The sequence below is a fragment of the uncultured Lactobacillus sp. genome (assembly GCF_945290125.1).
Classification (GTDB): domain Bacteria; phylum Bacillota; class Bacilli; order Lactobacillales; family Lactobacillaceae; genus Lactobacillus; species Lactobacillus rizhaonensis.
The window spans coordinates 57,672-113,900 of record NZ_CALYQV010000001.1; the positions used below are offsets into that span (position 1 = coordinate 57,672).

General features: G+C 34.4%; 49 protein-coding genes, 1 other RNA gene and 1 pseudogene (1 of these 51 cut by a window edge). 12 read left to right on the top strand and 39 right to left on the bottom strand.

From position 1 onward, the window contains the following. Positions 1-1,266 carry the 3' portion of an NFACT RNA binding domain-containing protein gene (locus Q0K80_RS00270; protein WP_294601637.1) on the top strand. 423 nt of this gene lie to the left of the window's left edge, so only the last 1,266 of its 1,689 coding nucleotides appear in the window; its start codon lies off the left edge, out of view; it ends in the stop codon at positions 1,264-1,266. Between the two features lie 35 nt (positions 1,267-1,301). Here Q0K80_RS00270 and Q0K80_RS00275 read toward each other — a convergent pair whose 3' ends face one another. The 11 genes from Q0K80_RS00275 to Q0K80_RS00325 all read right to left on the bottom strand — a co-directional run bounded on the left by Q0K80_RS00275 (position 1,302) and on the right by Q0K80_RS00325 (position 13,063). Further along, positions 1,302-4,478 (bottom strand): carbamoyl phosphate synthase large subunit, encoded by a 3,177-nt coding sequence (locus Q0K80_RS00275; protein ID WP_294601639.1) that lies wholly within the window; start codon positions 4,476-4,478, stop codon positions 1,302-1,304. 2 nt (positions 4,479-4,480) lie between these two features. Continuing rightward, on the bottom strand, positions 4,481-5,536 hold the full coding sequence (locus tag Q0K80_RS00280) for a carbamoyl phosphate synthase small subunit (RefSeq protein WP_294601641.1): 1,056 nt from the start codon (positions 5,534-5,536) through the stop codon (positions 4,481-4,483). Further along, the gene (locus tag Q0K80_RS00285; protein ID WP_294601643.1) at positions 5,537-6,448 is read right to left on the bottom strand and encodes an RluA family pseudouridine synthase; all 912 of its coding nucleotides are present in this window, start codon (positions 6,446-6,448) and stop codon (positions 5,537-5,539) included. Then, positions 6,438-6,905: a signal peptidase II gene (lspA, locus tag Q0K80_RS00290; RefSeq protein ID WP_294601645.1), complete on the bottom strand. Its 468-nt coding sequence runs from the start codon at positions 6,903-6,905 to the stop codon at positions 6,438-6,440. Before lspA ends, Q0K80_RS00285 begins: the two co-directional genes overlap by 11 nt. 9 nt (positions 6,906-6,914) lie before the next feature. Beyond that, positions 6,915-8,591, bottom strand: coding sequence for a formate--tetrahydrofolate ligase (locus tag Q0K80_RS00295; RefSeq protein WP_294601647.1), 1,677 nt, complete (start codon positions 8,589-8,591; stop codon positions 6,915-6,917). A 224-nt stretch (positions 8,592-8,815) separates the two neighbouring features. Further along, a complete protein-coding gene (locus Q0K80_RS00300) occupies positions 8,816-9,148 on the bottom strand; it encodes an acyltransferase (RefSeq protein ID WP_294601649.1) in 333 nt (110 codons plus the stop codon). A gap of 11 nt (positions 9,149-9,159) precedes the next feature. After that, positions 9,160-10,389: a metallophosphoesterase gene (locus Q0K80_RS00305; RefSeq protein WP_294601651.1), complete on the bottom strand. Its 1,230-nt coding sequence runs from the start codon at positions 10,387-10,389 to the stop codon at positions 9,160-9,162. Next, on the bottom strand, positions 10,376-11,509 hold the full coding sequence (locus tag Q0K80_RS00310) for a class I SAM-dependent RNA methyltransferase (protein ID WP_294601653.1): 1,134 nt from the start codon (positions 11,507-11,509) through the stop codon (positions 10,376-10,378). The genes Q0K80_RS00305 and Q0K80_RS00310 overlap by 14 nt, the downstream gene beginning before the upstream one ends. Before the next feature lie 65 nt (positions 11,510-11,574). After that, an RNA gene (gene rnpB, locus Q0K80_RS00315) (RNase P RNA component class B) lies at positions 11,575-11,944 on the bottom strand. A gap of 26 nt (positions 11,945-11,970) precedes the next feature. Beyond that, positions 11,971-12,411, bottom strand: a complete 441-nt coding sequence (locus tag Q0K80_RS00320) for a DivIVA domain-containing protein (protein ID WP_294601655.1) — start codon at positions 12,409-12,411, stop codon at positions 11,971-11,973. Positions 12,412-12,496: 85 nt separating this feature from the next. Further along, positions 12,497-13,063 (bottom strand): DUF1273 domain-containing protein, encoded by a 567-nt coding sequence (locus Q0K80_RS00325; protein WP_294601657.1) that lies wholly within the window; start codon positions 13,061-13,063, stop codon positions 12,497-12,499. Positions 13,064-13,132: 69 nt separating this feature from the next. Here Q0K80_RS00325 and recU point away from each other — a divergent pair, with 69 nt between their 5' ends. Continuing rightward, complete coding sequence (recU, locus tag Q0K80_RS00330; RefSeq protein WP_294601659.1) at positions 13,133-13,771, top strand: Holliday junction resolvase RecU; 639 nt, start codon at positions 13,133-13,135, stop codon at positions 13,769-13,771. Further along, positions 13,761-16,127, top strand: a complete 2,367-nt coding sequence (locus Q0K80_RS00335) for a transglycosylase domain-containing protein (protein ID WP_294601661.1) — start codon at positions 13,761-13,763, stop codon at positions 16,125-16,127. The genes recU and Q0K80_RS00335 overlap by 11 nt, the downstream gene beginning before the upstream one ends. A gap of 39 nt (positions 16,128-16,166) precedes the next feature. Here Q0K80_RS00335 and Q0K80_RS00340 read toward each other — a convergent pair whose 3' ends face one another. From Q0K80_RS00340 to Q0K80_RS00375, 8 genes are all read right to left on the bottom strand, one after another. Then, positions 16,167-16,367: a DUF3923 family protein gene (locus Q0K80_RS00340; protein WP_294601663.1), complete on the bottom strand. Its 201-nt coding sequence runs from the start codon at positions 16,365-16,367 to the stop codon at positions 16,167-16,169. 64 nt (positions 16,368-16,431) lie between these two features. Then, a complete protein-coding gene (gene nth / locus Q0K80_RS00345) occupies positions 16,432-17,061 on the bottom strand; it encodes an endonuclease III (RefSeq protein ID WP_294601665.1) in 630 nt (209 codons plus the stop codon). Further along, on the bottom strand, positions 17,062-17,703 hold the full coding sequence (locus Q0K80_RS00350; protein WP_294601667.1) for a DnaD domain protein: 642 nt from the start codon (positions 17,701-17,703) through the stop codon (positions 17,062-17,064). A gap of 73 nt (positions 17,704-17,776) precedes the next feature. Continuing rightward, complete coding sequence (gene asnS, locus Q0K80_RS00355) at positions 17,777-19,075, bottom strand: asparagine--tRNA ligase (protein WP_294601669.1); 1,299 nt, start codon at positions 19,073-19,075, stop codon at positions 17,777-17,779. A 67-nt stretch (positions 19,076-19,142) separates the two neighbouring features. Beyond that, entirely contained in the window at positions 19,143-19,625 is a 483-nt protein-coding gene (locus tag Q0K80_RS00360) for a hypothetical protein (protein WP_294601671.1), read from the bottom strand. Beyond that, entirely contained in the window at positions 19,612-22,401 is a 2,790-nt protein-coding gene (locus Q0K80_RS00365; RefSeq protein ID WP_294601673.1) for a helicase C-terminal domain-containing protein, read from the bottom strand. The genes Q0K80_RS00360 and Q0K80_RS00365 overlap by 14 nt, the downstream gene beginning before the upstream one ends. 21 nt (positions 22,402-22,422) lie before the next feature. Further along, complete coding sequence (gene addA, locus Q0K80_RS00370) at positions 22,423-26,064, bottom strand: helicase-exonuclease AddAB subunit AddA (RefSeq protein WP_294601675.1); 3,642 nt, start codon at positions 26,062-26,064, stop codon at positions 22,423-22,425. A 1-nt stretch (position 26,065) separates the two neighbouring features. Beyond that, positions 26,066-29,539 carry a PD-(D/E)XK nuclease family protein gene (locus Q0K80_RS00375; RefSeq protein ID WP_294601677.1) on the bottom strand — a complete coding sequence of 1,158 codons (3,474 nt, stop codon included), beginning with the start codon at positions 29,537-29,539 and terminating at the stop codon, positions 26,066-26,068. Between the two features lie 75 nt (positions 29,540-29,614). Here Q0K80_RS00375 and mvk point away from each other — a divergent pair, with 75 nt between their 5' ends. From mvk to fni, 4 genes are read left to right on the top strand one after another with little or no spacing between them, the layout of a single operon-like run. Further along, positions 29,615-30,523 (top strand): mevalonate kinase, encoded by a 909-nt coding sequence (gene mvk, locus Q0K80_RS00380; RefSeq protein WP_294601680.1) that lies wholly within the window; start codon positions 29,615-29,617, stop codon positions 30,521-30,523. Positions 30,524-30,526: 3 nt separating this feature from the next. Further along, positions 30,527-31,486: a diphosphomevalonate decarboxylase gene (gene mvaD / locus Q0K80_RS00385; protein ID WP_294601682.1), complete on the top strand. Its 960-nt coding sequence runs from the start codon at positions 30,527-30,529 to the stop codon at positions 31,484-31,486. Between the two features lie 36 nt (positions 31,487-31,522). Then, on the top strand, positions 31,523-32,605 hold the full coding sequence (locus tag Q0K80_RS00390) for a phosphomevalonate kinase (RefSeq protein WP_294601684.1): 1,083 nt from the start codon (positions 31,523-31,525) through the stop codon (positions 32,603-32,605). Positions 32,606-32,614: 9 nt separating this feature from the next. Next, on the top strand, positions 32,615-33,631 hold the full coding sequence (fni, locus tag Q0K80_RS00395) for a type 2 isopentenyl-diphosphate Delta-isomerase (protein ID WP_294601686.1): 1,017 nt from the start codon (positions 32,615-32,617) through the stop codon (positions 33,629-33,631). A gap of 87 nt (positions 33,632-33,718) precedes the next feature. Here fni and Q0K80_RS00400 read toward each other — a convergent pair whose 3' ends face one another. Beyond that, complete coding sequence (locus Q0K80_RS00400) at positions 33,719-34,486, bottom strand: IclR family transcriptional regulator C-terminal domain-containing protein (protein WP_294601687.1); 768 nt, start codon at positions 34,484-34,486, stop codon at positions 33,719-33,721. A gap of 153 nt (positions 34,487-34,639) precedes the next feature. Here Q0K80_RS00400 and Q0K80_RS00405 point away from each other — a divergent pair, with 153 nt between their 5' ends. Then, on the top strand, positions 34,640-35,704 hold the full coding sequence (locus Q0K80_RS00405; RefSeq protein WP_294601689.1) for a PTS sugar transporter subunit IIC: 1,065 nt from the start codon (positions 34,640-34,642) through the stop codon (positions 35,702-35,704). Positions 35,705-35,714: 10 nt separating this feature from the next. Continuing rightward, positions 35,715-36,709, top strand: a pseudogene (locus Q0K80_RS00410) (D-2-hydroxyacid dehydrogenase). A 128-nt stretch (positions 36,710-36,837) separates the two neighbouring features. Here Q0K80_RS00410 and Q0K80_RS00415 read toward each other — a convergent pair. Genes Q0K80_RS00415 through Q0K80_RS00430 form a run of 4 tightly spaced genes read right to left on the bottom strand, consistent with a single transcriptional unit; the run spans position 36,838 to position 40,730 of the window. Then, complete coding sequence (locus Q0K80_RS00415; RefSeq protein WP_294601693.1) at positions 36,838-37,623, bottom strand: HAD family hydrolase; 786 nt, start codon at positions 37,621-37,623, stop codon at positions 36,838-36,840. A gap of 15 nt (positions 37,624-37,638) precedes the next feature. Continuing rightward, positions 37,639-39,024, bottom strand: coding sequence for an RsmF rRNA methyltransferase first C-terminal domain-containing protein (locus Q0K80_RS00420; protein ID WP_294601695.1), 1,386 nt, complete (start codon positions 39,022-39,024; stop codon positions 37,639-37,641). Then, positions 39,017-39,982, bottom strand: coding sequence for a hypothetical protein (locus Q0K80_RS00425; protein ID WP_294601697.1), 966 nt, complete (start codon positions 39,980-39,982; stop codon positions 39,017-39,019). The genes Q0K80_RS00420 and Q0K80_RS00425 overlap by 8 nt, the downstream gene beginning before the upstream one ends. Next, a complete protein-coding gene (locus Q0K80_RS00430) occupies positions 39,972-40,730 on the bottom strand; it encodes an SAM-dependent methyltransferase (protein ID WP_294601699.1) in 759 nt (252 codons plus the stop codon). Before Q0K80_RS00430 ends, Q0K80_RS00425 begins: the two co-directional genes overlap by 11 nt. Before the next feature lie 84 nt (positions 40,731-40,814). Here Q0K80_RS00430 and lepB point away from each other — a divergent pair, with 84 nt between their 5' ends. Continuing rightward, a complete protein-coding gene (gene lepB / locus Q0K80_RS00435; protein WP_294601701.1) occupies positions 40,815-41,393 on the top strand; it encodes a signal peptidase I in 579 nt (192 codons plus the stop codon). 62 nt (positions 41,394-41,455) lie between these two features. Beyond that, positions 41,456-41,647: an LBP_cg2779 family protein gene (locus Q0K80_RS00440; RefSeq protein ID WP_294601702.1), complete on the top strand. Its 192-nt coding sequence runs from the start codon at positions 41,456-41,458 to the stop codon at positions 41,645-41,647. Between the two features lie 303 nt (positions 41,648-41,950). Here the strand turns inward: Q0K80_RS00440 and Q0K80_RS00445 are convergent, their stop codons facing one another. From Q0K80_RS00445 to Q0K80_RS00515, 15 genes are all read right to left on the bottom strand, one after another. Then, entirely contained in the window at positions 41,951-42,790 is an 840-nt protein-coding gene (locus tag Q0K80_RS00445; RefSeq protein WP_294601703.1) for a hypothetical protein, read from the bottom strand. Continuing rightward, positions 42,790-43,497, bottom strand: a complete 708-nt coding sequence (locus Q0K80_RS00450) for an ATP-binding cassette domain-containing protein (protein ID WP_294601704.1) — start codon at positions 43,495-43,497, stop codon at positions 42,790-42,792. Before Q0K80_RS00450 ends, Q0K80_RS00445 begins: the two co-directional genes overlap by 1 nt. Further along, complete coding sequence (locus Q0K80_RS00455) at positions 43,497-43,862, bottom strand: GntR family transcriptional regulator (RefSeq protein WP_294601705.1); 366 nt, start codon at positions 43,860-43,862, stop codon at positions 43,497-43,499. The genes Q0K80_RS00450 and Q0K80_RS00455 overlap by 1 nt, the downstream gene beginning before the upstream one ends. A 141-nt stretch (positions 43,863-44,003) precedes the next feature. Next, entirely contained in the window at positions 44,004-44,843 is an 840-nt protein-coding gene (locus tag Q0K80_RS00460; RefSeq protein ID WP_294601706.1) for a hypothetical protein, read from the bottom strand. A gap of 76 nt (positions 44,844-44,919) precedes the next feature. Next, the gene (locus Q0K80_RS00465; RefSeq protein WP_294601707.1) at positions 44,920-45,747 is read right to left on the bottom strand and encodes a hypothetical protein; all 828 of its coding nucleotides are present in this window, start codon (positions 45,745-45,747) and stop codon (positions 44,920-44,922) included. A gap of 42 nt (positions 45,748-45,789) precedes the next feature. Beyond that, positions 45,790-46,599, bottom strand: a complete 810-nt coding sequence (locus Q0K80_RS00470; protein WP_294601708.1) for a hypothetical protein — start codon at positions 46,597-46,599, stop codon at positions 45,790-45,792. Then, positions 46,599-47,303, bottom strand: a complete 705-nt coding sequence (locus Q0K80_RS00475; protein ID WP_294601709.1) for an ATP-binding cassette domain-containing protein — start codon at positions 47,301-47,303, stop codon at positions 46,599-46,601. Before Q0K80_RS00475 ends, Q0K80_RS00470 begins: the two co-directional genes overlap by 1 nt. Positions 47,304-47,313: 10 nt before the next feature. Then, positions 47,314-47,667 carry a GntR family transcriptional regulator gene (locus tag Q0K80_RS00480; protein ID WP_294601710.1) on the bottom strand — a complete coding sequence of 118 codons (354 nt, stop codon included), beginning with the start codon at positions 47,665-47,667 and terminating at the stop codon, positions 47,314-47,316. Positions 47,668-47,743: 76 nt separating this feature from the next. After that, positions 47,744-48,508 (bottom strand): ABC transporter permease, encoded by a 765-nt coding sequence (locus Q0K80_RS00485; RefSeq protein WP_294601711.1) that lies wholly within the window; start codon positions 48,506-48,508, stop codon positions 47,744-47,746. Between the two features lie 18 nt (positions 48,509-48,526). Continuing rightward, positions 48,527-49,282, bottom strand: coding sequence for an ABC transporter permease (locus Q0K80_RS00490; protein WP_294601712.1), 756 nt, complete (start codon positions 49,280-49,282; stop codon positions 48,527-48,529). A gap of 5 nt (positions 49,283-49,287) precedes the next feature. Continuing rightward, on the bottom strand, positions 49,288-50,175 hold the full coding sequence (locus Q0K80_RS00495) for an ABC transporter ATP-binding protein (protein WP_294601713.1): 888 nt from the start codon (positions 50,173-50,175) through the stop codon (positions 49,288-49,290). Positions 50,176-50,507: 332 nt separating this feature from the next. Continuing rightward, positions 50,508-51,749 carry a peptidase T gene (gene pepT / locus Q0K80_RS00500; RefSeq protein ID WP_294601714.1) on the bottom strand — a complete coding sequence of 414 codons (1,242 nt, stop codon included), beginning with the start codon at positions 51,747-51,749 and terminating at the stop codon, positions 50,508-50,510. Between the two features lie 13 nt (positions 51,750-51,762). Continuing rightward, entirely contained in the window at positions 51,763-52,560 is a 798-nt protein-coding gene (locus Q0K80_RS00505; protein ID WP_294601715.1) for a Nif3-like dinuclear metal center hexameric protein, read from the bottom strand. Continuing rightward, the gene (locus tag Q0K80_RS00510; RefSeq protein WP_294601716.1) at positions 52,553-53,236 is read right to left on the bottom strand and encodes a class I SAM-dependent methyltransferase; all 684 of its coding nucleotides are present in this window, start codon (positions 53,234-53,236) and stop codon (positions 52,553-52,555) included. The genes Q0K80_RS00505 and Q0K80_RS00510 overlap by 8 nt, the downstream gene beginning before the upstream one ends. 71 nt (positions 53,237-53,307) lie before the next feature. Next, positions 53,308-54,891: an ABC transporter ATP-binding protein gene (locus Q0K80_RS00515; RefSeq protein WP_294601717.1), complete on the bottom strand. Its 1,584-nt coding sequence runs from the start codon at positions 54,889-54,891 to the stop codon at positions 53,308-53,310. A gap of 180 nt (positions 54,892-55,071) precedes the next feature. On the opposite strand from Q0K80_RS00515, the gene Q0K80_RS00520 reads away from it, so the two are divergent. Further along, entirely contained in the window at positions 55,072-55,512 is a 441-nt protein-coding gene (locus Q0K80_RS00520) for an 8-oxo-dGTP diphosphatase (protein ID WP_294601718.1), read from the top strand. Positions 55,513-56,229: the final 717 nt, after the last annotated feature.

A 56,229-nucleotide genomic window follows, 5' to 3' on the forward strand; every position in this document is an offset into this window, starting at 1 on the left:
CTGCTTAAGCGAATTAATCCAGATGAAAACAGGGTGAGACTGCTTTTGCCCAAAGCCAAATATGAATTACCACCTTTAATATCTGGAATAAACGGCTTTGAAGTAACAGAAAAAGAGTTTAAAGAAAAGGCTATAAATTCGGATCCAGTAGATTTTGCTAGTCAAATTAGTGGCCTGGATCGTGACGATCGCCAAGAGCTCATTGGTTATTTAGAAGATGATTTTTCTTATTCATCTTTTAAGACTTTTATGAGTCAATTTAATAAAAAAGGCGCTTTTATATTAAAAACGCCAAATAATAAACGTAAAATTTTTCCCTACCTGCCCTACCATCTTAACCTAACAAAAGAAAGTGCTGATCCCGATATCAATCATGCTTTGGATGAGTTTTATGAGTATCAGTCAAATCAAGATTGGGTACGACAAAAGTCAGCTCAAATTGAGCGGCTAATCAAAAATGAATACAAAAAATTAACCAAAAAAATTGTTAAGCTCAAAAAGCAGCTGGAACAGGCAGAAAATTCTGAAGGATACAGGATACAAGGAGAAATCCTTAACGCAAATTTATCCCAAGTTAAGCCAGGAATGGCAGAAGTTTCTTTGCCAAATTATTATGATAATAATCGTCCACTAAAAATTAAACTTGATGTTGCCCTCTCTCCGGCTCGTAATGCGCAGAAGTATTTCACTAAATATAAAAAACTACGTGATTCTATTAAACACGTTAAAGAGCAAATAGCTATTGCTCAGGATAATTTAGATTATTTTGATTCTGTTCAGACTGCAATTGATAATGCTGAACCGCAGGATATCGATCAAATTACTGAAGAGTTAATGAATCAGGGCTATTTAAAGAAACCCCAAAAACCAAAACGAAAAAAGAAAATTACCGAAAAGAATCTGAATAAATTTCGTATATCTTCGGGTAAAACCGTTTTAGTTGGAAAGAATAATTTACAAAACGACTGGTTAACTTTAAAAAAGGCTAATAAAACTGATATTTGGTTTCATGTTAAAAATATTCCAGGCTCACACGTGATTTTGCAATCATCTGAAGCAACAGATGAAGACATTTTAGAAACAGCTGAAATTGCTGCATATTTCTCCAAAGCTAAAAATTCTGCTCACGTACAAGTCGATTATGTTCAAGATAAACGTGTAAAAAAACCAAATGGAGCAAAACCAGGCTTTGTGATTTATACTGGTCAAAATTCAATTGAAGTGACCCCTGAAAAAACTAGGGTATTATCTAAGAGAATAAATTAAAAAAACGAGGATGAAGTAAAAATCATCCTCGTTTTTTAAATCGGCTGAGTAGTTAAAGATAAAGACTCTAAAACGCTTAAAATAAGTTCAGTAGTTTCGATGCTTGAGAAAACTGGTATGTTTTGATTCAGAGCTTCATCGCGTATCCTGGTTGCATCATCACTAGCGGAATCAGATAAATTAGTAATATTTATTACCATATCAATCTTATGTTGGCGAATCTTGTCTAATAAGCTGCAAGAGCCATGACTAATTTTTGACACTATTCCAGTTGTAATACCGGCTTCGGCCAATTCATTAGCCGTACCCTCGGTTGCAATTATTTTAAAGCCTAAACGGTAAAATCTCTGAGCCAATTCTGTTACTTTTTTCTTATCTTCGTCGCGCACAGATATAAAAATTATTCCATAACTTGGTATTTTTACGCCACTAGCTTCATACCCTTTGTATAAAGCTTTTGCCAGTTCGGTATCTCTACCCATGACAGAACCAGAAGACTTCATTTTTGAGTCGAACGTATTTTCGCTTTGATAATTAATATAAGAAAAGACCGGCATTTTAACAAATATAAAGCTATTTGAACGCCATAATCCACTTTTGTATCCTAATTCAGGCAAAGACTTTCCGATTAAAACTTCTGTCGCACATTTGGTAATATCCTTACCAAGAGCCTTGGAAAGAAAAGCGATATTATGGCCAGCATAAGGCTTAATTTGCAATAAATATACTTTCTTATCAACAATTAAGAAATGTAAGGTAAAAATACCACGCATATTTATACGTTTAACTAATGCAATAGCAAATTCAGTTAATAATTTCTTGGCCGTTTTAGATAAGTTTTGTGGTTTAAAAACAGCTATTGAATCTGACGCATGTGAACCTGTTTGTTCCAAGTGCTCAATAATACCTGGAAGAGTTACATTTTTACCATCTGAAATGGCAGTTATCTCATATTTATTTCCTTCAATAAAATGAGACAAGCTTACCTTAGAAAGCTGATTTTCTTCTAAATATTTTTTTAAGGCAGGTAAATCATAAACCACAGCCGACTTTTGCTTTACCCCTAAATTATTAAAGCCACCAATTAAAATTGGAAATCCGTGTTCTTTAATGAACTTTTGGGCTGCACTTTTATTAACAGTCGTTAGTAGTTTGTTTTGACTTAAATTTTTTACTGGTTTAGTTAATGCCTGCTCTATACGATCTTTAGGATTAACATCCTTGTTACCTAAAATATTCAGACCGTTTTCGATTAATTTCTTACATAGAGCATTCATCTCTTTGCCAGAAAATTGGATTAAAACATCTTTGATTTTTTCTTTCTTAGTAATTTGCAGAATACTTTCAACTGTAATTGGTTCAAAATAAACTTTATCTACTCTCTTGTAGCTGATAGCAACTGACTCATCATTATTTGAAAGTAAAATAATGTCATAATTATTATTATGTAAAGTATCAATTGCATGACTTAGCATATAGTCGAATTCACTTGTAACTGAAACTTGTGATGGCAGCATTCCGATTATTAAAACCTTTTTAGAGGTAGTCAAAGCTCGGCTTTCGTCTTGAACTCCAAACGAGCCATAATATGCTTTAACTAAGGGCTTAATGGTTCCCGCAGTGCCATCAATTTGCTGGTAGGCGGGGTTTAAATGTATTTTTGCAAGTCTTTTTTCAATTGCACCCACACTTATGTTAGATAAGTTAGCAATTAAAAGATTACGGAAGCCTCTCTTTTTAGCTTCAATTAGTAATTCATCTGATAAGTGTTCGTTTACTAATTTATAACCAATTTCCACTATATGATACAGCTTTTGGAAATATACCGGATGAATATGAACAATTTCTTGTAATTCCTGATAACTAAAGCCTTTTGCAATTGCAGCTAGTAGTTTAAGTAAATGTAACTCATCTGGTTGTTTTAGATCAGAAAGAATTTCTGATTTATCTTTAGCTTTTTCCGCTTGAAAAACGGTTAGTGACATTTTTATATTTACTGTTGAAGCCAGACCTTTTAAAAAAGCAGACTCAAAATTTGTACCTAAGCCAATAGCTTCTCCACTCGCCTGCATTCTGTTGTCTAATTTGTAATGATTACTACCAGATTGGGTTAATGACCAAAATGGCATCCGAATGGCTACTTTGTCCAAAGTTGGTTCGATTGCCGCATTAAGTCCTGATAACGGATCTTTAATTTCATCTAAACGATAACCAAGTGCAACCTTACAGACAATATAACCTAAACTATATAGTCCTACCCTTTTAGACCAAATAGCGCTACGCGTTAGTCTTGGCTTTATCGATAAAACTTTGACTGCAAAATTTGTACCTTTATGCTTGACGGCGAAATGTATATTTAAAATTCCTACTATTTGCAGACTAGCCGCTATTTTTTGGGCAATTGCTCGAATCCTCTGTACTTGGTCATTGTTAAGGGTCAGGGCGGGCATCACAGCCGCTGAATCACCGGCATTTATAGCTACAGACTCAATAGTATCTGCTAGATTAGTAAAAAGCGTATTTCCTGAGCTATCACGAATAATATTAGCAATTACTTCGTCCCAAGAAGATAAGTCTTCTGCTAAGTGATAATTACCAAACGAAAAATTTTCCAGTCGTTTTTCTTTTTGTAAGTACTCGTTCAGATCAGTAATATTATTAAAAATAATTTTTTGGTTAAGTGCTGAATCTTTTTGCTTAATAAGCATCACAGGAAAGTGAACGTGCTCTTCCAATTGCATTTGCAAGTTAATTGCATCGAAATCAGTTAGATTCCAATATTTGCTTGCCTCAATCAGGTTTTCTGTCAGAAAAGCGTTCATTTTTTGATGATTGTCCATTGCCAATGTGCGTTTATTCAAAGTTAACAAGCGCACTCCCATTTGTCGCAAAATACCATCTTGAACAAGTTCCCGAGTAACTTTTAAGCCAGTTGTAGAACCATAAGCAGATATAATGGCATCCGGTTCTTCCATTCGAATTATTCTTTTGAGAAATTCCAGGGTCATTGGTTCAAGATATACGGTTAAGCCAGGCTTTTTATCAGTAGAAATAGTTGCAGGGTTAGGATTGACTAAAACTACCTGAATATCCTCTTCAAAAAGTGCTTTAATAGCGTCTTCAACTAATAAATCAGTTTCAGATACCTTACCGACTAAAGTTGGTCCTGATCCGATGATTAATACTTTATCTAAATCATTATCTAAAGGCATATTTACACCATCATCTTTACAAAGTTATCAAAAATAGGAAGAGCATCAAGACTTCCTGGAGCTCCTTCAGCATTGAAAGCCGTACCAATTACCTTGTTAGTTTTATTACTATAACCGGCAAGTAATTCACTGTGAAGATCGTAAAATTCTCTTTCCATTTCGAATTGAACGCTATTTGGTAGAATCAGTTGATCAATATTCATAGCCACTTGCCAAATCTTGTTTGTGTTCTGATCAATAACAGGATAATTAATGCCACTATATGGTTGTGGTAAGTCGACAAGTTCGAAATTCAAAAAATCGCTTAATGTTAAAAAACCTAAGCCAATTCCCCAAATTGGAATTTGATCATAAAATGCTGAAAAAATTGGTTCAAGGTCCGGCATTAATTCATTGGGCTTGCCTGGTCCTCCTGAGATGATAATTCCTTGGGGCCGCAGATTTTCAATATCTGGCACAGCAACATTATATGGTAAAACAGTAGCATTAACCTTTCTCAAAGATAATTCTCTAAGCATGGAATGCTTTAAACCAAGATCAATTATAGCTACGGTTTTACCTACATTAGGTACCGCATATGCATTCTTAGTGGAAACAGCCGCTGATTTATTTTTGGGTAAAACCAAAGCTTTAATTTGGTCAAAAGCGTGTTCATCATTTGTGTCCATAATCGAAGCTTTGATTGTCTTCTCCTTATTCAAAAGATGAACTAATGCTCTGATATCGACATTAAAAATTGCTGGTATATTTTTTTCTTTTAAAAAAGAAGCTAAATCCTGGAAGTTGCCACTTTCGGAAATATTTTGCGCAACATCATTGGCAATTATTCCCTTTACCGTTGGATTAATACTCTCATAGTCAATTGCATTAATGCCATTGCCACCAATCATTGGTGCAGTAAACACCAGAATTTTGCCCGTATTGGTCGGATCAGTCAGTGCTTCTTGATAACCAAAATTACCCGTTTGAATGGCTAACTCACCAGTGGAAATTATTGAGGATCCTAATCCTTCTCCTGGAAATGATTGTCCATTTTCCAGAATCAAATATCGTTTCATTTAATCACTTTTTTCTCTCAATTCAGTCAGTCTTTGCAAAAAAATCCTTGGAGGTTGTACTTCAAATTCGAGCCATTTACCAGTAGTTGGCTGTCTGAATCCTAATACTTGAGCATGCAAAAATTGACCATTTTCCTTTAAGGTATGATGCGGTCCGTATAATGGGTCTCCTGCAACAGGATGCCCAATATAAGCAAGGTGTACCCTGATTTGATGAGTCCGACCCGTTTCAAGACGACATCTGAGTAAACTGTAATTTTGAAATTGTTCAAGAACAGTAAAATGTGTAATAGCTTCTTTGCCATTTGCTATTACAGCCATTTTTTTACGATTATAATGATCGCGTCCAATTGGAGCTTCTATTGTTCCTTGTTTTTCAGAAAAATTGCCGTGTACTATTGCTAAATATAGTCTTTTATTAGTTTTTGTGGCCAATTGTTTTTCCAAACTTTCACGTGCAAAAGCATTTTTGGCCACCATTAATAAGCCAGATGTATCCTTGTCAATGCGATGGACAATTCCTGGACGAAATCCTTCAGGACTTTTAGCCAGGTTTTTCGTATGAAATAATAATGCATTAACGAGCGTGTGATCTGGATGTCCAGCAGCTGGATGTACAACCATACCTTGAGGCTTGTTAACTACTATAACGTCTTGATCTTCATAAACAATGTCTAATGGAATGTCTTCCGGGATTAATGCCAATGGCTTTAATTTAGGTACAAAAACCGTAATTATGTCATTTTTTTGTACTTTATAGGACGACTTAACTATTTTTTTGTTAACCAAGATATTTTGATCCTGGAGCAATTCCTGAATCCGTGAACGTGATAAAGAAGGAATTGCGTTTGCAAGCACTTTGTCTATTCTGCCCTTTTCATTTTGGATAACAAACTGATATTTATTCGGCATCGTTTTTTTCGCTTTCGTCAAAAAAGAGCAGATAAATAAATACCAATATTATTCCTATTGTAATTGCAGAGTCAGCTATATTAAAAATATTGAAGTGAATAAAGTCAACTTGAATCATATCAATAACATACTTTAAGTGAATACGGTCAATTAAATTGCCAATAATTCCGCCTAAAACCAGTGCCACTCCAGAATCAAAAAGCTTACTATGAAAATTGTTTCGTAACAGGTAATATAAACAAATTACGATAGCAATAATACTAATCAGGTAAAAAAGTACCATTTGACCGGGCAAAATATTCCAAGCAGCTCCATCATTTTGGACATAAGTAAATGAAAAAACATGGGGTACAATCTGCTGAGTTTCTCCCAGCTTGTAATTACCTGCAATAAAAGATTTCAACCCTTGATCAAGAAGTACAATAAATAATGAAATAATTAAATATAAGAATTGCATCGATACTTTTTAAAATAAGCCACTAATTTTACCATTATTGTCGACGTCAATATCTAATGCAGCTGGATGTTTAGGTAATCCTGGCATATCTAAAACATGTCCGGTTGTGATAACAATAAACCCGGCTCCATTTTTCAAACTAGCGCCCTTTACGTGCAAAGTAAAATCAGTTGGTGCTCCTAATAGTTTTTGATTATCAGTAAATGAATACTGTGTCTTGGCAATAATGACTGGTAGCCTATCCTTCCCCATTTTCTCAAGTTCATGAATATCATTTTCAGCTTTTTCAGTATATTCGACTTTAGCTGCATGATAAATTTTTTGTGCTATTTTAGCAATTTTAGTTTTTACGTCATCATCTTTTTGATAAGTAGGTACTAGCTTGCCTTCACCTGAATTTGCTAAATCAAGGACAGCTTTAGCAGCTTCTATTCCGCCCTTTGAGCCCTGCTCATGATAGTCAACAACAACAGAATCAATTCCTTCTTCTTTAATCAATTGCTGTAAAAGTAAGAGTTCATTTTCACTGTCAGTTGCAAAATGATTAATTAAAACGATCACAGGAATGCCGTAGTTACGCATATTATTCATATGTCTCTTAAGATTTGCAAAACCGCTACGTAAAGCAGACAGATTTTCTTTACTTAAGTTTTCAGTGGTACCTTCTGCTTGATATTTTAAGGCACGTACAGTTGCCACGACCACGCTAGCATCAGGCTTTTTATCCAAATGTTCAGATACAAAGTCCATGAATTTTTGACCACCTAAGTCGCTGCCGAATCCTGCTTCAGTTAAAACATAATCACTTAAATGCAATGCTAAATTAGTTGCCATAACGGTATTGGCGCCATGGGCAATATTGGCAAAAGGTCCACCGTGTACAAGAGCTGGTGTATGTTCAATTGTTTGAACTAGATTTGGCTTTAAAGCATTTGAAAGCAAAGCTGCAATTGCACCCTCAAATCCCAAATCTTTAACGTAAATAGGCTTATCATCTTTAGTGTAGCCCACGAGCATTAAACCAATTCTCTTTTTTAAATCGTTAATGTCGGTAGCCAAACACAAAATTGCCATTAGTTCATTGGCAACCGTAATTGCAAAACTGGACTTGTGTTCAACCCCGTTGAATTTTGAACCTTGTCCTACAGTGATATTTCTTAAACTACGATCGTTTACGTCAATTCCCCGTTTCAATAGAATTCTGTCAGGATTTAGCCCAAGTTCATTTCCCTGATAAATGTAGTTGTCTACTAAGGCTGCCAAAGTGTCAATAGCAGCTGTCAAGGCATGCATATCTCCCGTAAAATGAAGATTAATGTCTTCCATTGGAATAACCTGAGCCTGACCTCCACCAGTAGCTCCGCCTTTTAAGCCAAAAACTGGGCCCATTGAAGGTTCGCGTAAAGCAATCATCGTTTTCTGGTGTAACTGATTGTTAATGGCATCTCCCAGACCAATAGTCATTGTTGATTTACCTTCTCCAGCTGGAGTAGGAGAAATTGAAGTAACCAAAATCAATTTACCAAGGTGTTTGTTCGCCAATGTCTTTTTGATTGCCTGCCAATTGATCTTGGCTTTATCATTGCCATATGGCTCAATATCTGAGCTGCTTAAACCAATTTTAGCAGCAATTTCGTTAATGGGTAATGCGTGTGCTTCTTGTGCAATTTGAATATCTGATTTCATTGCGCATGCCTCTTTCTGTATATAAAATTTAATAATAATTTTTCATCTTAAATAATATCCTTTTCATATTAGAATTTAGGTCCCACCTTTTATTTAATCAATTGTCATTATAACAAACATTAAGCAATTTTTATGCATAACCTGTTATAAATTATGAATAAAGCTAAATTTTCTTTTATAACTAAAAATTTAGACTTTGCCAAAATTATTCTATTTTGACTATTTTATTTTTCAAATCTTAACAAATAATAGTGACCAAATTCGTCCAATTTAATTTCATAAATTTTAAGAAAATGCCATTGCAGCAAAACTGTTGGCTCAGATGACATTTTGGTCTTAGGACGAAATGGGAGTTTTAATATGCTCGTATTCCAGTATGAATTAAAATAAGTATAGAGCAATAAAATAAGGAAAAATAAAGAACAAATAAGTGCTGGCCAATTAAAAGCTTTGGTGCTTTCATATAAAAATATCAGACTCAAGAAAAATACAATAAATATCCAGCAAAAATAAATTAATCCACTACGACCTAAAATAATAAAATGCTTTTTTTTCATAAAAATTCCTGTTAATACCAAATTTTTGCATTAAGGTTACTGTGATTAGAAGTATCGAACAAAGTTTTCATATAATCGCTAAATCGTGGCCTCTGACTAACTAAGATTTTAAATTCTTTAGAGGAGTACAAATTTTCTAGTTGCTTTTTTTCGATATGATTATGTCCCGTAAAATATTGATAATTCATTTCAATAAACAGACGGTTTACCTTTTCTAAAAATTTAGATTGTTCATCGTTTAAGTGATCTTTTTTATTTGAATTACCAGTTAAATTTCTTATTTGAATGTTCTTTAAGTAACTGTGAAAGTGAACCAGATTCGAATCTAGCCGTTCTTTTTTAGTTAAAAAAGGTTTCATATCAAATGTATGTCGCTGATATTCAATGTGATCCGTTCTTACTTTGACTATTCCATATCCTTGGTCGTATGAACAAAAACTTGAAGTAACAATTTCTGTAGTGGGTGTTTTTGCCTGTGGCTCGACGATATTTTGAGCATGAATGTGGCCGGAAAAAGCAATTTTAACCTTATAATCCTGGCATAAACGACATAATGTTTGAGCATTATTTAAAACAAAGCCGCGATTTACAGCTGGATTATGAACATAAAGATTATGGTGCATAAACAAAAGGGGTTTAAGGTGCTTCATCCTAGCACTTTCTAACTGCTTTTCTATCCAGACAATTTGTTCTTCGTTTATTTGCCCTTCAGTAGAGGGAGCACCACTAGCTTCATGTTCACTATAAATATTGGAATCAAGTAATAGTAATAGGTATTCTTTATTTAATTGTACGCTGTATGCCAATGAATTGGGATCAATACTTTGCGCACAATCATATGAACATTTAAAAATTTCTTGCCAATCAGTGGGACTAATTTGATGGGCATAAAGCTGATTTGGACCTTGAAAAGCCCTGGCCCAGCCATCATATATGTCATGGTTTCCGGGTAAAACCAATAATTTAGTTTCATTTAAATTACGAAAAATTTCTGCAAATTTTTGTGCCGAAATAAGCTCACCGTTAAAAGTAACATCCCCAGTAACAATGATAGCAGACGGCTTTTTTTTATTAGCCAAATCAGTAAAAGCCCTTAAAGCTATTTCTTGATAAACCAGGTCTTTACCTTGACTGGTATTTTGAATACGTTGAAAAGCTTGACCATCATCATGCAAGCTATCTGCAATTAAATGCGTATCTGTAATCACCCAAAATTTGGTATTTGCTTTATTTGTAATCATTTTTTATTGCCCAATATTGGTAGAAATCAACCCTTAAGTTGCCATTAAACAGTTTGCGCTTTTTGGTTGCTTTTTTACCAAAAAATTTTTCAAATGCTGGATCGCCAACCAAATAATACTGGCTAAATGTGTCATATTTTAAAAGTGACTCACCCATTTGCTTATAAATTATTTCAGCTGATTCCCGATCTTTCAGTCTTTTACCATATGGTGGATTAGCGATTATAACCCCATTTTCTAAGTCTGTGGCAAAATCCTTTACTGCAACTTGTTTAAAGTAAATATCCTGTAAAACACCAGCATTGTTGGCGTTTAATTTTGCAATTTCTAAAATGGATTGGTCGATATCACACGCCCATATTGGTTGGTCAAGTTGTTTAATTTCACTTTTAGCTTCTGCTACCAATTCATCATGAATAGAACTGTCAAACCAGTCAAAACCGTCAAAAGCAAATTGGCGCCAGATACCAGGGGCAATATTTTTCCCAATTAAAGCTGCTTCAATAGCTAAAGTACCTGAACCTGTCATAGGGTCAATCAAAGGATGGCTGCCGTCGTAAGGAGTTAGTTTTAATAATCCTGCAGCAAAATTTTCTTTCAGAGGTGCTCCACCGTGCTCAATACGATAGCCTCTTTTAAATAAACTGGCACCAGTAGTGTCTAGAGAAATTCGGGCAATGTCTTTATTGATGTGAATATCAAGAGGATATTCATTACCATTTTCTGGCAAAAAACCGCGACGATGGTACTGATCGGACATTTTGTTTACAATCGCCTTTTTTACAATTGATTGAATACCAGGTTCAGAATGCAACTTCGATCTGACTGACCTGCCTTTAACAGGAAACTTAGCGTCAACAGGTAATAGCTCTGCCCAATCAATATCATATACCTGATTAAAAAGGGTATCAAAATCAGTCGCCTTGAACTCTTTAAGTAAAATTTTAACGCGGTCTGCCGTTCTTAACCACAGATTGGTTTTGACAATGTCTTTTTGATCGCCTTCAAAGAATACCCTGCCATTCTCCGTGTGAGTTTGATATCCCATCGCTTGTAGTTCCTTTGCAACAACGCTTTCAAAGCCGACACCCATAGTTGTATATAACTGATATTTTCTCATCTTTTATTCTTTCCTTTAAAAAAAGCGTTGAGCCCTTTGAAAAGCTCAACGCTGCCAATGCAAATTTCTGTAAGCCACGTTCTGTTCGGGTATTTGTGGCATAAATACCTGTAGCAGCCATCTATCTTTGCTAAATTAGTAGCAATCCAATCTTTAGTTCATTTTCTTAGATTGAACGCCCCCACCAAGTTTGGGTTGCACGCTCGCAGGGTTTACCTCGTTCCACCAAAAGTGTTTCCACTTTTGCTTCGTCACTGTGGCACTTTTCAGAATATTCATGCATATCAGTAGAATGACTTAGCACTTTTTTCGCCGTAATTAAAATTCTTTAGCTTATTGGGCTAAATACGAACACTACAAGCATCTCAGCTCGTGCGTGCGTGGACTTTCCTCAGCCTGACCTATTTTCAGATCAAACCGCGACTGCTCAAAAATTGCACCATTAAGAATTATATCAAAGCTTAGTCTTTTTGTAACCCATAAACTCGTTGTTCAAGGTTATAAACTTTACGTTCAAGAGTCGAAATTCGTTGAATAATGGCCATATTGGTGGAATTTTCAGTTTGTGTATCTGATTTATTAATTGGATTGAAGCTTTGCGTTGAGCGCTCATGATTAGGGGTATACGTCTTTATACTTTCCGCACTTGTTACTGGAGTTATTCTCCTGGTTTTTTGAGACTTAAGAGCTTGCTCTTTATGATGGTCATCCATTAATTCACCCTGCAGCTTGCCAATTTGGCCGTATAGGTCTTCAATAATTTGCTCAAAAGTTTCATAATCTGCGATTACTTTATCTAAAAAAGCGTCAACTTCATCTGGGTCTAAACCTTTAACTTTTGTCCTAAATTGTTTTTTTAAAATATCCTGTGTGGATAGTTGAATATCATTTAAATCTGCCATGATAATATACAACTCCTTTTTCATCACTTTTATTCTAGCAAAAACTATTCATGCTTAAAACAAAAACGTTAATTTTAAAATAAAGTTATCCTTTAAAATTATCTTCTTGATTTTCTTGATACTCCTCAGCCTCATCTTGTAGATCATAAAAATCAATTAATTCAAGCGGATATTCTTTCGTTTCTTGGTATTTCTTGATTAAATTATAATCAAACTTGGGCTTACCAGGATTTTCAGGATCATAAAGCATTAAGGCCCTATCCGTATGTAGTAGCATAAAATTCTGGTAATTGCGCAGTTGAACTGGGTTTTGATACGGCTCTTTAGATGTAGAAGCAAAAAAGTCTACTTGACTTTTTAAGTTAAGATACTTTTCTTGATTGCTTTCATTCCATCTGCCAGCAAAGTCTTCATAGGGAACAATAATAGATGTTCTTAGGGGATATTTTTTCCGCAAGGAAACGGCCACTTCACTTGCCCATTGCTCTACTCCTAAATTTGCTCCAGTTATTACCCAATCTAGCTGGTCATTTTCCAGTAAATTTAGCATATACTTTTTTAAAACTAATTTTATGATTTTGATTTTGGGATCCTTATCACCGAATGTATTTAACTCGTAATTACGATACCCCGTTACCCATAGTCTTTGCATAATGAAACAAATGGCTCCTTGTTCAAAAACTTTTCCTTTATTGCTATAATGCTAGCAGGAGTGATATTTATGGTCAAATATCCAACCGGCAGTTTTGCCGCTTTTCGCAACTTAAGCTTAAATGATAAGCCCCAAGCTTCATACAAAAAAAGAAAACATAAAAATATTAATTTTTCTGATCGAGGCATGAACCTTGAACAGATGATTAACGAATCTAATAAATATTATCGTACTAAAGAAATAGCCGTGGTACATAAAAAGCCTACGCCTGTTCAAATTGTTAAGGTAGACTACCCTAAAAGATCACGTGCAGTAATAAAAGAAGCATACTTTCGCCAGGAATCGACCACAGATTATAATGGTGTATATAAAGGTTACTATCTGGATTTCGAAGCAAAAGAAACCAAAAACAAAACTAATTTTCCCTTAAAAAATTTTCACGAACATCAAATAGTTCACTTAGCAGAATGCTTGAAGCAAAAAGGAATATGCTTTACAATAATAGGATTTACAAGCTTAAACCGCTATTTCGTTACTCCAGCGAGCTCAATTATCAAAGCTTGGTGGACTAAAAACAAAAGTTCATTAACATTAAAAGAAGTCGAGGATTGGTCAATAGAGATTAAGAACGGTTTTCAACCAATACTCCCGTATTTGAAAGCTGTAGATTCTTTTATCTCGGATAGGAAAATACACGATGACAAATAAAAATTTCAACTCAAATAATGGACGTGAATCACGTAAAAACTACCGTCAAAGTTTACCTAAACCATTATGGCGCCGCTTACTTAAGTGGACGTTTTTGGTTATTTTTCTATTTCTGGTAGCTGGCGTTGGTCTATTTGCATTTTACGCTAAGGATGCTCCCAATATTAGTCGCGCTGACCTTGAAAGTGGCGGCTCTTCAGGATTATATAATACCAATGGTAAATTTGTAATGTCTTTAGGTACCGAAAAGCGACTATACGTTAAAGACAGTGAAGATTTGCAACTGTTAAAAGATTCTATCGTATCAGTTGAAGACAAGCGCTTTTACAAGGATAAATTGGGAATTGATCCGATCAGAATTGTAGGATCAATGTTAACTAATGCCAAAAGTAAAAGTATTTCTGCTGGCGGTTCTACCATCACCCAGCAATTAGTTAAGCTGACAAAATTTTCAACAGCTGCTTCCCAACGAACTTTACGCAGAAAGGCTCAAGAAGCCTGGCTAGCTATGAGAGTGCAGCGAGAATACAGTCATGATGAAATCTTGGAATTTTATATTAATAAAGTTTACATGAATTATGGCAATACTGGAATTGGCACTGCAGCTAACTTTTATTATGGTAAAAAAATTGGGGACTTAGACTTAGCTCAAACAGCGATGCTTGCAGGAATGCCTAATAGGCCTACTGTTTATAATCCTTATACCTACCCTCAATATGCAAAATACCGTCGTGATATTGTTTTAAAGGCGATGTTGAAGAATAAAAAAATTTCGCAAGAACAATATGATGAGGCAAGCAGGGAAAGCATTAAAAAGGGTTTAAAACCACATAATCAGCGTAAACAGTCAAACTTACGTAAAATTAATGATCCTTATGTTAAAGAAGCAATTGCCGAGGTTAGAGCCAAGGGCTTTGATCCTTTCCGTGATAATTTAAAAATTACGATTAATATGGATCAGAAAGCTCAAAAGAAACTATATCAACTGGCTAATAATGGTCAGGTTCCATTCACTAACGATAAAATGCAGATTGGTGCTTCCGTAGTTGATCCTAGCAATGGTCATGTGGTAGCTATATTGGGTGGCCGGCATCTACCTTCTTCAGTTCAGTTGGGCTTAGATCGGGCTGTGCAAACTACTCGTTCAACTGGATCTTCAATTAAGCCTGTTCTAGATTATGGCCCTGCCATTGAATACCTTAATTGGTCCACTGCTAAAATGTTAGATGATAGCAAATACGTCTATCCGGGAACAAATGTTCAATTATACGACTGGGACAATAAATATGACGGCATGATGACGATGAGGCATGCCTTAGAACAATCACGTAATGTTCCTGCAGTAAAAACGTTAAGAGAAGTCGGCATACCTCGTGCGAGAAAGTTTGCCGGCAAAATGGATATTGATATTCCAATGGATTCCGGCTTGTCCGTAGCTATCGGTACGAATGCTTCCAGTTTACAAATGGCCGGAGCCTTTAGTGCATTTGCAACGATGGGTATTTATCATAAACCGCAATTTGTTTCGAAAATTGAAACTCCTGATGGATTAACCAGAAATTATGATTCTGAGGGTATTCGTGTTATGAGTAAAGCCACAGCATACATAATTACAGATATGCTAAAAGGCGTTATAAAACGTGGCTCTGGCAGAAATGCCCAGATTAATGGTTTGTATCATGCCGGTAAAACCGGATCCGTTAAGTATTCAGAACAAGATTTAGCACGCTACCCAGGGTACGCAGCTACTCCAAAGGATTCCTGGTTTGTGGGTTATACACCTCGTTATGCATTAGGTATTTGGACCGGCTATGATAACCTGAAAGATGGGACTATTTCAGGTATCGGTCAGCAATCAGCGCAACTTTTTTATAAAAATATGATGACCTATTTGATGAGAAATAAAGAAAATGTTGACTGGCAAAAGCCCGATTCGGTGATTAGGGCTAGAATTGCTAAAAATTCGAATCCTCCAGAGGTTTCTTCTACTGGGGAGTGGCAACTGTTTGTTCGTGGACATTCTCCTGTTGGTATAGTTGATGATAGCAGCGACTATGATGAAGATGATGAAAAAACTATTACTAATAATTCATCTTCTACAAGCAATACTCAAGAAAGAAATTCACTTCATCACGAAAATGGTTCAACAACCCAAAATAATAAAAATGAAAAGAAAGATAAGGATTTAAAAGATAAGCCGCAAACAGGTAATACTGGTAAAGACAATTCATCTGATTCGAGTCAAAATAATGATGCAAATAATTCTATTTCTGAAAATAATTCGCACCATGAACAGAAGCCGAATAAGCTTGGGGGCGAAAGTAATAACTCGGGCAATGACGAGAATCATCATTAATTAAAAGAACCGCTGAAATTTTTTTCAGCGATTCTTTTATTATTTTTTCACAAATAAATAAACAATTAGTTCTATAAGACCAATAAAAGCAAAAAAGATTATTAAAATAGCTAAGGAAATAAGTTTGACATTCATTGTGTTAGCTGTACCAGTACCATCATAGGGACGCAGCCAGAGAAATAATGCCATACCCGCAAATAAAACAACGAAAATAATGTTAGTTATGCGCCACCTACTCATATTTTAAACCCCCTTTTGATTAATTTGTTAAGGAAATTATACTAAATTTTTTAGTTTTTAAATATTATTTTTCTTTTAAATAAGTATAGGGGTCGTTTTTGTCCCGTGCTGTCATTGAGTAGCGACCAAATAAAATCATAGCGTGATGTGTATGAATCCATTCACTTTTAGGTAGAATTTCCTCTAATCTCTTTTCTACTTCCAGTGGCTTAGCATCTTGCGGTACTATATGAAAGCGCTTAGAAATTCGTGACACATGAGTATCGACTGCTATCGCAGGTATGCCAAACCCTTCAGCTAAAACAACATTAGCCGTTTTCTCTCCGACTCCAGGTAAAGAAATCAGACTCTTTTTGTCATGAGGAATTTTACTATCATATTTTGAAACTAGAATTTCAGCAGTTGCTTTTAAGTGTTTAGCTTTAGAATGATAAAGTCCAATTTGAGAGATATGTTTTTCTATTTCCGGAATCGTTGCTGTTGCTAAGTTTTTCGGTTCAGGATAATCTTTCATAAATTTAGGCATTACTCGATTTACCATTTTATCAGTAGTTTGAGCACTCATTAAGACCGCGCATAATAAATGGAATTTATTATCCCATACCAATTCACTTTTTGCGTAAGGATACATTTTGTTGATACATTCTAAAACTTTTCTGGCTTCTTTAGCACTAAGAATTTTTTCTGCTTCCATTTAGCGATTCCTCCTCAAAAATTTTTGGACCTCACTCACAGTTTTTAAATTGTGTCTTTGCCAATTTAACAGAATGCGATCGACGTACTTTAAACTATATGCCTGAGATAAAACAGCTTCCCGCAAAGCCAACTTGATAATGGCAGGATCATAATGGTCAACGTTTAACCAAGCAGCAATTTCTTCTCGTTCGATTGGGCTTAAGTAGCGACCAAATTCAATTTCAAATTGGCGAACTAATTGATTCAAAGGACTGTTGTCAATAACAGATGATGAATTCTCGTTACCATTTTCTTTGAGGGCACTATCAGTTTTTGCTGTCAATAATTTATCCAGTTTGTCGTACAACTGGTTAAGGTTGTATTTATTTCCAATCATGCCCTTTCTATCAGTTACCTGGTCAATTACCAGAAAATTTTGTTCAATTAATTTTTGCAATAAAGATCCAATTTCTGCAACGGAAAAATTAGAGTTTGCAGCAATTTGTTCATTGGTGGGAAAAAAGTCTCCTTTTTGAGCAAACATTTCCAATTGCAAGATGACCATCATTTCAGCGTCATCAATTTTTAGTTGCGGATAATAAGCGATCAGACCATTTGATAACAGAGTTACTCCTAAAGCACGGTAATCATTATATTGCATGTTTTTTCTCCTCTAAAAAAGTTGAACTAAAGAATTTTTAGTTCAACTTTTAATTATCTTATTGATTTTAATATTAAGGCTCAAGTCTGTTAATCATTCTTGGGAACGGAATAGCTTCACGAACATGGTCTAAATTACAAATCCAAGCAATTACTCGTTCAAATCCCATGCCAAAGCCAGAATGAGGTACGCTACCATATTTACGTAAATCTAGGTACCAGCTATAATCATTTTCATTTAAGCCGGCTTCATGAATTTGTTTAAGTAATGTCTCGTAATCACTTTCACGTTCTGATCCGCCCATAATTTCACCATAACCTTCAGGTGCTAAAACATCAGCACATAAATATTCTTTAGGGTTATCAGGATTTTTCTTCATATAAAAAGGTTTAATAGATGTTGGGTAATTTACTATGAAGAACGGGCGATCAAATTTTTCAGAAATAAAGGCTTCATCAGGAGCGCCAAAATCATCTCCCCATTTAAAGTCGCGTCCATCATCCTGTAACATTTTTACTGCATCATCATAAGACAAACGAGTATAATCACCCTGAGAAGCAGGCTCAAGCTTCTTAGGATCCCTGCCTAAAATTTCCAGTTCATATTGGCAATTTTGTAAAACTTGTCCAGTGACATATGACAAGAACCGTTCTTGCAAAGCAAGAGATTCATCTTGATGCATCCAGGCCATTTCCGGCTCCATCATCCAGAACTCGGTTAAATGACGACGAGTTTTTGACTCCTCTGCTCTAAAAGTTGGGCCAAAGGTGAAAATCTTCCCGAATGCTTCAGCCCCTACTTCACCGTAAAGTTGACCAGATTGAGAAAGGTATGCATCGCCACCAAAATATTCAGTATGGAATAATTCTGTAGTTCCTTCAGGAGCAGAATGCATAAAGATTGGAGCATCAAATTTTATAAACCCTTCCTTTTCAAAGAAATCAACAGTTGCTTTGAAAATGACGTTTCTAATTCGCATGATCGCAAACGGGCGTTTGCTTCTTAACCATAAATACCTGTGATCAAGAAGAAATTCAATACCATGTTCTTTATTACCGATAGGATAGCCTTCATTGTTAGTAATAAGTTGCAAATCCGAAATTTGAATTTCATAACCAAAGTGAGAACGTTCGTCTTGATGAACAGTCCCCTTGATGTAGAAACTTGCCTCCTGATGCAGTGATTTTGCTGTCTCAAAAACTTCATCCGAAACGGCATTTTTACGAATAACCCCTTGGAAAAATGCTGTACCATCACGTAATTGTAAGAAAACTATCTTACCACTTGAACGTTTATCCGTTAGCCAAACGTGCATCTGCACTTCTTGGTCGACATGATTGCGACAATCTGCTATAGAAATTAATTCTGTCATAAACTTTTATTCCACTTTCCTTATCATAATCAAATTAATAATACCAAAGTTTGAGCAATTTAGCGACTTAACCTACTAATTTTCCATTTTTAAAATCAAAAAGTTGATAATGATATTCACCCGCAACATTTTTAGAGCTTACTTCCCAAACCGGCTTATTCTGATACCAGCCTAAATTTACTTCAGTAATTTTTTCAGATGGCCTTTTAACACTGTATTTGTTGCGGATAACTGCTTCATTAACACCCTTACTTGCTGGATATAAAAATGCTTTTTTAGATCCGGGTAAATAAATAAAATAATAGGTCTTATGATTCTTGGTCAAGCCTTTTAAAGAATAGCTGTTAATACCACGATTCAAATGATAGGTCTTTTCAGTATACCTGATTGGAGTCTTTTCAAGAGCAATTTTGTTAAGTTCGCGGGTTTCTGCTCTTTCGGGATTACCAGCTTTATAAAAAATTATAATAAAAGCAAAGTATAATAATACCAATATTAAGAATACCCATGCTAAAAATTTAAAAGTTTGTTTTGTATCATCTTGTATCATAGTTTTCTAACATTTCTTGTAAATCATTCAAAGATATTTTTTTGACTTTAACGGGAATGGCAGCCAGAAAAATAGAACCATAATCTTTAGACCAAATTCTGGAATCTAATATTAAAAATTGTCCTTTATCCTGCTCTCCACGTATTAACCTGCCCATTCCCTGCTTAAACCGAATAACCGCCCTTGGCATCGTATCAGAATGAAAAACGTCAATTCCTCTGTCAATGAGCTGTCTTTGGCGCAACTTAACTTTAGGTAAATCGGGGGCTTCAAATGGCAATTTTGTTGCTATTACCAAATCTACACCACATTCGTGAAAATCTATTCCTTCCCAAAAACTATCTGCACCAAGTATCAGAGCTTTTTTAGCAATGGCGAATCTTTTGATAATACGATTATTTGACCCGGAAACACCCTGAGCCAAAATTTCAAAATCCCGTAAGTTGGGCGAATTGATAATAGCACTAAAAGTTTTTTTAATTTGTTCTAAATTTGTCATTAGTATTAAAACATGATTTTTATTTGCCAAGTCATTTTCAATAATTTGCGTTAGCTTTTTTTCGTGGGCAGGATCATTAATATCTGGAAAATCAGTTACAGATAAAACCTCAAGATGTTTTGCTAATTTAAATGTGCTCGTCCCGATGTATTTTTGGGGTGCTAAATCGGTTAACCCTAAAAGTTTAATTATAAAATCAAAACCATTTTCACTGGTCATAGTTGCACTTACAAATGAAATGTGATCGAAGCGATCGTATATTTTGTGCAATTCTGGCGTTGCATCCAGCATTAACCAGCTTAAGTTGGCACTCAAAGGATCTTGAGGATTAGTTAAAGTAACAATAAATCCTTCTGATTCAACATAAGCTTTTTTACGAAGTAAATCAGATAACTGATAGCTTTTTGTAATAAAATCATCCAGCTGATCTATTTGACCTGAAGCTTCACTTAAAATAGCATCCCGATCAATATTTGAATTGTCAGTTTCATTGTACATCTTAAATAAAATTTGATTAGTTTTCTGCCTGATGTCTTCCAATTTCCGTTGCAGTTCAGTTAGTTTGACTAAAAACTGACTATTTTTGGAAAATAAATCCCTTCCTCTAAAGCTAAGTAGCAAATTACCATTAGCCAAAGTATTTTGGCTGACAGCCTTTTTCTTTTTGGAGCAAAGCAAACGTTGCAAATGATTAATGACCTTAATTAACTCAAGAATTGCTGGATCCAGCTTTTCCAATAAGAAATTGAATTGAACGTCGTTACCGTATTGATTAAATATACTGTCATCGGCATAATAAAGCAAATTACGCAGATGATTGAGAGCTCCCCATAATGATTCGAACTGAAACGAATCGTTTCTAGAACTGATAACATTGTCAACAAAGCGGTGAGCTTCGTCAATAACGAGATAAGGATTTTGTCCCCAAATAGTATCATTATAATGATTGGCTAAATAGGCATGATTTGTCACTAAAATGTCTGCCTGCTCTTGCCGCTGCCTAGCAAGGTTCCAAAAATCAACGTCCGCAAAAATGCTACCAACGCGTGCATCACCAGGATGGGCAATTTGAGTAAATAAAGGTGCACGATAGTTAGTGAGCTGCAGTTCGTCTAAATCGCCAGTCTTCGTTTCGGTTAACCAAACTAAAATACGCATCTGTAAAACTAAAGTCAACTTATTAGGAGTACCTTGATATAAACTCTGATAAAATCCATCTAGATCAAGGTAATGACTACTGGCTTTCACTTCTTCAGCCTTTAAGTCTAACTTGGTGACGTTCAATAATTGGGGTATTTCATGATTAATAATCTGTCTTTGCAAAACTTTTGTAGGAGTAGCGATTACTAATTTTCTGTTTGTATATAAATGATAGGAATAAGCAAATAAATAAGAAAAAGTCTTACCACTTCCATTAGGAGCCTCAACTAACAGCGTTCTTTGCTTTGAGGAACGCAAAAACTGTTCAATACGATTAATTAGGTCTACCTGCGGTTGCCGGTAATTAATTTTACTTTGGAACAGCTTCTTTTTTGTGCTGTCACTTTTTGGAAAAGTAGTTGACGACTGACTTTCAGTAATTGCTATTTTTTCCTGCTTACGCAGTATTATTTGTCGTACTTGCTGGTATTCAGGAGATAAAGGACGTTTCTCTTTGCGTGCATCATCAGCAATAGTCGTAAAAATCCAGGAAGTGTCGCGGATTAAACCGTGTGCCAAAGAACTTAAAGTATTCAGGGTAGCTTGAGGTAAACTTTCAAGCCGCTCAATAATTTTTATTAGTAAAACTGCAGTGCCATAGGCATCAGAGTCAGCTTTATGAGGGTTTAAATGTTTAATGTGCAATAATGCAGTTAAATCGCTCAGTTTATATGAAGGCTCTGTGGGAAAAGCAATTTTAGCCAGTTCCACGGTGTCAATTGCACGATTGATCAGAGGCTCATAACCATGTTGTACTAATTCATAATTTAAAAATGGCAAATCAAAATTGACGTTATGAGCAACAAAAACAGTATCTTTTAAAATTTTTACAATCTTTGGTGCATAAAAAGAAAAATCTTTTGCATGGGCCACATCCTTATTATGTAAATGAGTCAAGTTTTGGACCGCTATTGGAATTTCACGATGGGGATTAATCATAAACGAATATGTTTTGACAACTTTCATATTTTTAATAATGGCACAGCCAAACTGGATAATATGATTGTTATCTTCTCGCTGTGTTCCGGTAGTTTCCAAATCAACGACCGCAAAAACGGTCTGCTCAAATGATTTCATTCTGCATTACCCCTCCTTTCTTTACTTAACTTCAACAATTTGGCATGCATCTAATAAAATTAAATATTTGGCTTTAACTTTTTGGTCGGAAAAAGAATTTAAGGCCCTTTCATATAAACGCAATTGTCCTGCATACTTTTGTTTAATCTTATCTATGGCTAATTCTAAATGGCTGTGATCGATATGATCAGTTTTATAATCAAACAATATTATGCCATCTTTTTCACTAAAATAACCGTCTATTGTACCATGAATTAAAATTTTCGCATCAGGGTCACTGAAATTGCCAAATAAAACGTCAGCTGGCAACAGACTTGAAAATTCAATTTCGCGCTGCAAATTTGCAGGATTTTTCCAAAATTTCTGGGCAAAATCACTATGAACAAACCAATTTATTTGTTGCAAATTTAAACTAGCAACAATTTTGCTGTTGAGCTTATTTTGTTTTACTAATTGCTGCACTTCTTCTTCAACTTGGTCTGCTTTTCCTGAGCCATAATAATCATAGTATTGCAGAAGAAGGTGCATGGCAGTACCAATTTCTGCCCCGGTAAATTTTGTCTGATATAAAAAGTCAGGTTTAGTATCAATCGGTTGCAAATAACGGTTAGTAGAAGAAATCAAGTGGGCGTTTTCAAGTTCAGCATCAAGAGGATCATTAAAAGCTTTTTTAATTTCAGATACAGACTGATAAGCAGTTGTGTGACTTGCATCTTGAAAAGGATAACTGAAGTTGTATAACTTTTTGGCATATTCTGTTAACGCTGAAACATTATCTTTTCTCGCCTTTTCTTTGACTGCTTTCTCTTTTAAATTGATACTTTCATCCTGATATTGCAGATACAGCAGCTTTTGACTTGTTTCTGCAGCTAAATTAATATCTGCAATTTTTTGATTTAGAAGTTTATGCCAGTCAATTGTAGGACCAATGAAACTCATTGGATTAGTAGCATTAAGTTTATTGTTGAGAGTTATCTGACCATGTTGATTAACTTGATCTTGCCATTCTTTGATCATTTCTGGTAAATTTTTTAAATCTGCCACTAAAATTAGCTTTTGCTTTGCACGTGTCATTCCGACATATAGAATACGCGCTTCTTCTTCTAAAAGTTGTCTTTTTTTATTCACATTGTCAATTGCTTTGATTAGTGTATCAGCACGATACTGAGTTTCTTTGATTGTCAAACCTACTGAATTTGAATTGATAATGTAATTATTACTTAAATCCCGCATTTGAAAGCGGTGCTGCAAACCTAAATAGAACACAATGGGAAATTCTAGCCCTTTGGAACCGTGAACTGTCATTAAGCGCACTGAATTTCCTGCTTCTTTGGTTAACAGTGGTTGAGCAAGATCTTTTTGACTGCGCCGCATTCTTTCTATGAAATTAATAAATTGATATAATCCCTTAAAACCCGCACTTTCATACGAAGCAGCTCTTTCATACAAAGCTTCCAAATTGACTCTGCGTTGCTTGCCATTAGGCAGTGACGTCATAATTTCCAGTAGGCTAGTCCTTTCATAAATACTCCAAATTAATTCTGAGATTCTGTGCGTTGCAGCAAATTTGCGCAAATCTTCAAGCTGGTTCAAAAAGTCCTTCACTCTCTGACTGAGTTCATCGCCAACTGCCACATATGAAGTCAAAGCATTGTAAAAACTAGCTTTTGGGGTATGAATACGGATAAGACTCAGGTCAGGCTCTTTAAAATTAAATAGCGGTGATCTTAAGACGGCCACTAGAGGAATATCCTGGTCGGAGTTATCAATTATGCGCAAGTAATTCATAATGATAGTCAATTCCAGAGTTTGAAAGTAATTTTTAGCATCCGTAACCATGATTGGAATATTATTCTTTGCAAATTCCTGCATGATCTCAAGATTATTGCTCCGGCTTCTCGTTAAAATGACAATATCACTGTATTTGAAGGGTCTTAAATGATTATCATTAGTTGCAGACTTGTCGTAGACTAAGAAGTTTTCTTCTGTGAATTTTTTAATTCGGTTGATGACCATGGAAATTTCAGCTGAATCGATATCATCAGAAGCATCTTCCTGGGCAGTGTTTTTATCATTGTTTTTTTCATGAAAGAGAATTTCTGTTGCAGCTGGTAAGTTTTCGGGATAGTACTTTGCTCCGTAAACCAGCTGGCTCTCATCTTTATAGTCAATACCACCAAAGTCTGAAGTAAGAACATTTTTAAATACCTGATTGACGATTTCGATTACTGGCTTGGTAGAGCGGAAATTATCAGATAATAAAATTCGCTCTTCTTTTTGTTCATTTTCTTTAAGAGCTGCTTCTTGATATTTATGTAAAAACAAACTCGGTTCAGCCTGCCTAAAGCCATAAATTGACTGTTTAATGTCACCCACCATAAAGAGATTGTTTTGACCGTCTTTTTTAACCAGCTGTAAAATTTTCTCTTGCAGGGGATTGATATCCTGATACTCATCAACCAATATTTCACTAAATTTGTTTTGATAAAAGGACCTTGCCATCTGGGATGCGGAAGAATCCTGACTAAGAATTTGGTAAGCCAGTTGTTCCATATCACTGAAATCAAGAAGATTTTCTACTCTTTTTAACTGAGTAAAATGATCAATCAATGCCAGTTCAGCTTTTACAATCGCTGACATAATTTGATTACCCTTTTGCATTAGTACCAATTGTTCCTGCTCGTCCGTTGCGTAAAAAGAAGTAAAAGAGGTAAAAATTTGTTCTGCTGCTTCTTCTTTTACGCTATGACATTCATCATAAAAGGCAATGATATCTTCATCCCACTTTGCAGATTTACGCATACTTCCACGAAAAATGCAGTTACGTAGTTTTTCTCTTTGATCATCATAGTCGGCATCATTTTTGAGAGCAGCCAAATAATTGGCAAGACATTTTGCAAATAAGTCAAAACTTTCTCTGACTTTCTTTAACTGCTTAGTAGCCATATTAGTACTTTGACAAAGTTGTGCAATATTGTCAGCTAAATTCTGAAAGAGATCTAATAAATATGGTTTGATTGCCTTTTGCCATAATGAAGATTTAATCACTTCTGGTCCACATTGATATTTTTGAGGTAGTTCTTTGAACCAGTCACGATAATCAGGCTTAGTCATTGCATAATTATATAAATCCAGTAGTAAATTCTGTGGCGTCTGTGCATCCCTGTCACCTGCAAAATTATCATAAAAAGCAATGAAGTCAGCGTCTTTATTTTCTAAAAACTCACCTTCAATATCTTTTAATGCTCGCTCGCGCATTAGCTCAGCTTGAGAATCGTCAGTCAAAATACTGAAACTAGGATCAACCCCAATCACATAATAAAAACGATGTATTACATCCAGGCAAAAGGCATCAACCGTTGAAATGTTAGCTGAATCAACCAAGTTAAGCTGTTGGCGCAGGTATGATTTGGGGGAAGCCTTTTGCAACTGCGATAATAATTCTGTTTTAATTCTTTTTTTCATTTCGGAAGCAGCAGCTTTGGTAAAAGTCACTACTAGTAGCTTATCAACACTGGTTCCGGCAAGTATTTCATTTATTAAACGCTGCACCAATACCGTTGTTTTTCCACTTCCAGCAGAAGCCGATACCAAAATATCACGGCCATGATCATTAATTGCTTTTTGCTGAACCGGCGTAAACTGGTTATCTTCTAAGGCCATTTTATTCGTTCTCCTTTAGCCGTTTTTTGATTTTTTCCAGTAATTCTTTCTTTTTAATATTGCCGACTTGATGGTATTTATTTTCTTTCAACATGGCATCAAAAAAGAAAATGTCACGGTAATCAGAATAAGTTAAGGCATTTATACCATTACCATATTTATAGGGGTTTAATTTTATTTGCCCTGATAAAATTTGACTGGAGGCTTCTTTGATGAGTTCTTCGTCATACTTAAGCAGCAACTCAAGTTCATCATCCTTAAAAGAACTGCCACGAAAAGTTAGAGTACCATCTTTTTTAGAACTGACCCCGGTATAAAGAGAAGATGAATTGCCCGGTTGTTTTAAATCAGGCTCAGCTTCAAGCATTAATAATTGGTCGTTATTGATCAAACCGGTATATTTAAGCTTAACCTGACCTTCTAGGTTGGCTTTTTTGATCTGTAAGTCATTACTGTATAAATCTTTACCATTTAGTCTATCCGTTTGCCTTGTTACAGTTTGATAAAAAGCCCCTAAAAGTGAGAAAGGTGTCGACCCTGCAAAAAACTTTTTATTTTGCATTAAAACGTCCAAATAAGAAACCATTTGTAAAGAAATACCATGATAAAATAATCCTAAATTAAATTTCTTAGCGGAAGACTTATAGTCAATTACCTGGGCGATTAATTCATTCTGATCTGTAACCCGAGCTAAATCTACTCGGTCCATTTTACCCCTTAAGTTGACGTAATGTTTGCCGGAGAGACTAGGAATTTTGAAGTTAAGTCCCTTTACCAGCTCACCATTACCAAAACTAAGTTCTGAATATTTAGCACGTAATGGCGTTTTAGTGACTGCCTTGTGCCAGTTAGTAGAGACTTTAGTTGTGGTTTGGTCAAGACAGTTAAATAAAAATTCGTTAAAGGGATCATTCAAAAGCTGCTTATACCTGGCTTCACTCTGCATTTTAGTGCGCGCCACTTTGAGGAGCTGATTTAGTGTTTGACCATCAATTTCTTCTAAATCAAGAGAACGTTCATTTAATTCTTTAACTAACCTGTCAAAAGTTTCATGAAAGTAGTTTCCTGCCTGGATGATATCGAGTTCATTTTCAAATCTTTTATGAAGATGCAAGCCATAAGTTAGAAAATATTCATACGAATTTTCATAGAATGTTTCCAGCTGAGAAACCGAAGAATTAAGATTATTACCGTATAATTTTTGCGCCAAGTCAGGTCCAATGTTTTGGGGTTCATTAATAAATTGGCTTGCGGCGATAACTTTAGTGGTCTTTTGTGGTAATAGATCATGAGTTAGTTTTAATAACTCTTTTACGCCGATATTTTTTTCCGTCCGATTAAGGTAGCTTAAGTATCCTAAACTTGCTTGAGCATTAGTAATAAAAGACAATAGCTGACTTGTTTCTTCTGGAAGATTGTGCTGCGAAAATTCTACTGCACCAGCGTTCTTAAACCTTTCATAATAGATTGAAGGTTGAACGGTGTCCCCTTCATCAGAGGCTAAAGAATAAGTTAAATAAACTTTATCCTGCGCTAAAGCCAGACAGATACCGAATTGGTAATTTTGATCCCAATTGCTTAACTCTTGTCGGTCTTCAATATACGAATCTTCGCCGAAATCCTTTTTCAGTTCTGCTAGGTTTTCTGTACTTAAAAACCCGGGCGTATTTTGTATTTGCGGCAGCCCATTAACCGTTGCGCCCATAATAAAAACTTGCTTATAGCCACTAACTTGGACAATCCCCATTTCAGATAAATTGACTGCATCAAGTGTGGCCGGAATTTGCGAAAAGGTCGCTTCCTTAAAGCCATTGATCAGTACATCAAAAAAGCTCTTAAGGTCAAAACTGTCCGGGTTGATCAGTAAATAATCATGTAAGAGGTTAATCAACAAATCCCACACCTGCTCAGACTGACGAGCTTCTTGCAAGGCTCCGCTCTCTTGAGCATCAGCGCGCCACTTTTCTAAAACGTCACTAACACCGTTTTGAGTTAAAAAATCGAAAAAGGTCGTAACTGCTTTTTGGGTATCCGTCTCTTCTTTTAAATTTTTGAACAACTTGGTAATTTGTTTAACAAAAAAATCTTTTAGTTTATCTATTTTGTTAACTTCTTCTGGAATCTTGTCTAAATCAATTACCTCAGCAGCCATATAATCGGTAAAACTTCGGCGCCAAAGATTATGGTTAATACCGTGTGCCAGAACAAAATTTTCCAGCTGATCAACATCATATATGTAAGCTGATTCATCTTGATACCACTTAGGAATAATGAGTCTGGTTTTCATGATTGCCAGCATATTTTGCGCTTGGAATGGTCTATTCAGCAACTGCGCAACATTCTCAATCAAAACAACCAGAGGATGATATTTCATTTCCTGCTGCAAGTCATTAAAAAAGGGAATTTGATTCTGCCTTAAAATTGGAGTTAAATAGGTTTCGTATTCATGTAAATTGGGTGCCAGAACCAAAAAGTCCCGGTAACGATAATGCCTTAAAGCAACTTGTTGATAAATGGTATGTGCAACGTAATATGCTTCAGCGTACCTATTGTCAGCACGCACAAGCTGCATCTGATCCAATAGACCAATATCACTAACCGTTCCCGTCCAAAATTCATTGAGTAACTCTCTTTTAGTAGGTTTGGGACTAATAGTTGTCGTTGATATTTGATGAGGCAAATTACGGGTTTGAATGTACTGTAACAGTTTGTTGATGGTAGTTTGAATAACGTAATCGTAGTCTCCCGGCTCCGGTGTAGAATTAATTTCACCCTCTTTGGTTTTGAATGCCAAAGTGACACTATGAGCTTTGGCCATCAGTAATTTAACGGTTAAGCATTCTTGCAGTGAAAAATGGGAAAAATCACTGAAGTAAAAGTCTGTCTCGTTTAGTCTCTTGCAGGCCGCCAGATATTCATTTAATTGCAATTGAATTTCATTTGAAGTAGAAAATTTACCTTTAATAGCTTCAGTGAAAGCAGAATATAAAATATTCAAATCTGCAACTTTGTTTTTGGTTTCAAGATCAAGAGTATCCAGATCAATCTCATTAAGGTCCAAGTTACCTTCGCGTATTTGCAAGATTGTATCATACAGTTGTTTGAGCAAGCCGGGATTTAAATTGGTAGTTTGAAAGAGATGCAACTGCTCTTTTTTTTGCTCAATGATTTTTGCTAAAAGCATAGCCGCTGCAGCATCATCCAGCTCTGTTGGTAAGCCTTGTTCGGCATCTTTTAAGAAGAACCAGGCCAACCTGGAAAAAGATAAAACTTGTAAGTTTTTCACTGATTGCTCTGTCTGGTTTTTACTAGCAGCCAGCCTGTTAATTGCCCTGACTTCTGTGGTAAACTTAATGTGATTAGGAACGATGACAAAAGTTTTATGATTAGGGAAACGCTGATAATTTTCTACTGCTTCCTGTAAAACTTTTTCCTGCATGGGATCGGTTTGCCGACCTAGTAAAATTTTAATCATCTATTCTTAGCTCCTTTGCCATTATTTTAGCATAGGAACTAAAGATTTTTAAAAACAATAAGGATCTTAAATAAAATGAAATCAAGTTTTTTAGGACATGGAAAAGTTATTTTAATTGGTGAACATTCAGTAGTTTATGGCTATGATGCTTTAGCATTGCCAATTACTTCTTTACATATTAAAACAACTGTAGAACCATCTGAAAAAATGTGGATGGATACGGCTTATTATCAGGGGCCTTTTTTTATGGCTCCGGATGAATATGATGGTTTAAAATATATAGTTAAAACAATGCTGAACAAAGCTGCAAGTCAAACACCACTTAAAATAACCTATACTGGAGAGATTCCAATTGAACGCGGCTTAGGTTCCAGCGCAACCGTGGCACTGGCTACTACGCGCGCAATGAATGATTATTTCCACTTAAATTTAACCGAAACTGAAATTATTAACATTACTAACCACGCGGAAATGATCAACCACGGTAAAGCATCAGGTCTTGATGCAGCAACTGTTAATTCTGATTGCCTAATCTTTTTTAATCAAAAAGAGGGTCCTAAACCGCTAAGGTCGAAATTACACGCCACCTTGCTTATTATGGATACGGGTGAATTGGGTAGTACGAAAAAAGCTGTTAATCAAGTTTATAAATTACTAAATGAATCAACCACAGCTCAAAATAATCTTAAGGAATTAGGTAAACTGGCTGATGAAACTAAAAGTGCTTGGCTAAATAAAGATGCAGCGACAGTTGGCTTAGCTTTCAATCGGGCTCAAGAAATATTGCATTCATTTAACCTTTCAACTGATAAGATTGATCAATTGCAAAAAATAGCTCATGCAAATGATGCCTTGGGTTTTAAATTGTCTGGTAGCGGACTAGGCGGTATCGTGATCGCTTTGTGTCGCAATCAGGATGATGCTCTTAAAATAGCTCATAAATGTCAAAATATCGTAGCACATAGTTGGATTGAGGAAATTTAATTTATGGAAAAAACAGTTCGTGCTCATACCAATATTGCCTTAATAAAATATTGGGGTAAAGCAAACCAAAGTCTGCGTTTACCACTAATGTCCAGTTTGTCTATGACACTGGATCAATTTTATACTGATACTAAAGTTTATGCTGATCCTAAAAACCAGTTTTGGTTAAATGGTGTTGAACAGAGCGGACCAAGTTACCAAAGGGTTTTTTCTTTTTTAAAGCGGTTACAAGAAAAGTTCGACGTTAAGGGTAATTTAAAAGTTGAGTCAGTTAATCATGTTCCGACGGCCGCAGGCTTGGCCTCTTCCAGTTCAGCTTTTGCAGCATTAGCAGGAGCCTTTTGCGTTCACTATGGTATTAGTTTATCAGCAGTTGAACTTTCCCGTCTGGCTCGTTTAGGCTCAGGTTCAGCCAGCAGGTCAATTTTTGGTGGCTTTGCGATTTGGCAAAAAGGTATTGATAATGAATCTTCCTATGCTTATGCTTTAGATGAAAAGCCCAAAATGGATTTACAATTACTAGTGGTTGAACTTGATAAAAATCCTAAAGACCTCTCCTCTACTCAGGGAATGGAGCAAGCACAAACTTCACCTTTTTTCAGGCCATGGCTTGAGCGTAATCAAGCTGAGTTGGCGCAGATGGTTTCTGCTATCAAAGCAAATGATTTTTCAAAACTAGGCAGCTTAGCAGAATTAAATGCCTGTGAAATGCATGCTGTTAATCTAACTGCTCAACCGGGTTTTACATATTTTGAGCCCGCAACTATTAAAGCAATCAAATTAGTAGCTGATTTGCGTAGCCAAGGTATAGAATGTTACTTCACGATAGATGCCGGACCTAATATAAAAATCTTAAGTCAATTAAAAAATGTAAAAGATATTACTAAGAGGTTTGTATCCGAATTCCATAATGTTAACATAATAAATGCAAGTTTTGGTCCAGGTATTTCATGTCTGAACTAGTTAATGTAAATTAATTGATTAGGAGATTAAATTCTTTTGATAACAGAACAAGCACCCGGAAAATTATACATAGCTGGCGAGTACGCAGTACTAGAACAAGATTGTCCTGCAATTCTAGTAGCTGTTAACCAATTTATTCGTGTGTCAATCATTAAGTCAAAATCAAAAACAGGTTTAATCCACTCTAAACAATATTCTCAAAGCTCCATTCACTGGGTTAGGCATGGAGCAAAAATGGTTATTGATAACCGCGATAATCCATTTGAATATATTTTGGCCGCAATTTCTTACACGGAGCGTTTTTGCTTGGAACAAAAAATCAAGATGAAAGTCTATGATTTATATGTTAATTCAGATCTTGATTCTTCAGATGGCAAAAAATATGGTTTAGGTTCTAGTGCTGCAGTTACAGTAGCCACTGTCAAAGCAATATTGCGTTTTTATAACGTTGCTTTTAGTAATGAATTAGTTTATAAATTATCAGCCATTTCTCATTACTCAGTTCAAGGAAATGGCTCGGCTGGTGATATTGCAGCCAGTGTTTTTGGTGGCTGGATTGCTTATCAGACTTTTGATAAACAATGGCTTGCTAATGAACTGGCACATAAAACATTATCTGAAGTGGTCAATGAAGCCTGGCCCGGTTTGAAGATACAACTTTTAACTCCACCTGCTGGCTTAAAATTAATGATTGGCTGGAGTCAAAAGCCTGCATCCACTTCCCGGCTCGTTGATGAAACTAATGCCAATAAGGCTGCCTTAAACGGACAATATCAAGAATTTCTCAGGCTTTCGCGTAAATGTGTACTAAAGATGATTGCCGGATTTGAACAACAAGATATTCAGTTAATAAAAAAGCAAATTCGAGTTAACCGCAAATTGTTGCAACATTTTGCGCAAATAAATCAAATTGCAATTGAAATTCCGCGACTTTCCCAACTCATTAATATCGCCGAGTCATTTGGAGGAGCTGCTAAAACTTCCGGTGCTGGTAATGGCGATTGCGGTATTGTAATCGCTGATGCAAATACGGATACTGCTTATCTCGAAGATAAATGGCGCCAAAACGGTATAATGCCGCTAGACTTTCGCGTCCACCAAATTCGGGTTGCAGACTAGAGGAAAACCATGTCACTTAGATCTAATCGTAAAGAAGAACATTTAGTTTTAGCACAAAGATTTTATCAAGACAATAAACAAAATAGTTTTGATCAGATGCATTTGGTGCGGCCGGCTTTGCCAGAAACTGAAGTAAGTATAAAAGCCATACAAACCACAATGTTTGGCAAAAAAGTGGCAGCCCCCTTTTTTATTAATGCAATGACCGGCGGTTCTCATAAATCCTATTTGATTAATAAGCAATTGGGACAAGTTGCCGCTAAAACTAATATTGCTCTGGCACTCGGCTCTGCTAGTATTTTGACTAAGGAGCCTTCTCTTAGTGACAGCTTTTTGATTGCACGCCAGCAAGATCCAGCTGGTGTTTTAATTGCAAATGTAAATGCTAAAACATCGGCCAAACAAGCACAAAAAATAGTTACAGAATTAAATGCTGACGCTCTCCAAGTTCACTTGAACGCGGTGCAAGAAATTGCCATGCCTGAAGGAGACCGTGATTTCTATTGGCTAAATAATTTAAAAGAATTACGTCAAAAAGTAACAGTACCAATTATTATTAAAGAAGTCGGCTTTGGTCTAGATGAAAGAACAATTCATTTGTTGAAAAATGAAGGCTTTAAAGTTTTCGATGTTGCTGGCAGCGGCGGCACAAATTTTGCCCAGATAGAAAATGTTCGTAATGCCAATGATGTTTCTTATCTGAGTGATATCGGCTTACCCACTGTCATTTCAGGCTTAATGGCTGCTAAACAGCAAGTTGATTTTATTGTCTCAGGTGGTGTGCGTAATCCTTTAGACGTTTTTAAGGGGTTATGTCTAGGCGGAAAAGCTGATGGTATTTCCAATGTTTTTTTGCAAGCGTTAATCAAACATGATGTTAATTATTTGCAAAATCTTATTTTACAATGGCAACAAGAACTTGCTAATCTGCTAGCAATTTATGGTCAAAATGATTTAACAAAGTTAAACGAGATTAAAAAATATTATGATTTACCGTTGAAAACAGTCATTGATCAGCTGTTATAGATTCTTGTAAAAATAACCACAAATAACTATAGTCTTACATAAGTCAGTTATTTGTGGTTTTTAATTTCTAAAAATTATCCAATAAAGTTACAAATTTAAATGTTGAATATCTCTTTGAATAAAACTTGCTTCTTTTTTTAATGTAGTAATTATTAAATCCGTACCTTTGTGATTTAATCTACTAGTTGGTCCTGTAACACTTATACAACATAAAACCTTTTTGTTTGCTTTATAAATTGGGATTGCATAACAAGACATCCCATATTCATATTCTTCATTATCTATTGAAATCCCACTTTTTGAAAACTCATTTTTATATTTAATAAAGTCTTTATAGTTTGTAATTGTGTTAACTGTTCTTTGTTTGACGTTTTTAAAATAATTAAGTAATTCTGCGTTACTGTATTCTGTCATAAATATTTTTCCCATAGCTGAACAGTATAATTCACCTATTGGAGGGAGCATTACTTGTAATTGGTATGGTTCACCATGTATTCTTAGAGGTATAAATAGTTTACCATCATATTTCATTCCTAGGTTCGTGCATTCACCTGTAACGTTACGAATGTTCGTAAGATGAGGTTTAACTACATCGACTAATTCGTCATCTAAAAATTCAATCTGATTATAATTTATTAAATGGTATCCTAAAACATAATCATTGGTTTCAGTTTTTCTAACAATGTCAATTTTTTCAAGAGTTTTTAGTATTCTAAAAGCCGTTGTCTTCGGTAATTCCAACTTAGCAACTATATAGTTAAGACCAATTTTTTTATCTTGATTTATTAAATCTAAAATTCTAAAAGTATCAATTATATTTTTTATTGTGGGATTTTTTTTAGTCAAAATTGTCATATTCCTCAACTCATTGTTTATATAAATTTTACCACACTAGTTGCTTTTTTATTTAAGATGAGTTATATTTCAATTGTGGAACGCGTTCCATTATTTTTTAGAATCATTTGTGAAAAATGTAACGATTTATTTTTGTAGTAAAAGTGTGGTTAAATGAATAAAAATAATAAAACAGACCACTCGCTTATGAACTTTATCATTAATGTCGTTAATGGAGCAACAGTCGGAATACTGGTTGCTGTTATTCCTAATGCCATTTTTAGTCAAATATTTTTAAGTTTAAGCGGATTTTGGAGTGGTTTTAAGCAACTATATCATATCGTCCAAATTATTCAGTACTTAATGCCAGTGCTGGTCGGGATCGGCGTAGGATTTAAATTTAAATTAACCGCTATTCAGTTATTATCAGTTGGTGCTGCCTCCTATGTTGGTAGTGGTGCTTTGGTTCAAACTAGCAATATTTGGAAAGTTACTGGTATTGGCGATACAATTAATGCAATGCTGACTGCAGGAATAGCAGTATTTTTAGTACTCTTAATCCAAAATAAAGTCCAAGCACTTGCCACAATTGCATATCCAGTTATTGTTGGAATGGGCGCAGGTGCAATTGGATTGATAACGCTTCCGGTAATTTCAAAAATTACCAGTTTTGTTGGTAAAATCGTTTATGATGCAACTAAATTGAACCCCCTTCTAATGAGTATATTAATTGCAATCTTATTTGCCTTAATGATTTTAACTCCTATTTCAGTTGTGGCCGTTGCATTTGCAATTAATTTAACAGGCCTTGGTTCAGGCGCAGCTAATCTAGGACTGGTTGGTGTAGTAGTTTTCGCAACAATCGGTTCTTACAGAGCTAAAAATGATGCTGGTACTACCTTAGCGTTGATGTTAGGTGGAATTAAAACTATGATGCCAGCTTTTTTCAGAAAATTGCAGATGGCGCTTCCTATAATTTTCGTGAGTGGAATAATGGGAGCAATGGCTCAAATATTTAATATCCAGGGTACCCCAGGATCAGCTGGTCTTGGCTTTGCGGGATTAGTAGGACCAATTGTTGCTTTCGGCTACCTAAAAAATAGTTTTATTGTAAACTTAATTATTCTTATATTAGTTTACGCGATAATACCGATCATTCTTTCATTGCTAGCACATTGGTTGAGTGTATCAGTATTTAAACTTTTAAAATATTCCGATTATAAAATAAATTTAAGTTAAGGAGATTTTTATGACACGTATTTATTGTTTTGGCGTTACTCAGGAACGTGCACCATTTGTACAAGAATGGTCTAAAAAAATAATGTTGAAGTTACTATGACAAGTGAAAACCTAACTATTAATAATGTTAATAAAGTTAAGGGATATGATGGCGTTTCAATAGCTGAAATAGCAAAATTTAATTCTGCTATTTATCATAAGCTAAAAGAATATGGCATTAAGCAATTATCTCAAAGAACAGCTGGCTTTGATTATTTTGACTTAAAAAAGGCTGAAGAAAATGGGATTATAATTACTAATGTTCCAAGTTACTCCCCCGAATCGATTGCGGAATTTACAATAATGTCTGCTTTACAATTAGTTCGTAAACAAAAGTTACTAGCAGATCACGTGGCAAAACATGATTTTCGGTGGGTTCCAGAAGTTCGCGGGCGTGTATTAGGTAATATGACTGTGGCAGTAATTGGAGTAGGAAGAATTGGATTACAGGCTGCCAAACTTTTTAAAAATTTTGGTTGTACTGTAGTAGGCTATGATCCATATCCTAAAGATAATGTTTCTGATATCATTACCTATAAAAAAAACGTTCAATCGGCAATTAAAGACGCTGATATAGTCACTTTACATATGCCAGCTACTGATGAGAACTATCATTTGTTTGATAAAGATATGTTTAATAAAATGGAAAAAGACTCATATTTAATCAATGCAGGACGAGGAAGTTTAATTAATATCGAAGATCTGATTAGTGCACTGGATGAAAATAAACTGGCAGCTGCTGCATTAGATGTGTATGAAAAAGAAGCAACTTATGTACCTGGTACTTATCCAAATAAAGAAATTAAAGATAATGATTTTAACAAATTATTACATCACTCAAAAATAACATATACACCTCATTGCGCATACTATACAGATGAATCTGTCAAAAATATGATTTATAGTGGACTAGATTCAACTCTAAAAGTTATTAAAACAGGTACTTCTAAAAACCGAGTTAATTAATAATCAAATATTCGAATATTAAATGCAATATTCTTTAGCAATGTAAAATATTGTTTTAAAGTTGAATTTCATACTAAAGCATAAAAAATAAGCATAATTGTAAATTTATGCTTATTTTTTTGACCTTTTTAGTTTAACAAACGCCATATTTCTTTTTGAACAGCGCTGTCGTTGCTTGAGCCTATAATGTGAGTAGCAGCCTTCTTAGCCACGGGAAGTGCAGTTCCTGTGGCATAACTGGTACCAGCATATTTTAGCATCCCCACATCATTGCCGCTATCACCAAAAGTTACCATTTCTTTAGGATTAATTTTGAATTTACTACTTAAAAACTGTAAGCCCTTTGCCTTATTCATACCTTTTGTTGACATATCTATAGATGAAGAAGAGCCAGAAACAAAGTCAATTTCAGGATAATTACGTCTTAATGTTTCTAAAAGATGTGGCATTTTATTTTCAGGAACATCAAACGTAACCTTGAAAATTTGATCATCAAGATCATTAAAATTCTCAACAACTGTTAGTTTTTCATAGTACTTTTTTAGTTCTTTAGCATACTCAGGTCCATCTTTTCTTAAAATATAAGCACTGGCAAGACCCGAAACTGTAACCTTTTCCTGGTTTTCCTGCATTATCTTCATAATAGTCCGCCAGTCCCTTTCAGAAAGACAATCAACGTGAATAACCTGCTTACCTTGTGCTACTAGTGCTCCATTATCCGCTATGTAGTAAAGCTGATTGGCCACTTGTGGAAATCGCGAATATAAATTTTCAAACTGATTTCCGCTAGCAACAACAAACTTAATTCCTTTTTTTTGCATAATCTGAAATTCTTGCAAAAACAATTTCTGATCATATGTTTTCTGATCTGTTAACCAAGTTCCGTCCATATCTGTGGCGATTAGTTTAATCATTCTTTATTCTTTCTATTAAACTCGTAGTCCCTTAGGGTAATAATTTTTAATAATGTGATTGCTGATTTTACCAAAACCTAGAATAAAATTTTGGTAACTGACTAAAACAAAACCCGTTTCGTTAGATTCCGTTCTTAATGCTTCACCGTGTAAGTGTTTTAAGTAGTTTTCATTGCTTAGTTCAAGTACCCTATTTTGCTTTTCTTCTGCTAAAACCATAGCTAGTTGGTGGCTAGGCTCAAAACGGTTTTTCTTTAGCAAGCCTAGCTCAACCCCATTTGATAATATCTGCAAATGAAGATTTGCACTAATTGTTAATGCGGGTATAAAAGCGTGATTATTATGTACTTGACTATTTAACCGCCAATTTTTTATTGCAGCTGGCAAATTAAATTTATCTAATACTTCTGCTATTAATTGAATTTCGGCTTTGTTTAGAGATTCTTTTTGAAACTTACTTTTTTTCTTCGCTTTTTGATTTGTCGATATTTTGCCTTGAACCTCCACTTGGGGCGATAATTTTAGTTTTGCAGCAAATTGCCCTTCACCTAGTTCAGCCGTAGGCCAAAATCGTACTGTCTTAATGAGATCAGGGTTATTGTCAGCCCATTCAGGATGTCCATGATCAATAGAGCGTGTTTTTATGTCTAGTGGCATAATAGTTAAATTAAATTTTTTGGTTAGCCACGAAACTATTTGTTCATTTTCCTCTGGAGAATATGTGCAGGTTGAATAGACTATTTCTCCTTCTGGCTTTAACATTTTGACTGCCGCATTTAAGATTTCCTTTTGCCGTTTTTGACAAAGCAGGACGTAATTTTGTGACCAGTAATCAATAGCTTGAGGATTCTTACGAAACATGCCCTCGCCACTACAAGGCGCATCAACTAAAATTTTATCAAAATAATGGGGGAAACACTGTGCCAATTTTTCTGGCTTTTCGCTTACAATTAAAGAATTTGTTGTACCCCACCGTTCAAGATTTTCCCGTAATACTTTTGCTCTGCTATGTGAAATTTCATTTGCGACTAAGAGTCCTTCACCTTTTAGCTGTTCGCTGATTGCAGTGCTTTTACCGCCAGGTGCAGCACATAAATCAAGGATTTTTTGTCCGGGACATGCTTTTAGAAATAATGCTGGAAACATTGCCGTGGGTTCCTGTGAATAAACAGCTCCACTTACCCAGGCTGGATCTTGACCATTAATTTTCCCGTAATAGGCTTTGGATACACCCGAAACTTCTTTTTCTTGTTCATAAGATACACAGTAGTTTTCTTTTAATGAATTAATGCGAAACGCACTTTTGGGTCTATCATTTATTGAGTCGAAAAATTCTTCTGCTCTACTTTTTCCTAATAACCTAATATATTTTTCTTTAAAATCCTCAGGCAGTTTAGGCATTATTTTGATCCTTTCGTAATAAATGCAAAATGCATAAGCTATATAAAACTGAAATGATGATCCAGCAGGCTGTAAGGAGCCAAATTAGATGCTGCGGCTTAGATAGAAAAGTTCGCCACATCAAGAAAAAATATGCACATATAGTTACTAATACTTCAATCAATAAGATTCTGATACCATGATTTATTAACCAATTACGCAGCAAGTTACCCTTTAAGTGAGTTAATTTAACTGTTTTCCAATCTATAAAAGCTAAAACTAAATTGCTGAATGAGGCAATTAACAAAAAGATTATGATAAATAAAATTTCTCTAATGATTGAAAACTGATGTATTTGATGACTTTTAACAAACAGTGGTACTTTAGCTTTTACCCCATAATGTTTGGCAATTTGTCGAATTACTTTATTTGAACTATCTATTACAATTTGATAATTATGTAATTTGAATTTTCCAGTTGGCTGGTTAGGACTAGTAGTAAGATAATAACTATCTTGCTTCATTTGGCGATAATGTTTTAAGGTACCTACAACTGTATAATATTTCTTATTCAAATAAACATATTCGTTTCCTTGCGCCTCATAGGTAGGGACTTTCGCATTTAATCCCAGTACAGCAAAAGAAACCTGACCTTTAAAGTCGTCTTTGGTAAAATATCTGCCTGCTTCTGTCGGTAGATTTAATACATCATGATTTGACCATACCAAAGTTTGATTTTTCTTGGATTTGCTAGTCATATGAACTTGAATTTTGTTGTGGGGATATGCTTTTTGTAGGTATATCAAAAAGAATCTGACATTTTGCTTATTCTTAATTTCAATGTAACGAGTATTATTACTTAGACCATAGGCTTCAAGTAGTTGATCCGCTTCTCGTGACTGAACATTTGACAGCATACTGCCAATTCCCAGAAACGATAAAAATATAATAATAACTAAAATTGTTTTTTTAAATCTCATGTGCTATCTCAAAAATTTGTTCATCAATAAAATCAAAACTTGTAAATATCTGATTGATTAGCTTTAGTTTCTTTGTATGAAGAAATGACTCCTTTTGCCAAAATGCTACGGAATTGGTCACACCATTTCTTTCACCTACAAACAGTAGATGTTTAGCAGAATTGAATTTTTGCCAAGTAGCAACGACTTTTTCATCACTGTTGCCAAAGTTAGGCGCCCAAGAGCAAATTATTAAATCGACATCATTAAATTGCTTGACAGCTGTTACAGCGTCATAATTACCAACAGACACAAATGCTTGGGCTCCAGTATTTGAAGTCCTTGACCAATCTAAATTATCCGTAGCAGTCATTTTGACGCCAACTTGAGACAATGCTTTGCTCCAATAGCCGTTACCTGCCATTATTTCCAAACCTTTGTAAATTTTTAGCTGATCTTTAATTGTTTGAGCAGTTTCTAGATTCGGAATTGACCATAAGCCAAACTTAATTGCTAAAAATTGCCGGGTATTATTTAGCAACTGATTAATTGTTTTGAAATCATCTAGCTGATCTTTAGAATGAAAATGGTTGCTGCAAATTTCTTCAGCAATATCGGGTAGGAAACCCAGCTTTTTGGGCGCTTTTTTTAAAACCTGCTTTTGCTTAATGGTAGCAACAATATTATTTATTTCCACTACTTGTTGATGCACAGACTCGATATTAAGTTTGGCATCCAATTGGTTAATTTTACTTAAAAAATCTGTCATTATCAAATACCTATAATGATTTTAACATTCAAACGACCAGATTTCAGTTATAATAAAGAGTAACATGAAAAAGGAGAATATTTTATGGCAAAAAAAGTTACAAAAAACCAAGACGAAGAGGAAGAAAGCTTAGGTAAATTTATTCTTGATGTCGTTATAATGATGGCAGTAATTTTAGGAGTTTTCTTTGTTTTATTCCATTTCGTACTTTCTAATGATAGAGTTTCAGGGCCATCAATGCAACCAACCTTTGAAGATAATGACCGCTTAATCGCTGTACGCCATTTCAAACCTAAGCGCAATGATGTAGTTGTATTGTTAGCCCCTAAAGCCGCAAATGATTTGCCAGGAGCCTACTATATCAAGCGCATAATTGGATTACCGGGTGATAAGCTGGTTTCCAAAAATGATAAGATGTACGTCAATGGTAAGCTCTTACCTGAGCCTTATCTAGAAAATCACTTTAAAAAAGCTAATAATGCTCAAGGACAGACGTATACGACCAATTTTACTTATAAAGTCCCTAAGGGTTATTATTGGGTAATGGGTGATCACCGCGATATATCTAAAGATTCGCATATTTTTGGACCTGTTAAAAGACAGAATCTGATTGGCAAAGTCAAATTCAGATATTGGCCATTTAATAAAATTCAAGGTTTTTAAGTTTAATTTTCATTGAATTTTAGTATTTTTCCGTTAAAATAAATTGTAAAGGAGAATTTAATATGAATCAGCAGTTAGAGGGATTATCTGATGCAATTATTGACTTTCAAGTCAAACATCATGTTACTGATACGGATTTAGCTTTTGCTAGTCATTTGTCAGTTGAAAAGATTCATGCGATGAAAACTGGTGAAGGTGAATTTACTCCTGAAGAAATCAATCAGCTGTATGATTACCTTGCTGCGAATCATTGAAAAGTTAGTTATAAGTATAGCCTGCAGTTCATCTTGGATAATTGCAGGCTTTTATTTTTGGTAATTTGAGAAAAATGTTAGTCATAGGAATAATTATAGGAATTATCTTGCTTTTGATCAGTTTAATAGCGTTTATTATTTCAAGAAAAAACCAAAGCCTAGTAGCAAAGAACATTGCTGCTTTGGCTTTCATTGTCTTTTGTCTTTTATTTGGATTGACATTTTTGTTGTTTGTCTTATGGGCCTTTTTTGGCTGTTAAAAAGACGCTAAAAAATTTTAGCGCCTTTTAGTATGCGAATTTTTTATTTGCCTTCTCTTGCTTCAAAAAACTTACTGAAAAGAATTGTATCAAAAAACCAAAATAATATATTAATAAGAAGCATTAATAATAATGCTAAAGCCAAATCATCATTTGTACCAGATGTTTCGCCAAACATAAATTTAAATGGAAAAGAAATTATTTTTAGGCCAACGTCATTTGCCTTGATCATAAGCCAGGCAACCAAAATAATTATGAAAACTGAAATGACGCGAACATAAATTTTACTCAATGCTTGCGGCAGAAAGTCTAAAAGTGCACGACTAGAGTAATTTAAAAAACTAATTATGAAGTAACCCAAAAACGCGCAAAGAATGACCATCATAAGTGCACCAAAGAAATCAAACATAATTTCCAGATCAACTTGTTGCAAATGCCTTCCAATATCAGCAAACATTTCGATTATAGAGCTATGAAACTGACCATCAAAAGTGAAAGTTACAGCACTTAAAATTAACGTGCAGATAATTTCCAATATCGCAAAGAAAAGCAAGGCAGCAAATGAGCTTAAAATATTATCAAAGTAGAGTTTTTTATCATCAATTGGTATTAAGCGCCAAGTCTGGTTACCACTTACGCGTTCATTTTGAAAACAAGTAGTTAAATAAAATATGCCTATAAAAAGCAATGCTTGTACAATAAAAATAGCTAGCCATAATGTAAAAAAGTTAGAAAAAATTTGTCTGTTGATATAAACGTGGCCGTTATTAAAATTGAAAAAAGTCATAGCAAATGAGGCAACAGTCTGGATAATTAACAGAAGAGAAATCCATTTAGTTTTTAACCTAAAGAGTACAGTAAAATAACGATTAAAAATTGCCATTATTCCTCCTCCTCTCTCTGGTAAAAGCTTTCATAAAAATCTTCTACTGTTTGGTTATCCGCTCTAATTTCTTCAGTAGACTTTTGCATACAAATTGTCTTATTTTTGATAATGACAACTTCATCGAGAACCGCCGCAATCTCATTGACAAAATGATCAGAAATTAAAATAGTAGACTTTTCCTGCTTCCATAAGATGATCGATTTGATAATTTTTTTACGAGCCATAGCATCAATTCCGGAAAAGGGCTCATCCAGAAGATACAAGTCCGTTTTCCTGGAAAAAGTTAGAGCAATTATCAGCTTTTCTTTCATTCCTTTGGACATTTCAGATAAGCGTAAGTCAGAATCTAAATTCATGAATTTTCTTAACTGCTCAAATTGCTTTAGACTAAAATCATGGTATAGAATTTGGTAAAACTTGACGATTTCATTAACTTTGACGGAGTGGGAAAATCCAGTTAAACCGTCAGTAAAAGAAAGATGGTCTTTTCTTTCAGACTCCTTAGCAAAACCTGCAACTTTTACCGTGCCTTGGTAATTTTTGGCAACTCCGCTGATAATTCTCATCAATGTGGTTTTACCTGCACCGTTTTCGCCCAAAAGAGCGACAATTTTTCCCGGTTTGAGTGTTAAATTTAAATCAGTAATTATTTTTTTCTGGTTCTTTTTGTAAACCAAATCGGTTATTTCTAAAGGGTTTGCCATTATTCACGCTCCTTTTTAAGATATTCAGATAAAGATTTGAGAATTTGTTCGTCAGATACTCCTAAAGAATTCATACTATGTACAAACTTATCTAGTTCCGCATTAATTAGTTCCCTTTTTGTTTTATCAAGTAAAGTAGTATCTTCAGTGACAAAATTACCTTCTCCCCTCTTGGTGTACAAAATACCTTCAAAATTCATCTGTTGTAAAGCACGTTGCACCGTGTTGACATTAACAGTGAGTTGCACTGCCAGTTCACGTACAGAAGGGATTTTTTTACCTGGCTTTAATTTACCGGTAATTATTTGTCGATATAAGTATTGCTTAATTTGTAAGTAAATGGGAATGTTATCTTTAAATTCCACATGTCCACCATCCTTTGGCTGTAATACACCCATAATACACTATCATAAACTAGATTGATTTTTTCCGCAAACCTTTTAATTATTGTAGTTAAACTACTATTTGTAAATATTTGGTAAGTTTTTACTTGTTAATGGTAAACCCTACTTATGTTCAGTTGCTTCATAAAAATGATTTATTAGGAAAATGTTGCTGCCTAATAAAATAAGATCACAAATTGCATTTGCCAAAATTGCAAAAGGTAAACTACTAGAGAAATTAAGTCCATAATTAGTCGGATGAATAACTGATAAAAGAACTTTGTAAACAAAGATATTTTGGATTTTAAAGAAGAACCAGATTAATCCGAAGATTATGACTATGTGTAATACTTTCACAACTGCTCCATTAATGTTTGCAGGAACAAAATCTAGTATTGCTCGGCTGGCAAAATTAAAGAAACTGATAACAAAATATAAAAAGAAACAACTTAAAATAGCTAAAACGATCGTACCAAGTATTATCCAGAATACATTAATGTCAAGATTGCGTTGAATGCTTTTTAATAAATCGCGGAAAAAGTATACAACAGGCTTGTCGGTCAAATATGATAAAAATAGGAGTATTATTGCAGCAACGAATTCAAGTACAATAAAGTAAATGAAAGATACGAATGTGCTTAATACGTTATCTAGATAAAATTGACCGTCGCTTATTGCAGCTAAGCGCCAGGTTTGACTGCGGTTAAATTTCTCGCTCTTTAATGGCGTAATAAAATAAACGAAAAAGATGACAAAAAAGGCCAAGAAGACAAAGTATATAGCCCATTCCGGTATAATTCCGACATTATTTTGGGGATTTTTGCGGATATGCCAATTTATCACTTCATAATAAGTAAAAAAAGCACATGCGAGAGCTGCAATTATCTGGAAAAAAAGTAATACGTGTAATTTTTTTGCTTTAATTTTAAATAATCGATTAAATAACCTGCTAAATTCTGCCATTTTGAACTCCTTATTTTTTAATTTTGCTCGATGCCAAATTGTCACTCATATAAAATTGGTATTATGCCTCTATTTTTTACTCTGCTTCAAAGAAATGCTTAAATAAAAAGATATTAATAACAAACACTATTAGATTAACAACTACAACAATTAGATTAAGATAGGGTAAAGTGTTGTTATAAGCCGGATTTAAGTTTAAAAAATTCAAAAGGCTGCCTAAAACTTGGTCTACAAAAATTTTTTCTACTTTCGTAAAAAACCAGGCTATTATGATAACAATAAAAATATGTAATATTTTGACAATTAACCCACTTGAAGCTATGGGAAGATAATCCATGATGGCTTTACTGGAAAAATTTAAAAAGCTGATCAATAACGAAATGAAAAAGCAACATAAAAGTAAGAGTAACATGATATCAAAAATTAAACGAATTGTATTCAGTTCAAAATTTGGTCTAAATTGCCTAAACATTCTTTCACATGAATTACGAAAAGCCTTGTCCATAAAAAATGAAACAAATAGTAAGATGCCTGCAACAATAATGTTAAGAATAATGAAATAGATAGAAGTTATAAATGAACTTAAACTATTAGCAATATAAAATTTTTCATCAGTGATTGCAGTTAAACGCCAAGTTTGACTGCGATTAATCCGCTCATTTTTGACAGCCATATAAATAAAAAAGAAAATGATAAAAAAGACACTCAATAGACAAAAGTCCATTAGCCAATCAGGTAAAAGCTCGGAATAAAGATTTAAAAATTCACCGAACTCACCTGTACCAATCAGTAGCCCAAAAATAGAAAATGCTAAAGCACCAACTATTTGAATAATTAAAAATGAATAAACTTTCTTGGCTTTTTCTACAAAGAATCTACGAAATAAATTTTTAAAAGATGTCATGCTTTTCCCTTCTACTATGAAAATATTGAAACAGTATTAGGTTTACCTCTCTCCTGCTTCAAAAAAGTGATTGATTAAGAAGACGTTAATGCCAAGTATTATTAAATCAATGATAAACATCATTAATACCACGGATTCCAATCCCGCAAGACCAGTAGATCTTAGTAAAAGTATATTGATAATATAGTTTGCAAAGACACTATAGAGCCTAACTAGTAATCCTACCAAGGCGATAATTATAAATATGCGCACGAAAGAAATTAGAATATGACTTGATGCATGTGGTAAAAAGTCTAAGATTGCTTGACTGGAAAAGTTAAGAAAACTAACCAAAAAATAAAGAAAAAGACAAGTAAGAATTAGCAGTAACATAATGCCAATAAAATCAAAAATTGCAGTACTGTTTAAATCAACTTCAAACTGTAAATTTTTGCCAAATTTAGAATTAGTAAATATTGATAAAAATAAAAAACAAATTGCAATTAACACATCTAAGAGCACAAAATAAATCAACGAAACAAATGAACTTAAAATATTGGCAACATAAAACTTGCCATCACTGATTGGTGCTAAACGCCATGTTTGATTTCTATTTAACCGTTCATTTTCAACTACAGTTAAAATGAACAAAATCGGTCCGAACAAGAAAGTTAATGATGCAAACAGTGCCATCCATCCTGGTAAAAATTCGAGATTATCGTGCGAATTAAAGTGAAATCTGCCAGAATAAAAACTAAAATAAGTAAAGAATGCTGAAGCTAGAGAACTAATGAATTGCAGAATAACTAAAAGATAAACATTTTTGGCTTTTTTCTGCAGTAACTTTTCAAACAAATGATTGAAAACGTTCATTATTCCTCCTCCGCATCGTATAAACCTTCATAATAATCTTCAACACTTTTATGATGTTCGCGAATCTCCTCGGTTGATTTGTGCGTGTAAATGGTTTTGTCTTTAATAATGACGATTTCATCAAGCATACTGGCTATTTCGTTGACAAAATGATCTGAAACAAGAATCGTTGAATTTTCCGGTTTCCATAAAATGATCGAATTAATTATTTTTTTGCGCGCCATGGCATCTATCCCCGAAAAGGGCTCATCTAATAAATAAAGGTCAACTTTGCGCGAAAATGCCAGGGCAATGACTAACTTTTCTTTCATTCCTTTGGACATTTCAGATAAACGCATCTCTGAATCTAATTTCATGAACTGACGCAACTGTTCAAATTGATTTTGATCAAAATCTTGATAGATGATCTCATAAAATTTGACAATTTCTTTGATTTTCGTTGAATTAGCAAAACCAGTTAATCCATCAGTAAATGAGAGTTGTGCTTTTCTTTCTGCAACATTGTTCTTACCTGAAATAGTAACTGTACCGTGGTAGTTTTTGGCCATACCACTGATGATGCGCATTAAAGTTGTTTTCCCGGCACCATTCTCACCTAGAAGGGCTACAATTTTTCCCGGTTGTAAATTTAAATTGATGTTATCCAAAATTGTTTTTAAATTTTTCTTGTAAGTTAAATCTCTTATTTCCAATAGATTTTCCATTTTTTACTCCCTACTTTAAGTGTTCAGTTAAAATTAAATTAAGTTTTCTCGCTGAAACTCCTAAGGCTTTCATATTCTGCACAAATTTACTTTGTTCAGATATGATAATGTCTCTTTTAGTTTTTTCCAGTAATTTTTTATCATTAGTCACAAAATTACCCTCTCCTCTTTTAGTAATTAAAAGCCCCGATATGATCATTTGCCTGAGCGACTTTTGAACAGTGTTCACGTTGACCACTAGGTGAGTTGCTAAATTACGGACAGAGGGAATTTTCTGACTGGGTTTAAGTTCTCTGGTAATTATTTGGCGACATAAATTTTCTCGGATTTGAACATATATCGGCCTATCATCTTTAAACTTCATATTTCCCCTCTAGCTGTATTACATTTATAATACACTATAATATTACAATAAACTTAAAGCTGATGCAATTATTTGTTTAAAATCTTTTTCTCCGAAAGATTAAATAGCCGGCAATCACAAAAATAAAAATATAGACTAGACTACCTACTAAAAGCTCTTGATTGTTCAGTTGGGTAGTTAAAGCATACATGCTGTAATTAGCATATTGCCTAGTTAAATCGACCATATTAAAGGGATTCCATTTCATAATACCTACTAGCTTTCCTCCGTTCATTAAGTCGGAAGAAATGCTTTGACCCATGAGCGTCACTAATAAACTTGCAGTAATTACAACTGCATTACTGTTAATTAAACATGAGAGTAAAAAGACAATAGCAATAATTAACATCGTAGTAACTAAATCAATTAGTAAAGCGGTCAACATGTTTAGCCACACAGGCTGATGGTATAGATATAGTTCTGACCAATTAACTTGATAATTAAATAAGGTGTAACGCAGGCAAATTGTATAAAAAAGAGCTAGCAGATGCAGAAAAACATCGTATATGAACAAAACAATATACTTTGATAAGTAAACATACACTTTATTAGAAGACTTATATAAAAGTGTCAAAATCGTATTATTTTGAAACTCCATTGAAAAACACGTGGCACCTACGATCACTAGGATAAACATTATAAAATCAGAAGAATCAAAAGTTAATGTTAAAATCAGCTTTTTACTTTCATCTGCTAAAGCGAAACCGGTAATAAGCATTAGAAAAAATAATATGAGAGCTGCAATCCAGCTAATTTTGCGGTGTACTAATTTATATAATTCTTGCTTAATACTATAAATCATTTTAGTTATCTCCTCTCTTTATACTCGTCGATGTTTGAATAGATAGTAGCCCCAGACCACAAAAATTATGCCGTAAACGATATTGGCTATAATTAGTTCAACACTTGATAAGTTCGATTTTAAGCTAAGGCTTGGATTTGATAATTGCTGGGAAATAAAAATCATATTTAAAAAATTCCATTTAATGGTGCCTATAAAATTGGGAAAGCTTTGCATTAATCCCCTCGAAAAACTGGCACCAAAAAATGCTAGTACAATTCCAAAACAAACTACTACAGCGTTATTTTTAACTAGCATAATGAGCATAAAAGATAAACCAATGCTAAAAAAAGAATAAATCAATGCTCCTGCTAAGTTAATTAGCAGATCATTTAAAAGATTATTACCATTTTTGTTAACTAACCAATCATACCTGGCAGCATTAAAGAACATGCTTAAAATCAAAGTAAGTAGAAATGCGATTACTGTTAAGAAAAAACTATAGATTAAGACAACCCAAAACTTGGCAAAGTAAATTTGATACTTGCTTGAAGTCTTATACTCCAACATGATAATCGTGTTATTCTTGTATTCCATTGAGAAAACTGCAGATGCTACGGTAATAACAATTAAAGGAATCCACTCAATTGTACCAAATCCGTAGCTAAGGGATTGGCGCGTAATAGGTTTAGTAAAAAAGTTGTAAGTCATTGTTACAATGAGAACAATCAGACCATACAAAGCGATGTTTTCATGGCTAAACTTATAGATTTCCCGTTTAAAATTTGTATTCATGGTAACTAACCCCTCTTTTCCGCCAAAATATCAACTACAATCTGTTCAAGGTTGGCCTCAAGAGGCAACATCTCCTTTAAATGAATTCCTTCTTTAAAAAGCAGATCTTGTATTTTGTATATATCCTTTTGGCTTACTATCAAATAGTTTTCATTTGCTGTAAACGTGATCTGATAAGCAGCAAAAATCTTTTTTGCAAGTTTATTGTTGTCAGTAGTCAAATGATATTTTTGATGACTAATTTTTTCAAATTCTGCAACTTCTTTATTCAATATGATTTGTCCCCTAGAGATTAAGACAACTCTCGTCATTACTTTTTGTAATTCACTTAAAATGTGACTTGAAATTAAAAAAGCTGTTCCTTGGTCAGAATACCTTTTGATTAGTTTTCTTACTCTAATAGTTGATTCAATATCCAGTCCGTTCATTGGTTCATCAAGAATTACAATTTGAGGTTGATTTAGTAAGGCGATTGCTATTCCTAATTTTTGCTTCATACCAAGAGAATACCCTTTAGCCTTATTATTAATATAGGAACTCATTTGTAAATCAGAAATCAAACTTACCATATCTTTTTGGTCATGGGCATAAAGAGTTAAATTTTGTTTACCAGTAAGAAATGGGTAAATAGCAGGATGTTCAATTAACGCACCTGCCTTATCTAAAGCCTGATGATCATTTTCAGAAACTTCTCGCCCATTAACTACAACTTTTCCTTTAAATTTCATTAAACCCAGGATAGTTTTCATAATGGTGGTTTTCCCAGCCCCATTAGGACCTATCAAACCGATTATTTCACCTGGTTTAACTTCAAAAGTAGCATTTTTGACTAGCACAGTTTTGCCAACAAATGTACTAACATTATCCAGTTGTAATGCATTAATATTTTTCACTCTTAATCATCCTTACTAAAAACTATTATACTAGTGAACTACATATGTAATACACTAGTATAATAAAATAAATTTTATTTTTTTGCAAATGTATTTTTAATCAAAAGTCTTAAAATAATTTAAATGTTCCACATCTTAGCTGTTAGTATTACAAAAAATAAAAAAGGCACCTAAAACCATTTTTGATAATGATTTTAGGTGCTCGTTAGCATATTTTTAATAACTGTGCATAATTTTGCTAACCTTTTACAAGCTTAAATTCCTTTATCAGAACAAGCTTGTAATTTTTAATTTTTTTATAAACAGCCTTAAAAAGAGCCGTTTTTGTTTCACTATTTATTAGCAGTAGCATTCATTTGTACCATTTTTGTCATGACATCTACTGCTTTTGCCATAGACTCAAGAACGGTATATTCAAACCTGCCATGCATGTTTTCTTGACCAGAGAAAAGGTCGGGACAAGGTAAGCCTCTATAAGTCAGAAGTGAACCATCAGTTCCTCCTCTTACTGGATCTTCATTGATTGTTAAGCCCTCTTCCTTATATGCTTTTCTTGCCAAATTAACAATCTCCATATGATCTTTAAGAATATCGGCCATGTTGTAGTATTGATCTCTCATGTTAAGCTTAATTCTCTCAGTATCAAAGTCCTTGTTCATTTGATTAACAATAGCCTTGACTTTATTTTTACGATCTTCCAGACCATCTCTTTCAAAATCGCGAACGATGTACTCCATTTGAGCGTTATCAACTGTACCAGTAAAATTGGTTAGATGATAAAAGCCTTCCCTGCCCGCAGTTTTTTCAGGGATTTCGTTTTGCGGAAGTTGATTTTGGAAGTTAATGCCAACTTGGATAGCATTAATCATCTGATCTTTAGCTACTGAAGGATGTACATTTACGCCTTGGATATCCAGAGTAAATGTAGCTGCGGAGAAAGTGCCCCAATCTAACTTTCCAGGAGCTCCACCGTCTACTGTGAAGGCAAAATCTGCACCAAATTCATCAATATCAAAATGTTGGGCCCCCATGCCAATTTCTTCGTCCGGAGTAAAACCAAGGCGAATTTTGCCGTGTTTAATTTCAGGATGGTTTAACAAATATTCTGCTAATGTAACTAATTCCGCTACCCCGCATTTATCATCCCCACCTAATAAGGTGTCACCTGAAGCCGTAATAATGGTTTGGCCAGCATATTTTCTTAAGTTCGGAAATTCTGCAGGATCTAAATAAAATGCCGAATTTCCAAGCCTAATTTTTGATTTGCCATCATAATTTTCATGAACTTGCGGTTTAACATTTTCCGCATTAAAGTCTGCAGTATCGCAGTGCGCTAGAAGTCCCATTACAGGTACATCATAATCTACATTAGCCGGAATTTCCGCAATGACACAGCCTGATTTCTGATTATAATGCACATCAGATAAGCCTAGTTTTTCTAGGTCAGGTAGAATTACTTCTTTTTGGAAATCTTCTTGACGTTTTGTTGAAGGAAACCTGTCTGAATGTTCATCAGAACGTGAATTAACTTTTACATATTTTAAAAATCTTGGTAATAAATTTGGATACTCCATCTTATCTCCTTAATTAAAATAGATCTTGAAATGGGCTAGTTGATACTTCAGATTGGGTAATTTCGACATCCCAAGAGTTTTCTTTATTCCATTCAAGCAACTTTTGATAAATTTTTTCTTTAAAAATCTTTTCAGTATAGTGTCCTGGATCAACTACTGTTAGACCGGCAGAAATCATATCATGGCCTGTGTGGTAATATACATCTCCTGTAATAAAAGCATCAATATTCTCTTCTACTGCTTGATGCCAATATTTGCCGCCATCACCGCAGATAAAACAAACTGAAGAAATAGTCTGCTGATTATCAGCAGTAATTAATCTTACCATTTTTACATGCATCTTGTCTTTGACATAATAAGCAAATTCCTTGGTAGAAAGTGGCTGAAGCAATCTCCCCTTACGTCCTATGGCAATGCCATCATCATCTGGACAAAAAGGCTCAACGTCTTTCAAACCCAACTCTTCAGCTTGCCAGTCGCTTGAGCCATCTTCAGCCTTGTCTGAATTTGTATGAATGGAATAGACCGTAATGCCATGAGCAATTATTTTTCCGTACATAGCGTATTGGGGATTAGCAAAGTTTAAGTTTGGAGCAGGACGAAACATCAAGGGATGATGGCTGATAATCAAATTCACCCCTTTTTGAATTGCTTCATCAACTACTTGTGGTCTAACATCTAAGGTAGTCATTATTTTAGTAACATTCTGCTCAAGAGAGCCTATTTGGATACCAACTGGATCGCCTTTGCTAGCTATTTCTTCTGGAAAATGTTGTCTTAAGACAGCAACTATATCCTCTACTTTAATCATTTATTTCTTCCTCAATCATTTTTATTTCAGCTTCAATTTTATGGATATGAGCAAAGTCTTTTTCTTTTGCTTTGTTTAAATTAAGCAATAAGTTTTGGTGATATGCAAGCTGATACCGCCACTTTTGGTAAAAAACTTGATTTTTTTCTTTTAAAATTTTTGGGCCAAAAAATATTTGTCGGTCAGTTAAACTGATAGTATTTTCTACCTCTTGTGCTTTAATAAGTTCATATATATGTCCCGCTTCAGCGATTATTTTTTCATTTATAATTTGATACTTATGTGCTGAAAGCCATTCACGCACACCCGGCTCCCCTACATTAGGCTCCAAAATTAAAGTAGCAAAATGAAAATTTTTTGACCAAGCTTTGTTTAAAATATTGGTCATTAATTTGCCACCCATACCAGCAATTACTACTGTGTCAATTCTGTCTTCTTTACTAATAGTTTCCAAACCTGATCCCATACGAGTTTCAATTTTATTTTTTAGACCTGCTGTAACAATATCTTTTTCCGCATTTTCTAATGGCCCAGCTGCTACGTCACTGGCGATAGCATAATCAACTTTGCCTTCTTTAACTAATTGGATCGGTAGATAAGCGTGATCTGTCCCAATGTCTGCAATACGGGCTCCTTGATCAACCATTTGCGCTAAAGTACTTAATCGTAAATTCATCTTCATCCTACTTTCTTTATAATAGAATTTTAGCATAATGCTTTTTATAAGATAAAAAAAAAATAACGAATTTAGTTACTCTTATTATTAGTTTCTAAATCAATCTGGCGGTCAAACATGCTTATCTCGTCTTTAGCTATGTGATGAGCAACTTCAATCACTGTTCCGGGAAATTCTTTTAAGAAAGCAGCGTGGATTTTTTGAGACAATTTTATGTCCAATGAGGAAGTGGCTTCGTCTGCTAACAAAATTTGTCTTTGCTTTAGCAGTGCGCGAGCAATTTCTATGCGCTGATTTTGTCCTCCTGACAAATTTTTACCTCCCAGACCAACTTGATACTGATACCCTTTTTTTCTGATCAGTTCTTCAAGGCCAGCTTTAGAAACCGCTTTATTCAGTTCTTGCTTGGTAACCTTTTGCCCTAAAGTAATATTGTATTCAATCGTGTCGTTTAAAATAAACGGTTGTTGATTAATTAAAGCAAAGAGTTCATGGTCTTTATTCCAATTGCCATTAGCTTTTTCTCCATTTATCAGATAGGTGCCTGAATCCAGCTTATATTTTCCTAGCAAGACTTTGAGCAAGGTTGATTTTCCCCAACCCGAGGGAGCTTGTAATAATATTTTTTCGCCCTGTTTGATTACCAAATTTACATTTTGAAAAATAGTTTGCTTATCAAAATGGATTGTGGCATTAATTAAACTCAAATTATTGAAAACTGGGGTTGAACTATTATCGCTTGCTTGTCTTTTGTACTTTTGTATTTTTATAAATTTAGTCCAAATGGGAGTAGTTGTTTTAATATCATTAACGCACATAAAAATATTAACTATCGGATTCACAAAATTATTCGATAGCTGCACAATCATCATAAAAGTACTCAAGGTAATATTTCCTATGGTTATCAAATAAACTCCAACACTAAATGGAAAAATCATGCCAAAACAATATGCGGCAAAAGAGGTTAACTCGTTTGCAATGCCCTTGGATAAATTCGTTGATTGTAAGGCGTCCTCCATTTCACGAGCGCTTTTTATTAAGCGTTTAGCAATAGAATTTTCTGAATTATATAAAGAAAAAATGGTTGTACCGTCAATGGTTTCCGTAACGGTAGCGGTATAATTACTATTTGCTTTTTCCCATTTTTTAGAATTAGCAGAAATTTTTTTACCGGCAAAATTTTGAACTAAGGCTGGAATTATTGCTGCAATAAAAAAGATCAAAGAAATAAACCAGGATGCAATCACTGCAGTGATAATAGCAGTCAAAAATTTTAAGATGTAATTAAAAATTTTTAATTCGGCAACAACTTTACTAGTCTCAATTTGTTTAAGGTCGTTGGTCATAAATGAAGTATCAAGTTTAGCTTGATCATTAATATTAACGATATGATCAGTTGTTATCTCTTTGATTTTGATGTTAATATCATGGATCAAATTTAAAAAGGAATACTGAAAAAGTATTCCAATTATACTGAAAATAATTAATCCGCTAATGGCGAATAAAGTTAATCCGACCAAATTTCCCATAGGCTTTTGAGCAAAGGATATGAATACTTTTAATAGATAAGCTAAAAATACTGACTGAAATGAATCAAGAATTGAAATAATTAGAAAAAGAAAAAGTTTCCATTTTTTTGCATATTTGAGAGCCATGTTATCCTCCTAAAACTTAAAACAGTATTACAAGTATAATGGAACAAATTAATAAATGCCACAAAATTTCTGGTCTAATTTAAATTTGTTGGCAAAAAAGTGAGAAAAAATTTCTTTTTCTTTCCAAATTGCTATTTTATAATTGAAAATAAGATTTAAAAGAAAGAGATTTTTGATTTAATGGATAGAACTGAACCAGTTACTTTAACGAATATGTGTATGATTAAAAGCAAAAATAAAATATTAGTGTTAGATCGCAATGACCCATATTGGCCAGGGCTTACCTTTCCAGGTGGCCATGTTGAAGATCATGAATCTTTTCATGACTCGGTAGTACGGGAAGTTAAGGAAGAAACAAATTTGGATATTAAGAACCCGCGTCTATGTGGTATTAAGCAATTTTATGATGAAAATGATCACCGTTACCTTGTTCTTTTTTACATAGCAACTGAATTTACCGGTACAGTCAAAGCCTCAAGGGAGGGTGAATTGACTTGGATGACTGAGGAAGAACTTTTCCAACATAAGTTAGCTTATAATTTTGACCGCGACTTGCTGGTATACTTTAATGAAAATATTGATGAACACATATTAGACGGTAAGAGGGATGAATTATTTTAAGGAGAATTTGAAATGCTTTCTGAAGAAGCAATTAAGCGTTGGCATCTAGGGCAAATAATAGTGCGAGAGATTCTGATCATTGTGGCACTTGTGCTATTTTTTTAAATTAAATCCCTGACCAAAAGTAAAATTGTGGCAGTGGTAGTTCTGCCAGTTTTGTTCTTACTGGTATTTCTACAAATAGCCCTTCTACGCGAAAAACATCGTGAAAGAAAAATAGTCCAATTCAATCATTATTTTCAAGCCATTAACATCCAAATATGTTTTTTAGTACTTCTCACAATTGGAGCAGGTTTTATCAAAGTTTTTAATAATAAGAACATTATCTGGTTGTTAATTCCACTTACTTTATATGAATTGGATATGCTAGTTCCTATGGCAGAACTGTCCTAGGGAAAGATAAATAGTGTAATTGGGCAAATCATAACTTTATTATTATTCTTAAGTCTAATAGTTTTTATTCCGGAAATGTTGACGATGTACAGCTACCCTTCTTGGCTACAAATGCTTAATAAAACTGAAATTACCGGGTTAATTTGTTTTGTCATCACTTCAGTAGTTGTGATGAATAAATGGGGCTATTAAACTCCAGGCTTGAGACTGTGTTCAAGAGCTAAGTATGCAATTCTGGGGTCTATCGCTTTATTTATTATTATTGACTGTTTGTTTAATGCTTTTAATGTAGCAGATAACTGGGGACAACTGCTCACGAGCAGG

Coding starts and splice junctions, on each gene's coding strand:
- Q0K80_RS00275 (WP_294601639.1), bottom strand. CDS start 4,478: ATGCCTTTAGATAATGATTTAGATAAAGTATTAATCATCGGATCAGGA.
- Q0K80_RS00280 (WP_294601641.1), bottom strand. CDS start 5,536: ATGAAACGATATTTGATTCTGGAAAATGGACAATCATTTCCAGGAGAA.
- Q0K80_RS00285 (WP_294601643.1), bottom strand. CDS start 6,448: ATGCCGAATAAATATCAGTTTGTTATCCAAAATGAAAAGGGCAGAATA.
- lspA (WP_294601645.1), bottom strand. CDS start 6,905: ATGCAATTCTTATATTTAATTATTTCATTATTTATTGTACTTCTTGAT.
- Q0K80_RS00295 (WP_294601647.1), bottom strand. CDS start 8,591: ATGAAATCAGATATTCAAATTGCACAAGAAGCACACGCATTACCCATT.
- Q0K80_RS00300 (WP_294601649.1), bottom strand. CDS start 9,148: ATGAAAAAAAAGCATTTTATTATTTTAGGTCGTAGTGGATTAATTTAT.
- Q0K80_RS00305 (WP_294601651.1), bottom strand. CDS start 10,389: ATGATTACAAATAAAGCAAATACCAAATTTTGGGTGATTACAGATACG.
- Q0K80_RS00310 (WP_294601653.1), bottom strand. CDS start 11,509: ATGAGAAAATATCAGTTATATACAACTATGGGTGTCGGCTTTGAAAGC.
- Q0K80_RS00320 (WP_294601655.1), bottom strand. CDS start 12,411: ATGGCAGATTTAAATGATATTCAACTATCCACACAGGATATTTTAAAA.
- Q0K80_RS00325 (WP_294601657.1), bottom strand. CDS start 13,063: ATGCAAAGACTATGGGTAACGGGGTATCGTAATTACGAGTTAAATACA.
- recU (WP_294601659.1), top strand. CDS start 13,133: ATGGTCAAATATCCAACCGGCAGTTTTGCCGCTTTTCGCAACTTAAGC.
- Q0K80_RS00335 (WP_294601661.1), top strand. CDS start 13,761: ATGACAAATAAAAATTTCAACTCAAATAATGGACGTGAATCACGTAAA.
- Q0K80_RS00340 (WP_294601663.1), bottom strand. CDS start 16,367: ATGAGTAGGTGGCGCATAACTAACATTATTTTCGTTGTTTTATTTGCG.
- nth (WP_294601665.1), bottom strand. CDS start 17,061: ATGGAAGCAGAAAAAATTCTTAGTGCTAAAGAAGCCAGAAAAGTTTTA.
- Q0K80_RS00350 (WP_294601667.1), bottom strand. CDS start 17,703: ATGCAATATAATGATTACCGTGCTTTAGGAGTAACTCTGTTATCAAAT.
- asnS (WP_294601669.1), bottom strand. CDS start 19,075: ATGACAGAATTAATTTCTATAGCAGATTGTCGCAATCATGTCGACCAA.
- Q0K80_RS00360 (WP_294601671.1), bottom strand. CDS start 19,625: ATGATACAAGATGATACAAAACAAACTTTTAAATTTTTAGCATGGGTA.
- Q0K80_RS00365 (WP_294601673.1), bottom strand. CDS start 22,401: ATGAAATCATTTGAGCAGACCGTTTTTGCGGTCGTTGATTTGGAAACT.
- addA (WP_294601675.1), bottom strand. CDS start 26,064: ATGGCCTTAGAAGATAACCAGTTTACGCCGGTTCAGCAAAAAGCAATT.
- Q0K80_RS00375 (WP_294601677.1), bottom strand. CDS start 29,539: ATGATTAAAATTTTACTAGGTCGGCAAACCGATCCCATGCAGGAAAAA.
- mvk (WP_294601680.1), top strand. CDS start 29,615: ATGAAATCAAGTTTTTTAGGACATGGAAAAGTTATTTTAATTGGTGAA.
- mvaD (WP_294601682.1), top strand. CDS start 30,527: ATGGAAAAAACAGTTCGTGCTCATACCAATATTGCCTTAATAAAATAT.
- fni (WP_294601686.1), top strand. CDS start 32,615: ATGTCACTTAGATCTAATCGTAAAGAAGAACATTTAGTTTTAGCACAA.
- Q0K80_RS00400 (WP_294601687.1), bottom strand. CDS start 34,486: ATGACAATTTTGACTAAAAAAAATCCCACAATAAAAAATATAATTGAT.
- Q0K80_RS00405 (WP_294601689.1), top strand. CDS start 34,640: ATGAATAAAAATAATAAAACAGACCACTCGCTTATGAACTTTATCATT.
- Q0K80_RS00415 (WP_294601693.1), bottom strand. CDS start 37,623: ATGATTAAACTAATCGCCACAGATATGGACGGAACTTGGTTAACAGAT.
- Q0K80_RS00420 (WP_294601695.1), bottom strand. CDS start 39,024: ATGCCTAAACTGCCTGAGGATTTTAAAGAAAAATATATTAGGTTATTA.
- Q0K80_RS00425 (WP_294601697.1), bottom strand. CDS start 39,982: ATGAGATTTAAAAAAACAATTTTAGTTATTATTATATTTTTATCGTTT.
- Q0K80_RS00430 (WP_294601699.1), bottom strand. CDS start 40,730: ATGACAGATTTTTTAAGTAAAATTAACCAATTGGATGCCAAACTTAAT.
- lepB (WP_294601701.1), top strand. CDS start 40,815: ATGGCAAAAAAAGTTACAAAAAACCAAGACGAAGAGGAAGAAAGCTTA.
- Q0K80_RS00440 (WP_294601702.1), top strand. CDS start 41,456: ATGAATCAGCAGTTAGAGGGATTATCTGATGCAATTATTGACTTTCAA.
- Q0K80_RS00445 (WP_294601703.1), bottom strand. CDS start 42,790: ATGGCAATTTTTAATCGTTATTTTACTGTACTCTTTAGGTTAAAAACT.
- Q0K80_RS00450 (WP_294601704.1), bottom strand. CDS start 43,497: ATGGCAAACCCTTTAGAAATAACCGATTTGGTTTACAAAAAGAACCAG.
- Q0K80_RS00460 (WP_294601706.1), bottom strand. CDS start 44,843: ATGGCAGAATTTAGCAGGTTATTTAATCGATTATTTAAAATTAAAGCA.
- Q0K80_RS00465 (WP_294601707.1), bottom strand. CDS start 45,747: ATGACATCTTTTAAAAATTTATTTCGTAGATTCTTTGTAGAAAAAGCC.
- Q0K80_RS00470 (WP_294601708.1), bottom strand. CDS start 46,599: ATGAACGTTTTCAATCATTTGTTTGAAAAGTTACTGCAGAAAAAAGCC.
- Q0K80_RS00475 (WP_294601709.1), bottom strand. CDS start 47,303: ATGGAAAATCTATTGGAAATAAGAGATTTAACTTACAAGAAAAATTTA.
- Q0K80_RS00480 (WP_294601710.1), bottom strand. CDS start 47,667: ATGAAGTTTAAAGATGATAGGCCGATATATGTTCAAATCCGAGAAAAT.
- Q0K80_RS00485 (WP_294601711.1), bottom strand. CDS start 48,508: ATGATTTATAGTATTAAGCAAGAATTATATAAATTAGTACACCGCAAA.
- Q0K80_RS00490 (WP_294601712.1), bottom strand. CDS start 49,282: ATGAATACAAATTTTAAACGGGAAATCTATAAGTTTAGCCATGAAAAC.
- pepT (WP_294601714.1), bottom strand. CDS start 51,749: ATGGAGTATCCAAATTTATTACCAAGATTTTTAAAATATGTAAAAGTT.
- Q0K80_RS00505 (WP_294601715.1), bottom strand. CDS start 52,560: ATGATTAAAGTAGAGGATATAGTTGCTGTCTTAAGACAACATTTTCCA.
- Q0K80_RS00510 (WP_294601716.1), bottom strand. CDS start 53,236: ATGAATTTACGATTAAGTACTTTAGCGCAAATGGTTGATCAAGGAGCC.
- Q0K80_RS00515 (WP_294601717.1), bottom strand. CDS start 54,891: ATGGCTCTCAAATATGCAAAAAAATGGAAACTTTTTCTTTTTCTAATT.
- Q0K80_RS00520 (WP_294601718.1), top strand. CDS start 55,072: ATGGATAGAACTGAACCAGTTACTTTAACGAATATGTGTATGATTAAA.